The following is a 56,871-nucleotide window of genomic DNA, read 5'->3' as shown; positions in this document are numbered from 1 at the left end:
AACGGGGCAGTTCGTCCGACCGCGATCAAATCCGCCGATCGCCAATATGTATCAATTCCAGATTGAAAAGTTCAACTGTGGTTGAGGGGTGGAATGACCGGTCCGAATCCGCGATGCGGACCTGGTTGACGGCGAACGTGCTTTCGTTGCACGCCATCCTTACTTCGCCCTCTCCGCCGCGGGCGTCTCCTGCGCCGCCAGTTGCACGCTTTCCGGCTTGTGCGGCAGGATCGGCTCGACGACGTTGAACAGCAGGAAGTTCTTCGCCCGGTCGAGCGGCGTTCGCGGCAGAACGCGCCAGAAGCGGCCGTCCGGGGGCGCGATGCAGCGGGGATTCATCGAGACGCCGTATTTCAATGCCGCGCCCGCGAACAGGCGCCCTCCCTTGTCGACGACACTCTGGTCGCTCTGGGATTCGACCGCAAGCTTCACGAGGCTCTTGATTTCGTTCGACGAGGCCTTTGCGTTCGCGGCGAGCTTGTCCTGCGTGTCCCTATCAAGCTTGTATTCGGCGGTCGCCTGCAGGATCTTCTGCCCCTGGCACACATAGCCTCCGCCATGGAGATACTGCATGGCCACCTCGTTGCATTGCGGCTTGCTCATCAGCTTGGTGAAGATCTGCAAGTTCGCACCGAGCGGAATTTCCTCGATCATGACGTCGTTCAGCGAGGCGCGCACCTTCACGACGTAGTCCTTGTCCGCGCTGCCGCTGACGACCCAGCCGAGATCGATCTTCACGCCGGTGTTGAAGCGTCCGTTGCGTTCCAGGTTTTCCTGCATCTCCCAGCTGCGCGACGATACGACCGTGCCATCGAGGTCCGCCTTGTCGGCGTGGCAGATCGCCTTGAATTCCTTCACCTCGGGATCGACATAGTAGAGCGACCCGACCTCCATGAGATTGGACGGCGGATTGATCGGCACGAAGCCGTAGGTGCGCAAGGTGTCGCCCAGCGGATCCTCGCTGCCGGACATATCCCAGTAGTACAGCGCCAACGGAACGGCCACGGTCGCCACCGTCGCCGCGAGCGCAAACTTCGTCATGGTGCGCATGACTACCTCCCGCCCTGGATGTTCGTGAGCCTGTCTATCGGCCGGGGCAGCAAGCCGACCCGCACGGGACATAGCCCACGGGACAGGCGAACACCGGCGCGAGGCTGCAGCTCGTTGCCGAAATCACGACGAGCAGTCCGAGGATCCTGACGATACGCATCACGCTTCTCCTGGTCGTATCCGGCCCGGATCATCGCGTCCGGGCATACATCCCTCCCCGCGCGTTCAGCCTATGCGCGATACCCGTTGAGGTCGTGTGAGGCCGTTCACACCCGCGACGATAAACCGCACCTTCACGAACGCGCGCATCCCTTCGGGCTGCGCGCTCGGAAACGCCAACCTTCGTTTCAAAAGGGGACAGGCCTAGTAGCTGGCGAAGCAGGCGCGTTTACGCGGGCTCCAGGTGTAGCCGGATGGACAGGGCGGCCGGGGCTGCGCCCCCGCGGGGCATTCGTTCCGGACGGGCGCGCTGCTTCCCCATCCATCGGCGACGCAGGCCCCGAAGATGGTGGCGTGGCAACCGGGGCCACATCCGTCAGCGGCGGCGGCAAGACCAACGCCGGCAACGGTTACGGTGAGCAAAGCGGTGACGAAGAGCGCTCTCATGGTATCCACCCTTCTGGTTGTCTCCGGCCTCCGGTCGTCGGCAGGGCCACGGGAACTCGGAATGACGCGCATACAGCGGCTTTGGTTCCCGGCGGTCAGGGGTTACCGGGCGCGCCGTGGCTGCGGCGATAGGTACTCGGCGACGGCCAGCTCCAGGTGCCGAGTGTCGTCCGGTCCGGCTCGAAGATTTCGATCTTGAGCGGATGACAGGCCGCGACATCGCTTGAATGCGTCGCGCTGCAATCGCCGCCGGGGCACGCCGACAGCGCGCCGAGCAGATCGATCTCCGCGAAGAGCTCGATAAAGTCGCCGGGACGGACGGGACTGGCCTTCATGAAATACTGGTGCGTATCCGCCGTGAAGCCGGTGCACATGAAGACATTGAGCACGTCGTGGACGTGTTGCTCGACAGCACGCGCGTCCGTCTTCAGTTCGGCGGCCAGCGCCCGGGACAGGTTGGAGTGGCAGCAGAAATCGTAGGACGTGCCGCTCAGCAGCAGGTTCGTATAGGGATCACAGCGCGTGCCGATGACGTCGTGGATGCCGGCGCCATCCGCGTCGAAACCGTACCAGCCGAGCGTGTCATGGCTGATGGTCGCCATCGGCCTCAGCTGCGGCATGGTGCTCCAGAGCCGGTCGCCGGTACCGACATGCGTTGCGTGAAGCGCGCGCGTCTTTCCGCTGAAGAAGCGCTCGGAGAGATCGTGAGCGTTCCAGAGATTGAGGTCGCCGACCTGCGGGCCCTCGATGCTGACAATGCGGAAGAACTGGCCGCGCGCGACGCGAAATGCGCGGGCATCGCGCGGCGGCACCACAATCTCCTGCGTCTTGACCATCGTCTGCCGCGCAGACTCCAGGATGGCCATGTCGGGCCTTGGCATTGAACCTGCGGGATAGACGACGGTCGGCTTGGCCGCCCGGCGTGAGGTTGCGTCGGCGGGGGCAGATGGAGTCTTGGCAGACATGATTGACCTCGAGATGAGCGCAAAGCGCGATCGCACTCGCAGATGATGCCGCAAGCTTGCCGCGCTGTAAAAGATCAGGACTGCCGCAATGCGCGGTAAACTCCGTGCTCGAATTGGCGATAGGCGTTCAGGGCTTCGCGGTCCGCGAAGGGCAGGATCTGCATCATGATGACGCCCGCGAGGCGCTTCGCCGGATCGATCCAGTAATAGGTGTTGAACAGGCCGGCCCAGGTCAAGCTGCCGGCGCTGCGGCCATCCGGGACGGGATCGAGGTTGATCATATTGCCGAGCCCCCATCGCAGATGGGTGCCCGGAAAGAAGTTCACGTCATTCGAGAGGGCCGGATTGGTCGTCTTGAGGATGCCGGCCTCGAGATTGCCGATCTGGTTTTCGGACATCAGCGCAACCGTCGCAGGCTGAAGGATGCGATTGCCGCGCAAGACTCCGCCGTTGAGCAGCACCTGTAGCAGGGTCAGATAATCGGACGCAGTGGAATAGATGCCGCCTCCACCCAAGAATACTTTGGGCGCAACCTGCTTTTCCAGCGGCTGGACCAGAAGCTTGCCCTGGGCATCCCGCACGAACAGGCTGGCCTCTCGCGCGCGCTGCGCGTCGTCGAGCGCGACGACGGTGTCGTTCATGCCGAGCGGACCCGTGATGTGGTCGCGGAAATAGCGTTCGAGCGGCTCGCCGCTCGCGATCTCCACCATCCGGCCGACGCGGTCGAGACTGCCGCCATAGGCCCATCTTGCGCCAGGCTCGAACATCAGCGGCATGCGCGGCAGGTTCTTCTTGCCGCGCGCGAACTTCAGATAGCGACCGACCTTCGGATCCCAGAGCAGATAGCTGAAGCCGGAGGTATGCGACAACAGATGCCGCAGCGTCAGCGGCCTCACGGGAGGATGCAGCTGCGGGGCCCCCTTCGCATCGAAACCGGCGAGCACCTGAATTTCAGCCAGCGCCGGATCGATATTGGCGGCCGGCTCGTCCAGATGCAGCCTGCCCTGCTCCACGAGTTGCAATGCCGCGACCGATGTCAGCAATTTGACCATCGAGGCGATACGGAAGATCGTGTCAGTCGACATGCGCGAGGCCGCATCGCCGTTGCGCAAGCCGAAGGCGCCCTCATAGAGCACCGACTGCTCGTTCGCCGCCATCGCCACCACGCCGGGAATCTTTTGCGCGCTGACGCCGGCTGACAATGCGCCGTCGATTTCCCGGCTGCGGAGCGGCGCCAGCGACGATGCCGCCCGGCCGGGCACAGGGACGGAAGCGGCCATGCCTGCGGCCGCAAGCCCCACAGTCTGCAACAACGCATCACGCCGGCTGAGCGGACCCCACATGCGGTTTCCTGGCAGCTGATCCGGATTCTGATCTAGTATAGCCTCAACAACCCCGGGTCGCATGCCCCGAGGTGACATGATGAGGCTGATCAGCGCATCGGCCAAGGGGGAACCAGGATGCAAGTCGCCGGCCTCGTCCTTCCCGTATTCGCCATCATCGTCACGGGCTGGCTCGCCGGTTGGCTCGGCTACATCTCGCGGTCGTTGGCCGACGGCCTCGTGCATTTCGCCTATAACGTGGCGATGCCGGCGCTGCTGGTCGTCACCATCGCGCAGGAGCCGGCGAGCAACCTGCTGGAATGGCGCTTCCTGTTCGCCTTCGGCGGCGGGTCGATGCTGTGTTTCGCGCTGGTCTTTCTCGCCGTTCGCTTCGCCCTGGGACATGACCTCGCCTCCAGCACGATGCAGGGCATGACGGCAGCGATGACCAATACCGGCTTCGTGGCGCTGCCGGTCCTGCACTCGATCTACGGACAGCCCGCCGTCCTGCCCGCCGCCATCGCGACCGTGTTCGTCGCCGCGGTGATGTTCCCGGTGACCGTCATCCTGCTGGAGAGTAGCGGCCGCGGCGCACCGGGCGCGGCAGCCCCCTTTGCGCTCGTGAAGCAGATCGTGTTCAACCCGATGGTGCTCTCGACCCTGATCGGCCTTGCCTGGGCGATCACGGGCCTGCCGATTCCTGCTCCGCTCAAGGCCTATCTGAACATCTTCGCGGACGCGCTGACGCCGTGTGCCCTCTTCGCCATCGGTCTCGGCCTCTCGATCGAAGGCGTGCGCGCGAACCTCAAGGCGTCGCTCGTGCTCGCGGCCGTCAAGCTCGTGCTCATGCCGCTGCTCGTATACGCACTGTGCGTGGCCTCTAGCCTCAACCCCTTCTACACGATTGCCGCCGTCATCTGCGCCGCCGTGCCGACGGCGAAGACGGCCTACATCCTGGCCGGCGCCTACAAGGTCGAGCATGCGCTGGTCGCAGCCACGGTCTCGATCACGACGCTGCTCTCGGTCGCAACGCTGCTGGGCTGGCTTTACGCGCTGCAAGGCCTTGCGGCCAAAGCGGGCTAGGATGGGAATGAGGAGACCATAATGGCTGCGTTCAAGGGAAGCTGCCTCTGCGGCGAAGTCGCCTTCGAGGTCGAAGGCCCGTTCGATCGCTTCCTGAACTGCCACTGCTCGCGCTGCCGGAAGGTGACCGGCACCGCGCATTCCTGCGAGGTAATCGTAAAGGCCTCCGCACTGCGATGGCTGCGCGGAGAAGCATACGTCGCGCGCTACGACCTGCCGACGGCGCGAAGCTTCGCGACCGCCTTCTGCAAGATCTGCGGCAGCCCGATGCCGCATCTCACAAGAAGCGGCCGCGAGGCGATCATCCATGCCGGCGCGTTGGACGAGCCGCTGGGTGCGACGCCCGATCGGCATGCGCAATGGTCGTCGCGCGCGGACTGGTATGTGCATGGCGATGGGTTGGCGGTGGAGGAGTGAAGCGCGCATCGCGCCCAACTACACGGTCTTCAGCAGCACGTCGCACCCATGGCGATGGCCAGCGAGCCTGATGCAGGTTCGAGTTGCGTCTTGCCGGGAAACAAGCTATTGGCGTGCGCACCAATTCCATTGCTGGAGGCGACGATGTTTGTACTTGCGCGCTTCCCGGGTTCGACACGCGATACTTGACGCGTAGCCCCGGGACCAGAATCCCGGGCGAGATTCCAAGCCCTCAATTTGATCGAACCTGCCTGCGGGCTTCGGCACCGCACGAGCGGAATTGTTGTCATGACTCTGAACTGGTTGCTGGCCTCCCGCCGGGAGGCCGTGCGTACCGACGTGTTCGAGCGTCGGCTGCGCAGATATCATCCTCGCTTCCGGGGTGCGGTGCATGCGCAGGCGATGCGGCACGCGCGCATCGCGGACCTCGCCGCGAGCTTTCCTGCGCTGCTGTTCGCGCTGGCCGTGCCGCGGCCGGCGTTCGACCCCGCGCGCGCGCTCGCATGCGTCATCGACGGGCGCAGCCTTGCGGAGGCGGCCGCGGCCGCCGATCTGCCGTTCTGGCTGCGCAAGCTGCCGCCGGAGGCTTTCGCAGGTCCGATCGCGAAATTGCCTGATGGCGAGCTGTTTCGCCGCCAGATCGCGAACCATTTTCCGCGCTCGCCAAAGCTCGCGCCGACCTGGCTCCGGGTCGTGACTGACGTCGCCTCCCTCGCGCATGAGCCGGCGGCGCTATGGATCGCGCGCGAGCTTGTCCGTGAGCCGCGGCGCGTAAACCCGGCACGACTGCGGCTCATCTCTTTGTGGGCTTGGTTTTCCGTGCAATCGGTGACGTTCGGACATGAGCTGATCAGGCGGCCCTGGACGCCCGACATGGGCATGGCCGCGGCCCTGACGGCCGCGGATGACTGGATCACGATGATTGCGTTGCACGTGAACCTTGGTCACGAGCCGATTGCCGACATGTGGCTCCGGGCTGGCCAGTTGGCAGGCTATGACTTCGTTCCCTTGGACTCAGTCTCAGCCATCATCGAGGAGGCGGACGCCATGCGGAACTGCCTCAGGACCTACGGCGCCAACCTGGCTCACAACCGCTCGCGGCTCTGGAGCATCCGTCAGAATGGCGAGCGCCTCGCCACGCTCAGGATCGGCTGCCAGCATCGTGATCCCTTGCCGAACATCATCGAGCTGGAAGGCGCCGGAAACACCAAGGCACCGCGCGAACTCTGGTGGGCCGCACGGCAGTGGCTCCAGACGCATGACCTGTTGCAGATCAACACGGGACAGCGTCGCTGGGGCACGACACCGCTCGACCGCGCCGCGTGGCTCTCGCTTTGGCGGCCCTATTGGCTCGCCAAGCGCCGCATCCCGGAATGGCTGCCGATCGCGCCGTCCCGCAAAGCGCTTCAGGCGCTGTGAATCAGTGGATGAGTGCTGCGGTAGATGCGGAACGGATGGGGACTGTGAGCAATTGGCGATCAAGTAAAACTTCAACCCTTGGCAAACCAAGGTCAGCGATTTCGCATTTCAGATTAGCGACCTTCGGTGGTGGCCCCGCCCGATCGAACTGCTCAGTGCGAAAGCTCCGGCGTTCGTTCATGAGTTGCAACATATGTCGGCGACACCTAAACTGGCATTGGTCACTCTCGGGGTGACCCATAGGTGTTGTTGCTTAAGGGGGCGAGAATGTTTGCAACTTCAACTCCACGCTTACGCCGCGGCTGCAAGGCAATCATTGCAGCCGCCTTTATCGTCCTCTCGGCAGCGGACGCCTCCGCAGTCGATCCGCAAGATCTAAGAAACTGTCAAGAAAGCGCCGACCTGCCGCGCATGATCGCAGCCTGCACCAACCTCTCGCAGGACGCTGGACTGCCCCTCGGCGCGCGATCCATGGCTTCGCTGAAGCGCGGTTTCGGAAACTTTGCCCTCGGTAACATCGATGCGGCCCAAGCCGACTTCTCCGAAGCAATCAGGCTCAATCCAAAGAACAACTACGCGCATCACGAACTAGGGCTTGCCCTTGCCCAAAAGGGCGACCTCACCGGTGCGATTGCATCGTTGACCGAAGCCATCAACCTCGATCCCGCCAGTGCCGCAAGCCGCTTCAGTCGCGGGCAGATTTACATGTCCCAGGACGGGCTGGACGAAGCGATCCAGGATTTCACCGAGGCGATCAAGCTTGGAGCCGACAAGAACACCGCCTTCGCGAAAGACCAGGCGGTAGAACGTCCGGAGGCCAATCGCATCACGACGGACTACTACGTCGCCCGGGCGGATGCGTACTATCTGAGAGGCAATTTCAGGGACGCTGCCTTGGACTACGACCAAGCGGCAGGATTTTCCGATCCGGAAGGCTACAGTCAGATTTGGGGATCGGTGGCTCGGACGCAGGGAGGATCTGCCGATGCCGGCATCGTGCTATCCGCTGCGCTCGACAAAGGCCGACTCAAGGACTGGCCAAAATCGATCGGAGAATTGCTTGTGGGCCGGATCACTCCTGCCGCAGCCTTGGCCGTAGCCAAAAATGCAGATCAAATCTGCGAGGCTCACTTTTACAGCGGGATAGTACAGCTCAAGACCAAAGACTCAGCCTCGGCCCAGAAGGAGTTTGCATCTGCGCGCGATGGATGCCCAAGGTCGTTTCGGGAGTATCGTGCCGCCGTTGCCGACTTGAAGCGATTACAATCGCACTAATCGCATGAACCGATAATCCGCGCCGGTCTAGCGCACTTTCGCCAACCAAAGAACGAGCATCGCACCCCGATCGACAACCGCGCTGGCGAAAGCCAGTGCGACGCCGCACGAGATCATGGCGAATAGCCGTCTATGCGCGCGCCATATCGAGCGGAGGAGCGATCTCGGGCGGAATCGGGCACTGGTAGGGATGACGCGAGGTGCGCGCGGCATGATTGGCCTTGGCCGCTGCCAGCAGCGCAGGATCTGCCAACACCTTGCACGCCGTTGCCGCCATGACCTTGGCGACGTGCACCATGCCCTTGTGCGCAGCTGGCATCTTGCCCTGTGCCACCAGTTGCCAGGAGTGGAACGGGGTGCCGATGGCCACGGTCGCGCCGGAGGCCTGCACGGTCGGCACCGCCCAACTGACGTCGCCCACATCGGTCGAACCCATCAACGGTTCGCGCGGTGCGTCCAGCGGCACGACCTGCTCGCACAGCGCCGCATCGCCACGCGGTTGGCCTACCGAGCGATAGACGAAGTCGAAATCCTGCTCCGACAGCGTGGCCTGGATCTTCCGGGCAAAGCCGCGATCGGCCTCGTCGAAGGGCGGCGGACCTAGCTGCTGGAACACATCGGCCATCGCACGTTCCAGCGGATCGTTGCCGAGCAGGTTCGACACCGCGCTGACGACTTGTACCGCAACCGAGGTCTCCGTCATCAGTGCCGCGCCTTGCGCGACCTTGCGGACCCGCTCCAGCAGTTCGCGCATGCCGATGAGATCGCGCGCCCGCACCGCGTAGCGCACCTTGGCCGTTGCCTGCACCACGTTGGGAGCGATGCCGCCGGAATCGAGCATGGCATAATGAATGCGCGCGTCGCTCGGCATGTGCTCGCGCATGTAGTTCACGCCGATATTCATCAGCTCGACGGCATCAAGCGCGCTGCGACCGAGATGCGGCGCGACCGCTGCATGGGCGGCCCGGCCCGTGAACGTGAAGTCGATGCGCGTATTGGCGAGCGATGCCGCCGGCATCACTTCGCAGAAGCTCGACGGGTGCCAGGAGATCGCGACGTCGACGTCGTCAAAGGCTCCGTCGCGCACCATGAAGGTCTTCGCCGCACCGCCTTCCTCGGCCGGGCAGCCATAGTACCTGACACGACCGGGCAGACCTTGGCGAGCGAGCCAGTCCCTCACCGCAACGGCCGCAAGCATGGCGCCGGCGCCGAGCAGGTTGTGGCCGCAGCCGTGACCGTTGCCGCCGAATTCGATCGGGCGCGGCTCGGCGATACCGGCCTGCTGGCTGAGGCCCGGCAGCGCGTCGTATTCGCCGAGGATCGCAATGACGGGACCGCCTTCGCCGGCCTCGCCGATCAGGGCGGTCGGAATTCCGGCGACGCCCCGCATGACCTTGAAGCCGTGCTGCTCTAGCTCGGTGGCGTGCTCGGCGGCGGAGCGCGTCTCGGTGTAGCAGATCTCGGGCATCGCCCAGATCCGGTCGCTGAGGGCGACGAAGGCCTGCTGCCGGTCGTCGACCAGTTGCCAGATGTCACGACTGTCGTTCATGCGCCCGTCTCCTCGCGGCCGGTTCGATAGTTGAGATTCAGGATGCCGATGAGCGAGGCGGCGCCAATTGCGATGACGTAGAACGCGGGAGCGAGCTTGCTGCCGGTCACCTCGATCAGCCACGTCACGATCAGCTGGCCGAAGCCGCCGCTCAGCATCACCCCGAGCGCGTAGACCGACGAGAAGCCGGTGACACGAACGTTCTTCGGGAAATTTTCGGTGAGTGCGATGAAGAAGCCGCTGCCGAGCCCTTGTATCGCACTCATCACGGCGATGATCAGCAGCAATCCCGCGGTGCTCGGCGCGGCCGTCAGCAGCAGGAATGCGGGATAGGTGAGAACGATGACCAGCACGCGCGACAGCACCAGGAAGGTCTTGCGGCCGAAGCGATCGGTCAGCACGCCGCCGATCGGCGAGAACAGCAGCATGCAGGCGCCGCCGACCATCGCCGCTGCCGAGGTGCTGGCCGGCGACAGGCCGAGCTCGCGCACGCCGTAGGTCGGCATATAGAGGTTGAGAATGACATAGGACGCGTTGGCGCCAAGCATTCCCAGCAGCGCCCACAGGACGCTCGACCAATGCAGCCGGACCACATCTCCCACGGGATTATGCGGCGCGGTGGCCCTCGCCGTTGCGGGCTCGAGTGTCTCTTCCACCGCGCGCCGGAGATAGAGTCCGACCGGCACAATTCCGATGCCGCACAGGAAGGGAATGCGCCAGCCCCAACTCGTCATGATCTCGGGTGACAGGCTGACGCTGAGAAGCCACACCACGCCGGCACCGAGCATGACCGCAAGTCCCTGGCTCGCGGATTGCCAGCTGGCGAAAAAGCCGCGTTCGTTGGCTGGCGCGGATTCGGCCAGCAGCGTCGTCGATGCGCCGGTCTCGCCACCGGCCGAGAACCCCTGGAGCAGCCGCCCCGCCAGCACGACGAACGGTGCCAGCAGCCCGGCCTGCTCGTACGTTGGTGTCAGACCGATCATGGCGGTCCCGAGCGCCATCAGGACCAGCGTCAGGTTGACCGCCGCCTTGCGGCCACGCCGGTCCCCATACGCGCCGATGACGAGACCGCCGATCGGCCGGGCGCAATAGCCGGTGCCGTAGATTCCAAGTGAGAGGAGGATTTGCGTCCCCGGCGCTTGCGTCGGGAACACCAGCTTGCCGATCGTCACGGCAAAAAACGTGAACAGGGTGAGATCAAAATATTCCAGCGCATTGCCGATCGACACGGCGGCGATCAGGCGGAATCTGGATGGGGTCTCGACGGACGCTGCGAGCGTCATCGACATGGTGCTCTCCGTGATCGCATGAGGGGACGTCGTGGCCCCGCGCCTTGTGGCCACGTGTCAGCTTAGTGACGAACAACACTCGGCCGGAATGGAAAAAGTGGCAAAGACGCATAACCGTATGGTAATGTCGTTGCATACCATGCTGAAAATATTAGGTTTTTTAATGATGTTTTCATAACCGATAAGTAGGTCCGATGGCGCCACGATGGGCAGAACGCATCAAACTTCGTCAGCTCCGCGTCATCCTGGCGGTCGATGAGCATGGCAGCATCACCCGCGCCGCCGAGCATATGTTCATCACCCAGGCCGCGGTCTCCAAGGCGATCGCCGAAGTCGAAACCCTGATCGGCACCGAGTTGTTCGAGCGGAAGGGGCGAAGCATCACGCCGACCGATGCGGGCCATCATGTGATCCGCACCGCGCGGCGCGTGGCGAGCGAACTGAAGCTGCTTGGCGAAGAGGTGGTCCTGATCTCCGAGGGTGGCGCGGGTCTGCTGATTATCGGCTTGCAGGCAATCTCGATTCTGCAGCTCGTCGCACGGGTGGTGGCGACCGTGAAGGCGCGCCATCCGCGGGTCACCATCCGTCTTGTCGAGGATACGCTGCCCAACCTGCTGCGTGAGCTGCGCGCCGGCAGGGTCAATCTGGTGTTCGGACGAATGATCCGCGGATTGCTCACGCCCGATCTCGACGGCGCGCAAATCCTGTCCGAGCCTTACGTCGTCGTCGCCAGCTGCGACCACCCGCTGCTGCGAGAGCCCAGGCCGGATTGGGAGGAAGCCTGCGCCCACGTCTGGTGCCTGCCGCTGCCAGGGACACCGATTCGCGAGCATTTCGCCGACTTGATGGCCGCGCTGCATGTCGCCGTGCCGGCGCGTGCCATCGAAACGGCTTCCGCCACGACGATTGCGACGTTGTTGCAGACCATGCCGCTGCTTGCTTTGGCACCCGCCAATCTCGCGGGGGAGTGGGTCCGCGGCGGCGTTTGCACGATCACACCGCTGCAATTGCCGGCTCGCCTCGAACCTATCGGGTTGATCTGGTCCGCCACGGCCCCAATGAGCTCGAGCGCGCGCATTTTCCGCTCGGAGACGCTGGCGATGTTGCACGCACCGCCGGTTGAAAGCTGAGGGCTTGAGCGCGCCGAGCGCCCTCCGATTCCGCTGATCTCGCTTGTCGGAGTTTCGAGTCGCGGGTCCGCTGCATCGCGAGACCCCTGTCCGGCCCTGCGGGCGCTTCATGTCGAGCGCCGCGTGGGGCGCTCCTCAAGAACTCTTGCTGGAAGCCGGCCAAAGCGATCCTGCCGTTGCAGGCAGTTGAATCCACCAAACTGGTCGCCTCATTTTTAGGCATGAACAATCCACCAGCATTTATCTCAATTTCATGTCGACAATAAAAATACAACGTGTACAATTTGGCCTGCAATTTTTGGCAACGGCTTTCGGCACCAACCTGCACGGGAACGCCCTTTCGGCGATCATGAATAGAGCGCACGTCCACAAGATCCGTTTCGGGGCGGCCGCATGAGCGCAGCGGGTGACGCGAATGCTCTCCCGATCGGCCGACGCCTGCGAAGGAACGCCGGGCGCTGGACGCTCAATGTCGGAGCCGCGGCCGCCTTCATCTTCATCCTGCTGCCGCTGATCTTCGTGACTTGGCTCTCGTTCTATCAACAGGAAATCCCGTCCTTCCCACCAACCGGATATTCGACCCGGTGGTATGCCGAAGCAGCCGCGAACAGCCGCTTCATCAAAGCCTTTGTCCTCAGCGTCCAGGTCGGCTTCATCGCCACCGCGATCGGCCTGCTGCTGGCGTTGCCGGCCTCGATCGCCTTGACCAGGTTTTCGTTCAAGGGGCGCGCGGTCATCAACAATCTGCTGCTGATGCCGCTGGTCATACCGGGCATCGTGCTCGGCATCGCGCTCTACGTCTTTCAGGTCGAAGCCGAGAACGCCACGGACCTGCCGATCATGGGATCGTTTGCCGGGCTCGTCTTCGGCCACACCCTGCTGGTCATTCCGTGGGCGCTCCGTCTCATCTGCGCGAGTCTCGTCGGGTTCGATCGAACCCTGGAAGAGGCGGCGCAGAATCTCGGCGCCACGGCGATCACGGCTTTTCGCAAGGTGACGATACCGGCCATCCTACCCGGCGTGGTGGCTGGTGGGATGTTCGGCTTCGTCAGCTCTATCGGCAACCTCGAGCTCAGCCTGTTTCTCGTCGTGCCGGGGCAGACAACCTTGCCCATCGCAATCCTGCAGAATCTCGAGTGGAAGATCGACCCGACGATCGCCGCCATTTCCGTCCTGCAGATACTCATCATCGTCGGTGCGATGCTGGTGACCGACCGTTTCGTTCGTATTAGCCGGGTGGTCTGAACATATGACGGGTGTGCAGCTCGAGTCTGTTTGCAAGTTCTACGGCGATTTCCGAGCCACCGAGGACGTCAACCTCACTATCGCCAATGGCGAGTTTCTGGTGCTCCTCGGACCATCAGGCTGCGGCAAGACGACGACACTGCGGATGGTGGCAGGCTTCGTCGAGCCGACGCGCGGCTCGATTCGGATCGGGAACGTTGACGTCACCCATCTGCCGCCGTGGAAGCGCAGTACGGGATTGGTTTTCCAGAGCTATGCTCTTTTCCCGCATTTGACGGTGCACCAGAACGTCGCCTTCGGGCTCGAGATGCGCAAGGTGCCGAAGTCTGAAATCAGCGAGAAAGTCATGACGGCGCTGCAGATGGTCCGGTTGGATCATCTGGGGGAGCGCTACCCGCGGCAGCTCTCCGGAGGACAGCAACAGCGCGTGGCATTGGCGCGCGCGCTTGCGTTCCGGCCGGACGTGCTGTTGCTCGATGAGCCTCTCTCAAACCTCGACGCCAAATTGCGTCACGAGGTTCGTGTCGAGATTCGCAATCTGCAGCAGCGGTTGGGAATCACGACCGTCATGGTCACGCACGACCAGGAAGAGGCGCTGACAATGGCAGACCGGCTCGTCGTGATGAACGAAGGGCGGATACAGCAGGTCGGCAGCCAGCGCGATCTCTATGATCGACCGCAGAGCCAGTTTGTCGCATCATTTGTCGGACGCAGCAGCTTCCTGAACGGACGCGCCGGCGGCGCTCGGTTCGTCACGGCCGGCGGGTTGCCGGTCGTGATCGATAGTCGGCTGGAGGGTGAAGCGGTGATCGCGCTGCGGCCCGAGCGCATAACTCTTGCCAACGCGCCGCTTGCCGACACGCCGAACAACCTGCCGGGCGAGGTCGAGTTCGTGTCCTACATGGGCAACCTCATTGACGTGCATGTTCGCTTGAACCAGCACGACCATGTGATCGCTCAGATCGTCAATCGCGACGACACGAACGTTCCCGCCGTCAAGGACCGCGTATTCGTCTCTTGGGCTCCGAGCTCATCGGTATTCGCAAAATGAGATGCCTTGGAGCTGCTCTTGGAGATGATCTTGGAGATGGTCCTCTCGCGTGGCTGGCGGACCGACCGGAAGAAGGGAGGATCGGCCACCGGCCATGCTCCCGGCGTCGCGGGCACATCGCAGTCCGCGGATACAGGTTCATGACAGGGGGAGTAGAACGATGACGAAACGGAATTTCTCGATTGGACGTCGCGGCTTCATGACCGGCCTCGCCGGCGCCGTCGGCGCGTCGCTGATCGGCCCTGGCGGTCAAGCTCTGGGCCAGAGCGGCGGCCGTCTCGTGGTCGGCACCTGGGGCGGTGACTACGCGCGTCTGCTCGACAAGCACATTGACAAGCCGTTCCTGGTACCGGCCGGGTACGAAGTCATTCAAGATCTGAGTGGCGACCCCGAACGCCGCGCCAAGATGCTGGCAGAGAAGCGCCTGCGCCGAGGCTCCAGCGATATTCAGGCGCTGGCGGATACGACCATGTATCAGGTTTTCGATCAGGGGCTAACGCACGAAATCGACTACAGCCGCATTCCCAATGCGAAGAACCTGCTCGCCAACATGCGGCCGAACTTCGGCGTCTACGGAATCTATTCCGGCATGGTCGTCCTCTTCAACCCCGACCGGCTTCCCACAGCTCCAACGAGCTATGCAGAGATTTTGGACCCCAAGTTCGGCTCGAACATCGGCGTCATCGACATCCAGTATCGACACAACATCGCGACGGCCGCACTGATCGCCGGCGGATCGGTGACGAAGATCGAAGAAGGCAAGCGGCTGCTCATGGAGTTGCGGCGTGCCGGTCTGCGCATTTATCCGACCAATGAAGCCTATGCACAGGGACTGCAGACCGGCGAAATCATCGGTGGCATCATGTGGAAAGCGCGCGCCCTTCAGTGGCAGGCGGCCGGCATCAAGGTGCGCGCCGTTACGCCCAAGGAAGGATTCATTCCCTACATCTCCGGCTTTGTCATTCCGAAGAACGCGCCGAACCTGGATGGCGCCTACGCGTATCTGAACGCCGTCCTCGAGCCGAAGGTGCAACTCGGCTTCGCAGTCGATCTGGGATACGACGGCACCGTGAGCAATGCGGGCATCCCGGCAGATCTCCAGGCAAGAATCGGATTTTCGGCTGAGGAGGTCGCCAAGATGAACGCGCTCGACTTCAAGTTCTTCTTCGAGCACGAGGCGGAGATAAAGAGCTGGTGGGATCAGACCTTCAAGGCCTGATCGTCCTGTCCTCGTTTCTGCAACCTTGCCTGGATCTGAAGAGGAGAGGCAATGAGTGCTGACGCCCCCCAGCGATCGGCGGCCTTGACCGCCACCACCCTTCTCGGGCCGGCGACGTTCGTCGCCGCTCTCGGCGTAATTGGCCCAATGCTGTACCTGCTGCGTTACAGCTTCAACCAATACGACCCGCGCGAGTTGATGATCGAGACGTTCACGCTGAAGAACTACCAGGCGTTCTTCACGAACTCGTATTTTCTGGACGCTTATCTGACGACTCTCCGGGTCGGCCTGTTCGCAACCGCGGTCTGCCTGGTCTTCGGTTTCCCGCTGGCCTATGTGTTGGCGCGCTCGACCTCGCGTTACAAGAACCTGATGATCATCGCCGTCGTCGTGCCGCTGTTCGTCGGCAATGCGGTGCGGGCCGCGGGGTGGATGAGCTTTCTCGGAAGTCGCGGGTTGCTCAGCGTCACGCTGATGAATCTCGGCATCACCAGCGGACCGACGGATTTCATGTATTCCGAGGGAACGGTGATCCTCGGCATCATCGCCGTCAACCTGCCCTACATGGTGCTTTCCTTGCAGAGCGTGCTCGAGGGCATCAACCGCAACCTCGAGGAGGCGGCTTACAGCATGGGCGCCCGCCCCCTGACGATGTTCCGCCGGATCCTGTTGCCGCTTGCGCTGCCAGGCGTTGCCGCGGGAGCGATTCTAACCTTCATCCTTGCGATGAATGCCTACGCGACGCCGGTCCTGCTTGGCGGCCCGAGCTTTAGAATGATGGCGCCGCTGGTCTATGGCCAGTTCCAGCTCAACAACTGGCCGGCGGCGGCCGCGATCGCATTCATCCTGATGCTAACGACCCTGTTGCTGACCATGGTTGTAAGCGCGATCACCAGGCAGAAATTTCGTGTGACCTGATCGATGAAGTTGCAGCACGCCCGCTGAGGTGCCGGTGTTGCAGGGCGAGCGGGCCGATCACCTTCTCGCGGTAGAGCACCGCATTGCGGACACGAGAGGACGGCTGGCGCGCCACTCAGGATAAAACCACGAACTCTTATGTGATTGAAATTACAATGCGACCGCCTTATGGGCGGCAGCAAAGAGACGATATTCGCCAGAATATGCAGGCCATTCTCGCCACGCTGGCAGGCGCACGTTGAGCCGAATGCTAAGATCCGCTTCGTGCGCCTCCTTTCGCGGTGCTGGCAGAGGTTGCCTTGCGCCCGGACTTTTTCCGAACTGCAGCAGAGGGTTTACTTTCCTTCGCCGCCGATGCGTTAGTCGCGACAGGCGCCGTGTTCCCTCTTGATGTCCGCGATCCCCGGTACCGCTTTGGCGCGAGGGAAGCGTGGGCATCGAAGGCCGCAGATTCGGACATCTCCAGCCCGAACAGCGCAGCGACATCGCTGTCACCGAGCAGCTTGGCGGTGCTGGGCACTGCTTTGGATCGCACGAGGTCTTGTCCGGCACCGGCGAGCAGCTCATTCTCGTCCGCGCCACGCAGAACGAAAAGAAGTTCAGGGTTTTCGTCGAGTCTGGCGCCAACGCCATAGAGAGCCGCCGCAACGTGCTTGCACATGTCTGCCCCGTCCGGACAGCTACAGGATAGCTTGATCTCTTCGGGCGATGGAAACAAGCCGTCGCCCTCCCGGCAGACCCGGTCCATGATCCCCTTGGCCAGACGGCCCTGCAGCAATTCAACCAGGGAGTCGATCGCGCCCGCGCAGTCCCGACAGATGGCCTTCCAGCACGCCGCCTTGACCGGCGCAATCGCGATCTTGATCTTGTAGAGCGAAGAGCCCGCAACCATCGCCGCGACCTCCCCCCTTGCAATCTTCAGGTCGAGAACGGAACCGTTGCGGACATAAGTTCGGCCACGCGGCACCCGGCTCGCATAGTCGCCATAGCGTTCGAGGTTGGTGCACCAAGACTTGCCCCAGAAGGTCTTTGCAATCGTGCGGCCCTCAATTGTCACGGGAGCAATCGATTGCCCTCGTTTCCGAAGCTTGGCCAACTCACGTTCGGCCAGACGCCGCCTTTCGGCCACTGGTACGTAAGGTGGCCAATCGAAATCGCTCATCCGCGCGCTTCCGTTGTCGCTGCGTTCAGATCGAGGGCCACGAGTTTCAGCACCTCCTCATCCTTCATCTCGGTCAACACCACGTCGGATGCGGAGCCGAGCAAATCCCCGGCCAGCTGCTTCTTCGATTCGATCAACTTATCGATCTTGTCCTCCACGGTGCCCCGGCAAATGAATTTATGCACAAGGACCTTCTTGGTCTGCCCGATTCGGAAAGCTCTGTCCGTTGCCTGATTTTCGACGGCCGGGTTCCACCACCTGTCGAAATGAACGACATGCGAGGCGGCGGTGAGATTGAGCCCTGCGCCGCCCGCCTTGAGAGAGAGCACGAAGAACGGGACATTTTCGTCGTCCTGAAACTGGCGCACAAGCTCCTTGCGCTTCTTGACCTCGGTTTCGCCATGCAGGACGAGACCGGCCTGCCCGAACACGGAGCCCAGGAACGCCGCCAGTGGAGCTGTCGTCTCCTTGAACTGGGTGAAGATCAGCGCTTTCTCCTGCCGGGCGGCCACTACCTCCGCGATGTCACGCAGCCGCTCGAATTTACCGCTGTCCTGCTCAGTCCATGCCCCATCGCCGAGCCATTGCGACGGATGATTGCAGATCTGTTTCAGCCGCATCAGAAAGGCGAGCACCAGGCCTTTTCGCTGCATCCCGTCAACGTCCTCAAGCCGCCGCGCCAGCTCTTCCACCGCTTGCTGGTAGAGCGCCGCCTGCCTGCGGCTCAGGGAACAAAAGGCATTCACCTCGGTCTTGTCGGGCAAATCGGCAATGACACTCTTGTCAGTTTTCAGACGTCGCAGGATATAGGGTCGCACCAGATCGCGGAGCGGTCCGTAGGAGTTATGCGGCCGATCGGCGAGGCCTTTGACAAAGGACGAAAACTGCTTCGACGATCCCAACAGTCCGGGATTGATGAAGTCGAAGATCGACCAGAGGTCGCCGAGGTGATTCTCGATGGGGGTGCCGGTCAGCGCAATGCGCGTATCGGCCTGGAGCTGCTTGACCATCTTGGTCTGCTTGGCGGCGGGATTCTTGATAGCCTGCGCCTCGTCAAGCACAACCAATCGCCACGGCATGGTCGTCAGCCAAGGCGAGCGCGCCAGAAACCCGTAGCTGGTGATCACCAAGTCTGTATCAGCCAGAATATCTGCATCTGGATTGCCCGCATCGTTCGCGCTCAACTGCTCGTCCGGTGCAGCCGATGGGTGGGACACGCGCGCCTTGAAGTCCGGTGCAAATCGGGCAATTTCCGAAACCCAATTGGCGAGCAGCGAAGCCGGGGCCACCAGAAGACATGGCCGTCGCCTGTCTTTGGTCTCACTCTTCAGAACAAGCAGAAGCGATAGGACCTGGATAGTCTTGCCGAGCCCCATGTCGTCAGCAAGGCAGGCGCCAAGCCTGAGCTGAGTGAGCAAGTAGAGCCATTGCACGCCCGCCAGCTGATACGACCGCAATGAGCCTTGAAGGGATCTACCTGGATCGATCCGAGCAAGCCCATCGGGGCGGCGTAAGGCCGCCAATGTCTCCGCCAGCCAGGGACCCGCCACGGTCTGACTCCAGTCGATATCCGCTTGTCCACCGGAATCCTTCTCGGCGATGTTGGCGCCGGCCAGCATGCGCATTGCCTCGCCGAACGACAGGCCGTCGCTAGCGGCACGCCGTTCGGCCGCTTCGAATTCATCGAGAGTCCGGCGCAGACGCTCGTGGTCAACCTCGACCCATTTGCCGCGTACCAAGACAAGCCCGTCGGACTGCGCGAGCAGCCGCTTGATTTCGGCCGCCGAAAGCTTTTCACCGTCGAGCGTCACTTCCATCCGGAAGTCGAGCAACGCATCCATCCCCATCTGAGATGGCGCTCGTCCCCCGATCGTCGCCTTGACTTGCGCACGCGCGGGGCGGTTCAGACGCCAACTCGCCGGCGTTCGCACCGCGACTCCGGCGCTTTCGAGCATCGGCACGTCTTTCAAGAATTGCAGCGCCTGCTGAGGGCTCCAGCGCAGCGGATGAAAGATCTCGCCCGCGTCGACCATAACCTTCAGCCAAGCGCAATGCTCGGCGGCGCGCTGGATGGGCAGCAATAGCGACAACAAGCGCTCGCGATTTCTCGCACCGGCATATTCCTGCAAGGCCGTGCCGAGAGGCACGTGCTGGGCCTTGGCTTGGGCCGAAAGCCGTGTCGTGTAGGTTACCAAGAACGCAAACGGGGCAACTTCGTCCTTCCTGTTCTCGGCGAGATTGAAATGGACGCGCCCAATCAGGTTCCAGGCAGGATGTCGCCCCTTGAGGAACTCCTGCACGGAGAGCCCGGCGTCAGCCAGTTCGGCATCAAAAGCTGCGTCCATGTCTCGCCAAAGATCGGCTAGGACATCCGTCGTCAGGTATTCGCTGCCCGTCATGGGCGGAACGGCCGCCGCCATGTGGTCCAGTTCGCCATATGCCGGAACCGCAATCGGCGGCTTGGTAGACCGATCTCCGATACCGGGAACCGCGCATAATGCGGTTACGTAGCGAGATCCGAACTCTCGCCAATACGACAACACCGGAGGCAGAGTCACCTCGACTTCATCGGCGCCCAGGCGCAACAGCCCATGTCCAGGCCCCCGCAGGAAGGCTTCTGCCAGCCGAGGATGCTGTTCGGACTCCAGCCCAGGCGAGGACTCCGTCTCCCTGAGAATCAGCAAACCACGCGGGGTGAGAACAGGCGCCAGCATCATGATCGGAGCGTGCTTACGATTCGCATTGGATGGAAGCGCGGACTGCCTGTCGACGGGGCTGATTGGGATCACGAATCATATCCAGGATCTGGATCCCCAGGCTGCAGCCGAAAGCCGTGCCACAAAGTATCAAAGACATTGTCGAGGCCTTCGAGTTCGCCAACACCGGCGGCAACATGGGAGAATTTCTCGCCTTCGTCTGCAAGCGGACCGGAAAGATCTACTATCAAACCGATTTTCCGGACGCAGCATTTACAACTGGTATCTCGTCGGGATACGAAAGCCTTGAAATACGTATCCCGATGGGATACGTATTGCCCGTGATCAGGAGCTTCAAGGGGAAATTCGCCGAGCCGATCCTTCAGGGCCGCGTGGTCCCAAAGGGTTTCCCGGCAAATCTCGCCAAGGTAGCTCGCCGACAACTTATTATGGTGGATTCTGTCGACATTCTTGAAGCCCTGAACTCGCCTCCCGGCAACCGCCTTGAAGCTCTTAAGGGCGATTTGGCGGGTAAGCACTCGATCCGCATCAATGATCAATGGCGGGTCGTGTTCCGGTGGACCGACGCGGGTCCAGAAGACGTGGAGATAATCGATTATCGCTAGCCCAGACCGGCCGAATGCGCCCACCAAATAGGAAATCGCAAATGGCAAAGAAGCTGCCGCCGGTTCATCCCGGCGAGATCCTGCGGGAGGAATTTCTCGTTCCGCTCAAGCTGACCCCTTACGCGGTCGCGGCCGCGCTGAACGTGCCGCGCACCCGGATCGAACGCATCGCGCGCGAAGAAAAGCCCGTGACGGCCGACACCGCGCTACGGCTCGGTAAGTTTTTCAAGACCGGCGCTGCGTTCTGGATGAACATGCAGGCACGCTTCGATCTCGAAACGGCCGAAGACGTGCTCGCGCCGCAGATCAAGAGGATTGCCTCTTATGAGGCGGTATGAGAGCTACGCAAATCGCGCGTGCCGGGCATCTTGTAACCCAAGGCTTGATCCCCGCTGGGACTTTCGCCGCACCGGGCTAACTGCGATCGACATCCACTCAGGGTTCGCAGTTTTGTTCTGAACGCTGGCAATATGGCGCTCCCTAGGGGAATCGAACCCATGTTTCAGCCTTGAGAGAGCCGGAAATTTTTTATCCTGTAGTTTGCATTTGTTCGCCACAATCTAGCTTTATCAATCACTTACGCGCAGATTGTTCGCCGCCGTTCGTCCCCGTGCGCCGGCGCTTATTCGGCTGATATTCAACGACTCTGATATCGGATGCCATGACAAAAACACTCGCTGAGACCCAAATCACGACCGCCAGAGCGCGCTCTAAGCTGGGGCTTGGCGTGCATTGGCGCCGCGTCGATGCCGAGGCCCACCTTGGCTATCGCAAAGGCAAGCGCAGCGGAATTTGGTTCGTGCGCTGGCGCAATCACCATGCCGGAGCCAACTACAAGCAGGCAGCAGTCGGAGTTGCCAATGACGTCAACGACAAGGTGATGGAAGGAAAGCTGACCTTCGAACAGGCCGTTACCCAAGCGCGGGATCTCGTCAATCGGTACAGAACGGAAGCGGCTGCGCAAGCTGCCGGACCGGCACCCACCGTGCGAACGGCTGTAGAGACATACATCAGGGAGCGTAATGCCCGCGACAGTCGTAGGGCTGGTCGTGAAGTTCGATCCGATGCCGGGCACCGCTTGCGGCGCTACGTTCTTGGTCAAGGAGAGCGGGGTAGTCAGGGAGCCGTGGAGGCGGCCACCCTCGCCGCAGTCGCTTTGCACGCGCTGCAAGTTGACGACCTTTTGATATGGCGCGAGAACCTTCCTGTAGAGTTGAAGGCGACGACGAAGCAGCGCCTAATAAACGACCTAAAGGCGGGGCTAAATGCAGCATGGCCTCGTCTTTCGGCGGAACAAAAGAAGCTGAACCCGGCGTTCCCTTCAATCATTAAAGACGGGTTCAAGGCTGAGCGCGTCGACGATGATGATGAGGTATCCGTCGCGCGAGACAACCAGATCCTAACAGATGCGCAGGTCAGCAAACTGCTTCGAGCCGCGCGCGAGATCGACGGTGAGCAGGGATTCGAAGGCGACTTGTATCGCCTTGTCGCGTGCTTGGCAGCGACCGGCGCACGATTTGCGCAAGCAAGACGGATGCGCGTCGGCGATGTTCAGGTGAATGAGCATCGCCTCATGGTGCCAGGTTCCTACAAAGGCCGTGGCGGCAACGGTGGGTCCGTCCCGTTTCCAGTGGGCGAGGACATTATTGAGGTATTGTTGCAAGGAGTTTTGGATCGCCCCAAAGAGGCGATATTATTTGAGCGCTGGGGCTATGACCAGGAAGCCGGTACCATGGTTTGGAGAAGGTCAAAACGTGGTCCGTGGAAGACGGCAGAACTCACTCGTCCGTGGCGTTCTATCCGCGAGCGCGCAAGGCTACCAGAAGCTATTCCCTACGCGTTGCGACATTCCAGCATCGTTCGCGGCTTGCGAAACCGACTACCTATTCAGCACGTTGCTAAACTGCACAATACTTCCGTGAAAATGATCGAGCGGCACTACGCAAGATACATTTCTACAGCCTTGGAAGATCTCGCTCGCGCGGCAGTTGTGCCGCTGGTTCCGCAGCATGTCGAAACGGTGATCGGATGCACATAAGCGATTAGGCGCTCCTGCCATCGAACACGTCGATGGCCAATTCCAGTTAGTCCGTGATTCGCTAAGTACGGCGCTCGGAAACGCTCGTCCATACCCCACCCCACCACACGGCGCGCCGCGGGCAACGCCAGCGCGAGATGTGATGCCACGCCGGCGACAGTACCGATGAGGAGGCTCGACATCGTGCCAACGCGCGGGATCAGCCGCCCGGCCCAGAAGGTGCCACCGAGCGCGATCCAGAAGTCGAAGACCTTGGTAACGGTGGCAACGACGGCGCCGCGTTTCGCCCTTCGCCAAGAACCTGCGCCGCGGCCTAATCGCTGAGCAGCAAATTCCCAGCCGGCATGATCGTTGCCCTTCGAAGGCAAAGGTCACACGTTCGAATCGTGTCGGGTACGCCAATTTCCCCTAATTCCACTGGATTGTGTGGCGAGTTCGATCAGTCTGTAGCTCTGTCCGAATTTGTGTACGTAAGCAATCGACCAAATTTTCAGAGCAGGCGATGACGGTTTCGCCGCTGATGCAAGCCGCCCAGGCGTATTTTTACTCAACGCCGAAAATGGATGTCGGAGAAAGCCACGCCCGGCACTACCGAAGAGCGGCCATTCTCAACTGATAAGCTTTCTGCAATTTTCTTATCCGTCGGCGAACTGACTCCACTTTCCTTCTTTGCTTATCAGTCCGCGGACTGCCTTCGGGCGCCACAGACGGACCTTACTTCGCCGCCGTCGATCCGCAGTTGGGCGTCCGTCATCCACTGCGCGGGCAGGAGAAACCAGAACCACGCCATAGTTCGCTTTGCGCCGCCGCCCTCGATCAACAGACGGCGGCAAATTCGTCAGTTCCGCTGGGCGGTCCAATACCCTGAGCAACGCGTGCTTCCCGAATAGCCCCTCCACGTCCCGCGACCGGAATTGATCGAGAGCCGACCTGAGCCGGACGCATATTTGTCCGGAACGGTCACCGAGGTGCTGACGGCGCCCGAGCGCGCCACGTGGCCCCTGAACTTCACGAGGTTGGGATGCGTGACAACACCGTCAGTGATCCCGACAGAGAACTTATAGGTCGGGTCACATGATCCTCGCTGCCTCACGAAGAGAAGGTCCCAGGATCCATCATACGCCGAGCGGGCTTGTGCGACCGATACGAAGGCGACCAAAACTCGCGGCTATCGCGGAAGTGAAGAGGCTTTTCATTGTGAGCTCCTTTCGTTTTCGTCGCTCGCTTCGTCGGGCCCATAAAGGGGCGGCCGGCCCCTCGGGAGGGGAAAGGACCGGCCGCTGGGAAGCGCGGCGCGGGAGCAGACGCACCGGGGATCCAAGCTGTCTTTCAACAAATCATGACACACAAGCCATCGAGATGAGCCCGTTCACTCGTTTCACGACTTCGGTCACTCTTCGGCGAAGCGACCTCAATGCGGCTTATCAAGTACGAAGGTGAAAGGGACGACGAATAGCTCATCGCCCTGGTCGTCGCTGACATGCAGGACCCAATCACGCCAATCATCGAGGCTGCGCTCGCAGGTGAAGGATTCCACGACGCGCGTCGCATGATCCCGCGCCTCAGCGAGATCGTCCACTACGGCGCCGCAATAGTCGACGAAAACTTTCTTCGTGTTGGAGCAATGGAAATACACCTGGGGCATGTTCGGCCTCCTTCAGTGGGACGACTGGCCTAGCCAGCCGCTGCATCTTCGGCTCTTGGGACCTGCAACCTGCGAGAACGACGCACCTTCCTTCGCTTCAAGACAACATGAGCTGAGCCGGCGGCACGTTGCTCGTATTCAGTCAATGGGAAGGTAAGAAGGAAGGAAGACCCATCGGCGGCGCAAGTCGCATGAACGCGTCCACCCAAACTGCCGGCCAACTCGCTGACGATCGTTAGTCCGCGACCCCGCACAATGAGATCAGATGCCGAGCCATTGTCAGAGACCGCGCACTTTACGACGTTACCTGCAAGCACCAACTTCACTTTCGCTTCCGGATGTCTACCGTCGAATAGAGCATGTCGTGCCACATTGTTAAGCAGCTCGGATACGATCAACCCAAGCTTCCAGCAGCGCTCGCCCTCAAGCCGCAAATCATCCACCGAACACAAGAGACGTATACTCAGCCGGTCCAGTCGGCATTTCGTGACGGAGAAGCAAATATCCTGGAGGTACCTTGCGGCGTCGGTCAGGCGCCCAGGATCCGGCATGCGTAATGCCTTGTGAACGTCAGCGTAGCCATGCAGGAGGTCCACCACATCGAGGAGCGCGGCCTTGACTGCCGCGTCGTCCGACCCCACCGCTTTTGCTGAAATCGTGCAGATAGTGCTAGCGAGCTCGTTATTTACTCTGTGGTTCAACTCACGAAGAAGCAACGATCCATCGGGATTCGGTAACGGTGCGATGTGCTTTGTCATTTCGGGCTCCAACGATCTTTCTCTCTGGCACGTGCCGCAGAACCAAGCAGGGAGCCCCTATGGCTCCACGCCGCGACGCTCCAATTCGGTCTTTAGCGCGTCAAAGAGGATCTCGGTTGGCACCATTGCAAGGCTCGTCCAGAAGATGATCGCGGCGCGTGAGGCGATTAGGTAATAGGTCATGCGGAGGCTCCTCCTAATGCGAGATTCCGGTTAGTCGAGACATTGGAACGTGACACCGAGGTCAGCAGAACCTTGCTTCCTCTTGATGCTGCTTGGAATGCCAGAGGCAGCTTTGACTATCTTGTCCATTGCTGATCCATTTAGACGGCTGGTTTGGTTGAGATTGGTCGAGAGCAGTAGTCGTCGCCGAAACTTTGAGTTATTCGCGCGGGTTATGACTGGACAGGCTTGCGCCAGCAGCCGCTTCAGAGGCGCGTTAGGCGTCAGCGATCAATGAGGCGATGTCCTCGAGCGGACGCCGGCTGAAGTCCTTTGCGAACTCGCCCATGATCTTGCCTCTCAGGTCGCGGTGGAAGTGCTTGCGCATCTCCCCCAGGGTCCTGGGGTCGGAGACGACGACCAGGTGTTTTATGGTCCCGTCCAGGCTGAGCTTGTTAAGGAACGAAGCCGTAGCTGCCGCGAAGTCGTCCTCGTCGCGCCGCCTGCCATCAGGGTTGGCAGAGCCGGTGTGATGGCGCGCACCCGAGCCTGAGTGGGCGGGCACAGGCGGAGCCGCCGAGATCTCGACCAGATGCACCCCAGGTTTCACACCCGTATTGCGAAACAGACGGACTGTCTCGCCGTCAGCGACTGCTACTGTCGTACCGGTAGGTAGAATCATCGAAAGATCTCCTGTTCACGATCCTGCATAAACGCCCGGGGGCGATGATACTTGCATGCTGGCGCCCTGCGGCGCCTCTTCGATAGACTCCTGACGCGAAGGTCCCCAGAGCAGGGCAGTCCCAACGACGGCCGAAACAATCGACGCAGCGAACACGGCGATCTTGGCGGCCGAGAAGTCGGAAGCGCTTGGAAACGCCTGCCCGGCGATAAAGAGCGACATCGTGAAGCCGATACCAGCGAGGGCTCCCGCCCCGGCCAACTGCCGCCACGTGTACTCCGCCGGCTTGACGGCTATGCCTGCGCGCACGGCCGCAGCAGCCATGAGGAAGACACCGAGCGGCTTTCCTATGGCGAGGCCAGCAACGATCGCGGCCATGAGCCAGCCATGCCCAACAAAGACGCCCGGATTGATCGCCACCCCCGCATTCGCCAGTGCGAAGATCGGGAGGACAGCGTAGCTCGATCGCGCGCCGGCGTGCCGCAGCAGCCGGTCAGCCGGCGATTCAAGTCTGTCGAAGATTGCATCAAGCGCGTGCAGCGCCGGAGTGGAGGGGCCGTGCCTGAGAACCTCACCCTCGTGCCGGGCCTCGGAGGCGATGATGGTGCTGGCCTGCGTCATCAGGGCAGCCAGGTTGGCGGGCGGGCGCGTGGGAACGAACAGCGCCAGTACCACGCCAGCCAGCGTCGCGTGGAGACCGCCCGCATAGACGAACGCCCACAACGCGACGCCCAACAGGATGTAAGGCGAGAGAAGGTAGACTCTCGACCGGCTCAGCAGCGCCAGCACAACGACTACCGCCGCGGCCTCGGCCAGGTAGCCCGGGTGGATATCGCCGGAGTAGAACACAGCGACGACGACGATCGCACCGATGTCGTCGACGATGGCCGCCGCGGTGAGGAAGATACGCAGCTCGACAGGAACGCGGGCGCCCATCACGGCGATCAAGGCTATCGCGAACGCAGTGTCGGTTGCCATCGGAATGCCCCACCCGTGCGACCACGGCCCCGCAGGGATGACCAGCGCATACAGAAGCGCCGGCACGGCCATGCCGCCGAGCGCGGCAGCGATCGGAAGCGCGGCGGAGCGGCGGCTTGCGAGATGACCAACTGTCATCTCGCGCTTCACTTCCAATCCCACGACGAGGAAGAACACCGTCAGCAGGCCGTCGTTGACCCAATGGAGGATGGACATCTGAAAGGCTGCGTCACCCAAGCTCACGCCGAGCTCGTGGCGCCAGAGCGCCTCGAACGACGGCCCGATCGGCGAGTTCGTCAAGACCACCGCCGCCACGGTCGCGAGGACCAGCAAAATGCCGGCGGACGGGCCCCAGCTCGCGAAATCCAGGGCTGCCGTACGGACGCGGTGGCCGAGCGTGCCAAGCATCGCGTCGAAGAGAGAGCTCTCGTCCCACGGTCCGTCGTAGCGCCGGCGGTTGATGTAGAAGGTCGGCGTGAATCTCACCCCGCTTGCGCGTGAGCTTGCGACGTCCGCCTCCACCCTCTCTCTCGCGCGCCGCACGGCGTCGCTGTCGCCGAGCGCGAAGTTGGCGCTCACGCCGAGATCGGCGGCCACCGCGACGAGGTCATCCTCTGTGAGCTGCATCGACCTCGTCATCAGCTTGATGTGCGCAGACCAGAACGCCTCGGGCGTCTGGGCAAGCTCGGCGAGCTCGGCGGCCCGAAACGAAAGGCTGTTGTCCGTGATCGGCCTGTGGCGGAAGGCGTAGCAGACGCGGTCACCAAGTTGGTCGCGTGCTTGCGCGATGCGCTCGTTGGCAGCCCTGCAGTGCGGGCACGCGTAGCTGCCGTACTCGACGAGCGTGATCTCGGCATCGGTGGGACCGAGCACGTGGTCCTTCTCGTGGTCGACCGGACGGTCGAGGCGGCCGGGCGGGATCATGAGCTGCATCGCTGAGCCGATCTCAGGTTTTACCGCCGGCTACGAGGTCGGCGCAGCCGCTGGGTTGACGACGCGAAATACGCCGCCGTTGGGTGACGGCGTGTACGCAATCTCCGCGCCGACGATACGGCCGGGGAGCCCAGCTGCATGCACGCGCGGGAGGAAGAGGCGCACCAGCGTGCCGCCACCCCGCTCGCTCTCTATACAGACTGCGCCGCCTCGTCCCTCGACGAAGCGCTTGACCTGGAGGAGCCCGAGGCCGGTGCCGCTGCCCGCGGCCTTTGTCGTGAAGTACGGGGTGAATGCCTGCGAGAGAACCTCGTCGGGCATGCCCTCCCCGTCGTCGGCGACGACGATCTCGACGAATCCCCGGGCCGCGCCACCGGAAGGTTCGGCGTTCCGCGCCGCGACGGTGATCGCGCCGCCCCCAGGCATGGCATCGGCCGAGTTTCGGCAGAGGTTCAGCAGCGCGAAGTACAGCTCCTCCGGGTCAGCGTCGAAGTCCCACAAATCAGCGGCGATATCGGTGCGGACCGTGATGTCGGGACGCAACGCCTGGTCCAGCGTGCCAGCCAGCGCTGCGAGGTGGCAGCCTGCGACGAACCCGCCGATCGACTCGGGGCATGGTCGCGCAGCGTCGAGGAGCTGACGGCTGAGCAACGCTCCTCGCGCGATCGCGTGCTGCATCTTGCTGATGATGGCCTTTCGGTACGCGGCATCGCCCTGACATTCGAGCAGCCGCAGGCCGCCGCCAATCACAGCGAGAAGGTTGTTGATGTCGTGGACCACGAACTGCGCCACGTCCCCGATCGCCTTCGCCCCCTCCGGCCCACGGAAGGATAACACGCCGCGCCTGTCGGGCTGTGGGGCGGTCAGACACAGGACCCCGGAGATCTCGCCGTCGCGCCCGACGAGCGGGATCTCCACGCACCTGGACGTGATGAGGCTGCTGCCATCAACGCGGACGCTCCGCACCCTCGCGCTGAATGCGCGCTGCGCTCCAAGCGAGACGCCGGCGCTGTCCGCGAGCACGACGACATCCTCCAGCGCGGAGCTCTCGACCACGCCGGGGAAGGAAACGTCGGGTGTCTCTTTGATCTGCATGTCGGACCTCTTGGTTTGCGATCGTTCAACGGAACGCCGACTTCGGCCCGTACACGAGGGCGGGCGACGACAGCTCGAAGTTTGAGTCCATGACGGTCTAAAGGAAAATCACCTCTCGCCATGGAGTCGATAGCCGACCGTTATCGGAATTGCTGAGAGACGCCTGGCGCGCTGCGGCGAATCCCCATCCGTCCTGCGCTCGACGATTGGGCTTCCCACACTCGTCGATTCAAGTGCCCCATGCCTATCCGATCCAGCGCCGTTGCCCGACGGCCCCTGAGGAAGAGCGGCCGGTCCCCGGGAGGGAAGGACCGGCCGCGGGCGAACCGCGGCGAAGGGGGGATCGCCGCGCGCCGAGCACTTGGGAAGCTGTCCGCCTCCGTGAGGCAAATTGGTATCCGACGAGGAACGTCAGTGCGAGTGAAGCAATCCAAGTCTCAGCAAATCGTGCCGAATGCGTATGCCATTGGGTCGACCACATTCGCTATGAGAAGTTGCCTGCGAGCAGCCGAAGAGAACGCGACATCGCTGATGTCGATCGAGACCGGCAGCCTTTCGGTTGCGGCGCGCCAATTGAAAACGCCACTGCCGATGGCCCGCAAGGTCTTCGAGCTCGAATCCTGCGGACGAAACTTTTCAACCGAACGAGCCGCAAGGACCAACCCACGAGACGATCTTCCGAAACTCGACGCCATGATACATTACGCTCCGAGTTTACGAGCTGGTCGACATTTCATCCTAAGTACCCAGGCTGTCCCTTTGACCGATCACGCAGCGCCATGCAGCAAGACGCTCAGTCGGATGCTGATTCATCCAGTCGGCGAGCTGCGGTGCGCCCATCAGGCAGGACTGCATCGAGACGTCAGCAAAGTCCGAGGTGGTGACGGTCTGCTCGCGGCAATTTGCCGGAGAAGACAAACTGCAGAGCACGGCGATGATTGCGATCATGATTTGCCGCCCTCGCCGTGATGAACGTCTGCGCCGATGCGCATATGGCTTGCGGATGCCTTGTCCAGCTGCTCGCGGACGGGATCAGATGGCGGAAAGACGCTGTCGTAGATCGCTCGGGCTTCTCGAATGAGGCGAGCTCGCTCCCGCTCGGACTTCGAGACGAATCGAAGAACATCACCCACGTTTTCACTCCTGTTATATTGCGATACTCAGTTCATTCGACGCCGCGGCGATCTGCGAAAACCTTCTTCGTGTTGGAGCGGTGCAATCGGCCTGGGTCATGTTCAACCTCGTTCAAATAACACTCTGACGGGACTCAACGAGGCGTTAGCGTCAGAGCTGTCCTCGACCGGACGGCCCGAAGATGGGAGCGGTGACGCGGTGATGATTTGAAACCACATCCAGGTGGTTATGAGCGGGAAGATAATCATTCTGCAGACCTCGTGCATCGCATTGTCAGAGAATAGTGAGGGTCAGCTGACGCATTTCGTCACGGACAGGTGTTTGAAAGCGTCAATCACGGACTCGAGCGCAATTAACACCCACGCGCCGTCGACGCGGCCAGCAGCGGCTTGCCGCAGCATCGCGGCCTTATAAAAAGAGGCGGTGTAGGCGCGACAAGTCTTCTCGTTGTCCGCCGCATTAGCGGGTTTGCTGCTTACAGTCGCCGAGACCGCGCGAGCGGCGTTAACATCCTTGTTTAACCTGGACTCCGCCGCAAGCCCGGGAATTGTAGACGCATTGATCAGAGCAGAAGCGATGAGAACAGTGATTCTCCTCATGAGCGGACTCCAAAACGCAAGTTGTTGCGAGGAGACTTACATTTCTGCCGGTCCGTCTTCTATTGCACGTGGGTTGTTCGGCGTACGGCTGTAGTTGCGCCACATAAACCTTGGCTTAGAAAAAGCGAGTGACGATTTCGGATGCCGGCAGAGGGGGCGCCGCTCTCACCTTCCTGGCGAGCTGACGGGAATGTTCGCTACAGTGAACGGCTGCTCTGCTATCGCGACAACGGTAACGCCTCACCCGAATTTCCCGGTGCTTCGCCAGTTGCGCTCAATTCTCGAGAGCCGATATAACGACAGAGGCGACGAAACAGTAGCCGCGTCCGGGGATGTTGACGATGAAGCGATTCCTATCTTGGCCGTCACGCAATGCGCGACGCAGCGCTGACATATGAACCGTGAGATTGGCGGGCTCAACGAACACATTGGGCCAAACGCGAGCCATCAAATCCTGCTTGCTGACCAACTCTCCGTGGCGGTCAAGCAAAGCAATCAGGATTTCCAGAGCGCGACTTCCGAGAGGCACGGGCTTGTCGCCTTCCAGCAAGAGGAACTGCGTTCGAAGCAGGCGAAACGGTCCGAACGAAACTTCTGTTGGCGTTGCGCCGGCTGGTTCGGTTCGTCTCTCGAAGAGTTGCCTGGCCGCATCCGGACGCTGAACGACACGTCCGACGTCAAGCTCGGGTTCGAGATGACATTGCTCCATGCGTCCGAAAGCTGCAGTCGATCGCATAATGACCTCGCTTGCTTTTGCAGGGTTAATCCCCGCAAAGATGCTAGTTCGAGAAAGAGTATTTTCGGAAGGATGGCAGCCGCGGCGCGAACCTGTTCACCGCGCTCCTCTACGGCGCGTTCACGGTCATGCTAACCTTGATCCCGTTCGTGATGATCCGGGGCGCGCACCTGCCGACGCTGGTGGTGGTCGGGCTAACGTCATTCGGATCTACCACCACTGCCACAAACTTGGCTTCCACACTCCTAATGGAACGCAGTTTTGACGTTCTGGCATTTCACGCGCGTGGGACAGGCGGTCGCGCAGCCGAGCAGTTCGTCAGGAATGGCCAGATCCATGCAATGTTAGACCTCACCACTACTGAAGTTGCCGACGAAGTAGTCGGCGGCGATTTCAGTGCCGGTCCAGAACGATTAGAAGCGGCCGGAAATGCTGGCATTCCGCAGGTTATCTTGCCAGGCGCAATCGACATGGTGAACTTTGGGCCGCCTGATACGATACCAAAGCGGTTCGCTGGAAGACACTTCTTACGGCACACTCCGACCGTAACTCTGATGCGAACCACCGAAGCAGAGAACCGACTTATTGCGGATTTCGTTGCACGGAAGCTAACTCGTGCAACAGGCCCGACCGGAGTTGTTCTCCCAACGCGCGGCTTCTCCGCGTATGACATCTTGGGTGGCCCGTTTTTTGACGAAGCGGCCGATCGCGCGTTTATCGAAACGCTGCGTTCATCCCTACCACCGCATGTCCGCGTGCTGGAACTTGACGCTCACATCAATGATCCAATGGTGGCTAAGCACTCCGTTGAACTACTTTCCGAGTTGATTGAAAGGCAGGATAACCGATGACGAAAAAGTACTCGCGCGATGAAGTGAGACAGCGCCTCGAAACAGAAATCCGCGGATCGCGCTCGATATTGGCCGTCGGTGCCGGGAATGGATTGTCCGCTCGGTGCGCCGAAGCAGGAGGCGCCGATTTGGTGGTAGTGTACAGTTCAGGCTATTTCCGAGTGAACGGATTGCCGAGCCTGGTTGGCAATCTACCCGTGGGTGATGCAAACGATATCATGTTCAGGTTGGGGCGCGAGAGCATCATCCCCTCGAAGCGTTCGATTCCCGTCATAGCCGGTGTTTTCGGAATAGATCCGACCCGCGGTATTGACGAGGTTCTCGATACAGTCGAGTCCATCGGATACTCGGGTATCATAAATTTTCCCACTATTGGACGACATGTTGGTGGCTATAGGGCGGATCTTGAAAATGCGGGAATGGGATTTGAGCTCGAGGTCGAAATGATGCGAAGGGCACGTCGGCGCTCTCTCTTTACCCTAGCATATGTTTACAATGAAGAAGACGCGGGGGCGATGGCTTCAGTGGGTGTCGATTGCATCGTAGCTCACATGGGGCTCACCGCCGGCGGAGATATAGGAGCAAAAGGTGTCGATGCGCTTGATCGCATTATACCGAAACTGGAATCGATATTCGATGCGGCTTCATCGGCGCGTGAAGATCTATTTCTCCTATCGCATGGCGGCCCCATTACATCTCCTGAAGATGCCGAGTATGTAAACCTGCATTCAAAAGCCGTGGGATTTGTCGCGGCATCGAGCTTCGAGAGAATACCCATTGAGATTGCTCTCAAGAAGGCGTGCTCGGATTTCAAATCAATCAAGTCCGGTTAAGCGCAGCGCTTGACTCGCAAGAAGGAGCTGTTTTGGCCGACGAGAAGAGGCCGCCCTGTAGATTTGCGATCTTGCCTAACGCGCTCACCGACAGCTCATCGGCAAGCTCCAATTTCTGTTTCGCGGTCAGGGCCGTCAGCGGCGGCCTGAGGCGCGCCCAAGCTTCGCATTCTGAGATCAGGGCAAGCGTCGCCTTGACTGCGGCAACTAACGGGAACCGCGCGATGGCGGAGGCTGAAATGCAGCCGGCGAAGCCCAGCTCAGCCCGGTGTCCCACGGAGGCCTCAGCGCTCGGGAAGACAGCAAAGCCTGGTAAGTTGCGCGTAACTTCTGCAGAAAAGTCGAGGTCGTCAGAGCTATCCTTTAATCCCAGGACCTGCTCGGGATAATCATAGCGGAGCCGTGAGATAATGTCCCGAGCGTACGGCACGCCGGAATTGAGGGGGAAGTGGTAGAGATAGAGCCTAAGCCCCTTCGCTCCGACATCGGCTTCTTCACGCGGGCAGGCTTCGTCGACAAACTCACGAGCGGCAATCTCGTTCACGTGCCGCTCGCCGAACCCGACCTCTCGGCAACTGAGATCGGCCTTCTGATTTTCGCGATCGGCAGTCCTATCCAGCAGTGCAGGCTCTCACCGCAAATCTGATCCCTGAATTCGCGAGCTTAGAAAGAGATATTGGGACTTTGCGAAGCGCGCCATGAGGCATACCTACGACCCTTACCCATGACGCCCTCGTCGCAGATTAATTCAGATGTCGCGTTCGACTCTTGATGCACGAGCCTCTCCGCGCTCCATGCGATCTAACATCTTCGTCGTCGAGAGTTCGTCGCACCATCATCCCGGGCTTATCTTCAGTGAACGAGCATCAGTACGGCGTGTCTCCTCCATCGGTGTTGATAGCTTGCCCCCGGATCGCGATAGCGTCGTCGCTCAGGAGAAATGAGATTGTGGCGGCCACTTCGTCCGGCTGAACGTGACGTTTCAGTTGAGAGCTTACAAGCTGAGGATACACATTGTCTGCGGTAGAGTTCGTTAACTTTGCAATTGTCGCAGCAGCTCGTTGGAGCATCTCTGTCGCCATAGAGCCTGGGCAAACGCAGTTCACGTTGATATCGTACGGGGCGACCGCGGCGGACATCACGCGTGTCATATTGATCAACATCGCTTTGCTGGCGCTATAGGTCAGGGACTGGATGTGTCCCTTCTTGCCAGCCTCCGACGCCACATTCACAATGGCGCCAGGCGTCTTTTCTTTGATCATTTGTTTGCATGCTAAGCGCGCTATTTCGTATGGTGCGTAGACATTGACCGCGCTGGTTATTTCCCAATCCAACCAAGACGCATCCAGGGGGGACGGAGCTCGCCGAACGACGGCAGCATTGTTAACCGCGCCATCGAGACGCCCAAGAAAGCTGACGGTAGCTTCGAACGCCTGTTGAATCGCTTCCTGGTCCGAAAGATCGCAGACGAATACGCGCATCTCAGCGCTGGGCAACTGATCACGGAGCCCATCCAACGCCTCCTTTCTTACATCCCAAGCGGCGACGCGCGCCCCCTCGGCTAACAGCCGGCGAACGATTGCACTGCCAAGCCCACCAGCTGCACCGGTGACTATGAATCCCTTATCCTTGTGAAGGGCAAAATGCTGAGCTTTGGTCCGAACCGGTAGTGGATCGTGAGATAACTTATAGAACTCGGCCATATTTCTTTCGCTCCTAGTCTATATTGCGTACGACACATTCGCCGATCGCACTTGTATTGCAGCTGCGCTTGAGGCGCCTTTCCGTGGTCAATTGTAACCGGAGGTTCGTCCCTCGGACAGGACCAGACTCCACCAAACGAACCAACCAGCTGACGACACTGAACTGCATGCCCAGATGCGCATTGCGACCAGATCGTCTCGCGATGCAATGCTGCCCTACTGCGAAGCCCCATGTGCAACATTGATCGAGCGTCTCATCGCGAACACAACGCCCCCCGTCAAAGATCAAGGACGAGCTTAGACTTTCCGCGTGAAATACAACTGATGATGCTGGTTTTCCGGCCTTCGCGAGACAGGCACATGTCGCGATGGTCCACTTCGCCTGACAGGCAGATAATTCGGCAAGTACCGCAGGTGCCGCTGCGGCATGACGACTCAACGTGGACTCCCGCGTCAACGAGTACATCCAGAAGGGTTGCATTCTCCGGCACAGTCAGCAGGCGGCCACTTCTCTTCAGCTCGACGTCAAATGTCAAACAATCCGCAAAGGCGGTCGGCTGGGACGTATTGAAAGCCTCGAAATGTACTGACCCATCAGGCCAATGCGAAGTGTGCTCGCGCACGTCATTCATCAATGCGCTCGGCCCACATGTGTAAACATGCGTGCCAAGCGGGGCATGGCGAAGCAGCATGCCGACGTCGAGCCGATTCGAGGATTCCCCGCCTGTTTCGTGCATAAAAACACTTCTCGGAAAACGTCCGAGTAGGTCATGTGCAAAAGCAGCGCGCTGTTTGTCACGCACGCAGTAATGAAGCTCCCACGGGATGGAAAGGTATTCCGAGTGCTCTATCATCGATAAAAATGGCGTTATTCCAATGCCTCCGGCGATAAACAGATGCCTGTCAGCCGTCTCCGAAAGGGCGAAGTGATTGCGTGGCTCGCTTACAAGCATCCGCTCACCAGGCCGCCATTGCTCGTGAATGTATTTTGAACCACCGCGTCCATCATCGGCCTTACGGACCGCAAAGCGGTAACCGTCAGAACGGGGCAAATGACAAATCGAGTAGCTTCGCGTCAAAGCGTTCCTAATCTTCACATTGATATGTGCACCGGCGCTGAAGGTCGGCACTGGCTTTCCATCCAAACGAACGACACGGAATGACTTGATATCGTCGGTCTCAGCACGAACTTCAGCGAGCTTTGCTTCGAACCAAACCGTCGGCCTGCTTGCAAGCGGGCCATTCGAGAGTCGACTTTCCCAGTTCTCAGCTTTACCGCTTTCGACACGCTTCGCAAACAATGCCCGAAACCCCAGCGACAAATGAGGCAGTCGACTCAACGTCTCAGCCATGTCTAGATCATCGATGATATCATAGAGATATCGCTGAAGTCGGGAAATCGGCCAATCCGGGAGTGGCCGCTCAATCACAGCAATCCTGTCGCCGGGAGAGACGTCGCCTGGCTCGATGACACGGTACAACCAACCCGTCCGTCCCGTTTCTTGAGCTCTACGGGCGATGCCAGGATTGCCGAAGCGATGATTCAATTTAAAACACGGCTGCCGGGATTCTGAAATCTGCAGCAAAGCTGAACCGGCGCGGACATAGTCGCCGATGCACATGTTGTCTTCTGACATACCTGAAACGACGAAGTTCTCACCGAACCCGCCCGTTCTGAACTTGCTTGCCAGATCCGGAAACTCAGCTGCCCAGTCCAAATAGTGCTCAGACCGGTATTGCAGGACAGCCTTCTCGCGCCCGCCATGGAAAGATTCTGCTTGTCGGTCGCCAGATATCCCTTCGAGGCCAATATGGGTGGCAAGCAATATTGACTGCTTGTCGATACCCGACAAAATGCCGGAAAAGCCGATCTGAGAAACTTTCCCAACTCGGATCTCGTCCAAACAAGACGACACAAGCGGGGGTTGCTTCAAATCCATAACCACTATCCCCAACAACGCTGCAAATCGCGGCCAAGTTTCACAATTCCAGACGATTGTCGGCGCGGCGCGCTGCATACCCCGGGAACGGCACTCTGAGAAGAACCAGATCGGTGAAACGATGGCGCCAGTTTGGATCCGAGATGATGTTTTGTCTGGTGCACGCAATGCGCATCCTAGTCAGGTGAATCTCACGCGGCACGCCTCTCGGCCTGTTGGGTAGCAGCGGCTCGATCACGCCCATTCGAAGTCGGTCAGCTCATATCTGCTCATATTGTGCTTGAATCACAGCTGGCGCGATATGAGAGCCACCAGTCGGTAAGCGCCGCAGGGTCGCTCACATCGCTATGGGTTAAACTTGCAACCGGCCGTTCATCCTGTGTTGCTTATCCGCGCATAGCGTTTGGGCAGCCGGCCGTTGCGGACAGATCGCCATGATGCTATGCGAGCAGCGTCGGAAAAGGCAGACTTGGTTTGGTAAGCCCAAGTCCTTTCGGTAACGGAAGCTCTGGTCTTTGGCCTCGCCCACGAGATCCCGCGACGAACAACGGACGCCCGTTCAAGCGCCCAATCGTTCGTCCGTGATTAGGTTCTCTGGTTCGAGAAACGCTCCGGTCGAACGTCGACAACGGAGCAGTTTATGCAAACCACTACCCTCTATGACGTCATCGTCGCCGGCGCCGGTCCCGTCGGCCTGTTTCTGGCTTGTGAGTTGCGGCTCGCGGGCTGTTCGGTGCTGGTGCTGGAAAAGGCGCCAGACCCGCATTCGCCGCTGAAGGGCCTTCCGTTTGGGCTGCGTGGCCTTTCCGCGCCGACCATCGAGAGCTTCGATCGCCGCGACCTGCTGAACGATCTCAAGGCCCGCGCGGCGAGCCGCGACACGCCGGCGGCCGCGCACTGGATGCAGCAGCAGCGTCGGCCTGGCGGTCACTTTGCCGGGATCCAGTTCTTTCACGATCAGATCGACAGCGCGCAATGGCCATACCGTCTGCCCGGCCCGATCGGTAGCATCGCCGCCGACATGGCGAGCATCGAGGCCGTTCTCGCGATCCGCGCCGAGGCACTGGGCGTCGAGATCCGGCGCGGCTGCCGCGTCGAGGCCCTCGAGCCATCGGGCGACGGCGTCACCGTTGAGGCAGGCGGCGAAGCGTCCCGAGGCCGTTGGCTCGTCGGCTGCGACGGCGGGCGCAGCACTGTGCGAAAGGCAGCAGGTATCGGTTTCACCGGCACCGATCCGGAGTTCACCGGCTATTCGGTGCAGGTCGAGCTGGCCGATCCGGCCGCACTCAGGCCCGGTCGCCATTACACCGCCTCGGGCATGTACACCTATGCGGCGCCCGGCACGATCGCGATGGTCGATTTCGATGGCGGTGCCTTCCACCGCATCGAGCCGAAGCGCGACCATATCGAGACGGTGCTGCGTAAGGTCTCAGGCATCGATGTGACGGTGACAGACCTTCGTCTTGCGACCACCTGGACCGACCGCGCCTATCAGACGACCAACTATCGCGAGGGCCGTGTGTTGCTGGCGGGCGATGCTGCGCACGTCCATTCGCCGCTGGGCGGCCAGGGCCTGAACCTCGGCCTCGGCGACGCGATGAACCTTGGCTGGAAGCTCGCCGCCACGATCCGGGGCGACGCACCGGACGACCTGCTCGACAGCTATGCGAACGAACGGCATTCCGTGGGCGCACAGATCCTCGATTGGTCCCGTGCACAGGTCGCGCTGATGCGGCCGAGCGCTAGCTCGCGCGCGCTGGAAGCCATCATCCGCGATCTCATCGAGACGCGCGACGGCGCGACCTATTTCGCCGAGCGCTTGTGGGGCGTCGGGATCCGTTATGATCTGGGCGAGAGCCATCCGCTGGTTGGTCGCAGCGTGCCGGATTTCGAACTACACGACGGCAGCAGGGTGAACCAGCATCTGCGGAACGGACGCGGCCTGCTGCTTGATTTCGGCTCGGACGCATTGCTGCGGGCGCTTGCGGCCCGCTGGGGCAATAGGATCAGCTATGTCGCGGAGGGCGCGACCGAGCGGTTTGGGTTGAAAGCCGCGCTGGTTCGGCCGGACGGCGTGACTGCCTGGGCGTGCGAGGCGAAGGCCGATCTCGGAGAGGTAGCAGAGATCGCGACGCGGTGGTTAGGCAAGCCGAATGATTTTGCGCAATCAGCCTCCAGGGTCTGAATGAGCTTTGATGCTTGAAGCGGAACGGCGGCGTTACTGCCTGCGTCGCTCGAAAGGGGGCCTGACCGAGAACCACCAATCTCGGTCATTCCCGACTTATGGGTTCACAGCCTAGTTTCGCGGCAACTGCGGACTGGAATATTCTCGCTAAATGCAATCCCGCGAGGACTGGCAGGAGGCCGCCTTGGGAAGTAGAAACAGACAACCGGCTGCCCTTGCCGCGAGGCTCCTTCAACCGGGAACGCTGGCGCCAGCCTGCCAATTGATCGACACGTCGGCCAAAGGAAGGCTCGATCGACGCCGGCTGTTTCGCGTCCTTGACTACATCGACGGCCATCTGGAAGGCGACCTCACGCTAGACGAGATGGCTTCGGTCGCCTGCCTCAGCCGGTTCCATTTCGCGCGAGCCTTCAAGCAAGCCGTCGGGCAATCGCCTCGCCGCTTTGTCATTGCGCGGCGACTTGAGCGCGCGGAAGTCCTGTTGACCGAAGGCGAAACGCCATTGGTCGAAATCGCGCTCTCTCTCCGCTTCTCGAGCCAGGCAAACTTCAGTCGCACATTCAGGCAGTCGACCGGCATGGCCAATATCGTCGCGAAGTGACGGCGGCGCGCGACATCAATGCGCTGCGCGTGAGGAGCGGCTTCAGCGAAGCCGCCCTGGCGCCTATCGATCCCGGTAAGGGCTTTGACGACGTCCCGGCCAGCCAGCTCGTACCGCGCGTCTGGACAACCAATTCAGTCAAAACTTCAGCGCTTGCACATCCGAACGGAGGGGCACCGAGACGGACTGAGGCCTCCCGCGCAAGCCCTGACCTGCGGCGGCTCGCGAGCGTCGGGTAGGACGACAAGCCATGGAACTGACCGCCCCCACGTTCCTGATCGCCTTTGCCGGCGCCTTCCTGATCGGCTTCATGAAGGGCGCGTTCGGCGGCGGCTTCGCCATCATCGGCATTCCAATCGTCGAGGCATCGGACTTAGGTCTGCCCTTCGCTCAAAACCGGACATTTGGCTGCAGTCGCGTCAACAGCTGGCCGGTATGATTTTCTTATCATTCAGCCAACTGACTCCATTTTGCTCGAAACCTTATCAGTCAACCGAGTGACTACATCCACGTAATTTTCCTTATCAGTCGGCAGCAAGCGTATCATCAGTCGGCAGCAAGCGTATCGAGCCTGACACAGAGATATCGGCGATCGCCCACGTGGGCGACCTTACTTCCGGGCCGCCGAGCTCGGATGCACTGCCGAAGATGCGGAAGCTTCTGCGGCCGCAATTTACCGTCCACGTAGGTTGAAGACCAACTGCATACGGTTGCGGATGCCATTGTCGTTCGAATCGCAATGAATGCGTTCGCGGGTGCGCACAACTTGCTGCGCGAGCGTATCGGTCAGTCAATCCTGCAATTGGACCTGCAGATCGGCGTAGCTCAGGTGGCCGACGCTCGCCGATGCTTATTCGACGACTCTTTCACTCCAGCTCTAAGTCGCTGAATTTTGGCGCTCCCTAGGGGAATCGAACCCCTGTTTCAGCCTTGAGAGGGCCGCGTCCTAACCGCTAGACGAAGGGAGCGTGAGGGACAGGACATAGCCGCGAATTCCGCCCGCGGCAAGCGGGGATCGGGGGTTTGCGACGCGGAGTTGGCGCTCTTTTCAACGTCGTCCTGGCGAAAGCCAGGATCCATTACCCCGAGGGGTCGTTGTTGCGGCAAATGCGGGGCCGCTAGCTCGTTCGATTAACCACGGCCTGTGGCTACGGATCCCGGGCTCGCGCTTTGCGCGCCCCGGGATGACAATCGAGATCGTTTCGTCTTGCCATCCGGAGCCCGGGAACGGCGCGCTCCCCTCACGGCTCGTTGGCGAATTTCAGCCTCCCGGCCGGCCTCAACGTGTGGGCGTCGAAGGTGCGGATCTCGGTGACCCCGGCCACGTCGAGCGTGATCACGAGGCGGTCGCCGGCCACGCTGGTCGAGACGATCCTGGCGCCCTTCGGCAGGGTGGCGGTGACGCCGCTGGCCTGCTCGGGTGCCCTTCCCTCCGACTTGAAAAGGCGGTAGCCCACCGCGATCAGGACGGCGCAGATCGCCAGCGCCGTGGTCAACCCCGCGATCAGCATCATCCGCCGCACCCGCGCGAACAGCGCGGCCTGCTCGGGGGTCGGTTCGGGAATAGCGGTTTCGGTCGTCATGCAAGACTCGAGTTCGGCACACAGGTTGGAGGTCATCGTCGCGGGCGACGAGGGATCGGCCCGGCTCGACCGCGTGCTGGCCGCGCGCCTGCCAGACATATCGCGATCAAGGCTGAAAGCCCTGATTTTGGCGGGCGCGGTAAGCCTCAAGGCCACCGTAATCCGCGACCCCGCTTATCACGTCACCCCCGGCGATACGATCACAATCGACGTGCCGGAGGCCGCCCCCGCCGAGCCCAAGGCAGAGGATATCGCGCTCGATATCGTCTTCGAGGATGACGACATCATCGTCATCAACAAGCCGGCCGGCCTCGTGGTGCATCCGGCAGCCGGGCATGAGACCGGCACGCTGGTGAACGCGCTGATCGCCCATTGCGGCACCTCGCTGTCCGGCATCGGCGGGGTGCGCCGGCCCGGCATCGTGCACCGGCTGGACAAGGACACGACCGGACTGATGGTGGTCGCCAAGAACGACCTCGCCCATCAGTCGCTGTCGGCGCAATTCGCCGACCATGGCCGCACCGGCGAGATGCGGCGCGGCTATCTCGCCTTTGCCTGGGGCGTGCCGAACCGGCAGCGCGGCACGGTCGATGCGCCGATCGACCGCCACCCGCATGCGCGGGAGAAGATGGCGGTCCGGCAAAACGGCCGCGCGGCGGTGACGCATTGGGAGATACGCGAGAGCTTTGCCGGGCGCGACGGCAAGCCGGTCGCTTCGCTGCTCGCCTGCGAGCTCGAGACCGGGCGCACCCACCAGATCCGCGTCCACCTTGCCCATATCGGCCACCCCCTGCTGGGTGATGCCGTCTATGGCCCCCACTTCAAGACCAAGGCTAACCAGCTTGGGCCCGAATCGCGGGGCGCGCTGGCCGCCCTAGGCCGGCAGGCCCTGCATTCCTACCTGCTGGTAATCGAGCACCCGAGGAGTGGAGAACTCCTGCACTGGGAACAGCCCTTGCCGGAGGATTTGCTTCTTCTCAAGAGCAGGCTGGAAGCGGCGCTATGACGCAGGCCGCTTCAGAAAAGCTTTACATTACAAAAAGTTATAGCAGCCACACGGGGACGTGACGTCAGTAATCCTTCCCTAAATGACCCCCCATGGGGTATATTGCGCCTGCGTTCGAAGATGATCGGACGCGGAACATCGCAGCCCGACCGGCTTTAACACAGCGGTCGTCTGCCTGGCCCGCCGCTATCGGGGGCCTGAACCTTTGGAGGGCGCAAGTATGGCCCGTGCAGCCACGTTGCCGGTTCTGAATGGAGAATCCGGCCTTTCCCGTTACCTCGCCGAGATCCGCAAGTTCCCCATGCTGGAGCCCCAGCAGGAGTACATGCTCGCCAAGCGTTGGCGCGAGCATGATGATCGGGACGCGGCGCATCAACTCGTCACCAGCCACCTGCGGCTCGTCGCCAAGATTGCCATGGGCTATCGCGGCTACGGCCTGCCGATCTCCGAGGTCGTCTCGGAAGGCAATGTCGGCCTGATGCAGGCGGTGAAGCGATTCGAGCCCGAGAAGGGTTTTCGTCTCGCCACGTACGCCATGTGGTGGATCAAGGCGTCGATTCAAGAGTACATCCTGCGTTCCTGGTCGCTCGTGAAGATGGGCACCACCGCGAACCAGAAGAAGCTGTTCTTCAACCTGCGCAAGGCGAAGAGCAAGATCTCGGCACTGGACGAGGGTGATCTCCGCCCCGACCAGGTGAAGCTGATTGCCCAGCGCCTCGGCGTCACCGATCAGGACGTCATCGACATGAACCGCCGCCTCGGCGGCGACGCGTCGTTGAACGCACCGATCCGCGACGACGGCGAGGCCGGCGAATGGCAGGACTGGCTGGTCGATACCTCGCCCAACCAGGAAGCCTTGATGGCCGAGCACGAGGAATACGATCATCGCCGTGACGCCCTGAACGGCGCCATGGGCGTGCTCAACCCGCGCGAACGCCGCATCTTCGAGGCGCGGCGCCTTGCGGACGAGCCGATGACGCTGGAAGACCTCGCCGCAGAGTTCGGCGTGTCGCGCGAACGCGTCCGTCAGATCGAGGTCCGCGCCTTCGAAAAGGTGCAGGCCGCGGTCAAGGGCACGATCGCGAAGCAGGAACAAGCAGCGCTGGAAGCCGCGCACTAAGCGCGAGATTTTTCAGCGCCAGAAGTTGGCGGATCGAAAGACAGAAAGCCGGCGGCAACGCCGGCTTTTTTTGTTCTCGAGAGATCACGCCATCACGCACGGTGTCATGCCCCGCGAAATGTTTAGTCCGGAGACATGGCTGACACCTGTTCGGACACATCACTGACAGGTTGGTCGTTGGTCAAGCCGCGCGATGACAGCAGCGGTGGAGGCAGTCACTCCCCCCATTCTCTTGCCAGCGTCGCGAGCCAGCAGCCTTCGCAATAGCGTCCGTCCTTGAAGTCGATCCAGTTGTGCGCATAGACGTGGTCGAGCGGGATGGCGTAGCGCGCCCGCAGGACGGCCACGAGGGTGCGCCACGCCGCAACCTGCGCCTCGGTCGGCCCCGTCGTCACATCCGGAAAATTGCCGGCGAACTCGACGCCGATCGAGTTGTCGCGCACGACACGATGGTAAGTCGCGGAGTTGTCGATGAAGGCGTTGTCGTTGCGATTGGCGCCATCGCCATGGGTCGGCACGAGGTTCTCAGGGACGGCCCAATAGACCGTGCCGTCGGTCTCGACCCATATCGTGACGCCGCGCCGCGTCGGGTTCTTCGATTGCGCCAACGCTCCCATGCGGGCCGAGCCCGCGGGCCCCTCGGTCTGGTGCACGATGATGTTGTGCCAGGCATGGGCCGCCGTGACGTCGCCCCAGGGCGCGAGCCAAACCATCTTGAGGCCGGGAATCGTCGGCGTGCCCGACACCCGCGCTAATCTCGCAAGGTCGGGATCGGTTGCGGCGGCCGGAGCGAGCAGCGCGAGCGCGGCGAGCAGCGCCGCGAGAAGGCGGGACAACATGCGATGTGGCGGTCCGTTATATCTCCACCCTAGCATGCGTCAGGCGAATTTGCGTACCACTTCGGTTGGCAGTTGCGGCGCGTCCGGCTGGAGCGGCGGCGCCGGATCGTAGACCGCGAAATCGTTCTTGCCGCTTTTCTTGGCGGCATAGAGCGCATGGTCGGCGTTCGCCATCAGCCGGTCAGAGAATTGACCGATGCCGCGCTCCCACTGCGCGACCCCGATCGAGACTGCGATCGGAATCTCGCCTGCCGAGCAGGTTTCAGCATCCCTGCGGCAGACATTGAGCACACGGCGGGCGATCAACGCCCCCTCGGCTAGCGTCGAGGACGGCAGCACGACGCAGAACTCGTCGCCGCCGGTGCGGGCGAGCATGTCGCCGGGCCTGAGACGCGTCTGCGCCATCAGGGTGAAATGCTGCAGGCAGGCATCGCCCGCGGCATGTCCATGGGTGTCGTTGATGGTCTTGAAGCCGTCGAGATCGATGACCAGCAGCGAGAACGGCTCGCCGCTGCGCTCAGAGCGGGCGCATTCCTCGGTGAGGCGCTGCAACAGGTGCCGCCGGTTGGCGACGCCCGTGAGGTCGTCGAGCAGCGCGAGATCGGCGACCTCGTTGCGCAGGCGGTCCATGGCCATCAGCAAGAAGCCGAAATTGAGCGCCATCGACAGGAACAGGAGCCCCAGCACGACGACAGCGTGGCCCTGGCCACCGGCCAAAGCCGAGAAGTCGCCGCCGAGCATGTTGCCGACGGCGCGTGCGACGTAGATGCCGATGATCGTGATGATGACGAGACCGGCGAGCCGCGCGCCCGGTGCGGCGCGGCCTTCCCGCTCCGACCACAGCAGATTCAATGTCAATGCGAGCGGCAGCGACTGTGCCAACGAATAGCACAGCATGCGCAGCGGCATGTTGTCGTAGACAAAGCTGAAGAGGAGCAGCGCGCCAACGCCTGCGCCGGTGATCAGCGCGGTCGTCCACCAGGAGACAGGGCGGTCATAGAAGCGGCGGATGCCCATCGCCGCAAGGCAGGCGGCAAAGATCACGCCGGTGCCGCCGAACACGAGCGGCAGTATGGACTCGAAGAACAGGCGGCCGAGCGACGTGATCGCGCCACCGGCCGCGACGAAGGCCGATGCCGTCCAGAACCGCGCTGCTTCGAGCTTGGGATAGGCGCGCGCCACATAGGCCCAGATCAGGCCCAGCGCCAGAAAGTTGATGACGAATACCGTCCACAGTGTCGGCACGCTTAGCATGGCGACCGCGAGACGTGCATCGTCCCGCCCTCTCCGTTTGGCAGCCGTCCGTCCATAGCCATCCCCGTCTTGTTGCGGGCACAATGCGCGTAGCGCGCTTAACGGAGTCTCACCGCGATCTTCGAAACCGCGCCTTTGGTTTTGGATTCATGAACGCGCGCGGCGCGTTGTCGGATCGTTAGGGATGTCGCGCCGCCGCCCAGACGGATTCGCGGGCGAAAATCAGCCGAAAAAGCGTTTGAGCTGTGGATAACGCAATGACAGTGACGTGACAGCGCGGGGCAGGCGCCCGCGAATCTGCTGAGTTTAGCGTCGAGGATGTTGCGAGGCTGGCCCTCCGCCGAGCATCCCTCGTGTCGCGTTCCACCATTAACCCTTGAGAGGATACTATGGCTAAGAAAGCGAAGAAGGCGAAGAAGGCGAAGAAGGCCAAGAAGGCGAAGAAGAAGTAACGCTACTTCTTGTTCTTTGCCCGGGTGGAGCCTCGCTCCGCCCGGGCGTCAGAGGAGCGAGTTTGAAACGGCGGGCGCAAGGCCCGCTTTTTTATTGGCCGGAGAGACAAAAGACCTACCGCTCCGCAAAGGCCAGCTTGGCGCCGAGCGCGGCAAAACCGGCGGCGAAGCTGCGGCGCAGCCAGGCCATGACGCGGGGGCGGGAAATGACGCGCTCGCGCAACGAGGCGGCGAACAGGCCGTAGACCACGAACACGGCAAAGGTCATGACCATGAAGACGCCGCTCAATTCGAGCATCCGCGCCAGCACATGGGCCTCGTCGGTGGCGATGAACTGCGGCAGGAAGGCGAGGAAGAAGATCGAGAGCTTTGGATTGAGGATGTTGATCAGAAAGCCGGTGACGATCACCCGCCAGTTCGAACGCTCCGCGATCCGCCCCTCCACCGCCAGCGCCCCGGTCTCGCGCAGCGCCTGCCAGGACATGAAGAGCAGATACACCACGCCGCACCATTTCAGCGCCGCAAAGGCCAGCGCGCTGGTGTGAAGCACGGCGGCGAGCCCAAGCATCGCCGCCGTCATATGCGGCACGATGCCGAGCGTGCAGCCGAAGGCGGCGGCAACGCTCGCCCGCGAGCCGCGCGTCAAGGCCGCCGCCAGCGTATAGAGCACGCCAGTGCCGGGCGAAGCGACGACGATCAGGGACGTCAGCAGGAAGGACCAGGTCATGAGGTGACCTTATCCCCGCACCTGATGGCAAGATAGCGGCGCCCAACGGGCCGTCAGGAGAGCTGGGCGGCCTCGGCCTCGCGCAGCACGTCCAGCGGCGCCCAGGGCTTGGCCCAGAACTTGGCGCCATCAGGCAAGGGCTGCGTCAGCGGACGCCCGGAGGTGACGACGACGTCCAGTCTTGGATTGCGCTCCTTGGCGATACGGGCGACCTCGACCCCGTCGGTGCGGCCAGGGAGTTGCACGTCGGTCATCAGGAAACACAGCGTGCCGGCCGCCATTTCGAGAACGTGCCGGGCATCCTCGCCGCTTGCGCACTGGATGACGTGATAGCCGCTCTCCTCCAGAAGAAGGCTGAGCATCTCGCGCTGCATGGCGTCGTCTTCAACGATCAGTGCGACCGAACGAAAGGGCGTTGCTTGTCCCATAGGCTTGCTCCCACTGATGGTCGTCACGCCGCGGCTATCATATGTTAAAAGAGGAACTGCAGATTGGTTCGGCTTCGGACCAAAAAAATATAGGGAGGTTCCCCGTTTTGAACCTGACGGAGCCGACATGACAGCGATCCGCGGCGCCGCCGCCATCACGGGAGCTGCGAGCGGCATCGGCCGAGCGCTGGCGATCGAGCTCTGCCGGCGCGGCTGCGATCTCGCGCTCGCCGACCGCGACGAGGCCGGGCTGAAGGCGCTGGCCGTCGAGATCGGCCGTGACCGCAAGGTCAGCGTACATCGCGTCGATGTCGCTGAGCCGGCCGAGATCGCGCAGTTCGCCGAGGAGGCTATTGCGGCGCACCCTGCTCTCAACATCCTCGTCAACAATGCCGGCGTTGCCCTGCTCGGCTCATTCGAGGAGATCGACCAGGCGCAGATGGAGTGGCTGTTCAACATCAATTTCTGGGGCTTGGTGCACGGCACGCGCGCCTTCCTGCCACATCTGAAGACGCGGGACGCAGCGCACATCGTCAACGTGTCGTCGATCTTCGGCATCATCGCGCCGCCCGGGCAAACGGCCTATGCGGCCGCCAAATTCGCGGTACGCGGTTTCTCGGAGAGCCTGCGCCATGAGCTCAGCGTTGCGGGAAGCCCGGTGAAGCTGTCGGTGGTGCATCCCGGCGGCATCGCCACCAACATCGCCCGCAACTCGCGCACCGGCGTCGGCGTCACAGACAATGCCCGCCGCGCGCAGTCGATCGAGCGCTTCGAAGCCGCGGCGAGGACAACGCCGAAGGACGCCGCGCTGCGCATCATCGCGGGTATCGAGCGCAACGAGCCGCGCATCCTGATCGGCAACGACGCCCGCTTCATGGATATCCTGCAGCGCTTCCGCCCGGGGACGTATTGGAAACCGTTGCAGCGACGGCTGGAGAAGATGGCGCAGGGGAAGTGAGGGGTCAGGCGCACTCCAGAGCGCCAAACTCTCCGTCGTCGTCCTGGCTTACGCCAGGACGACGATGGGGGAGTCTTCGCCAAATATCTCCGCCCCCTCACTGCCCCATCAGCCGATCGGCAAAATACCCGATGGTCTTGCGATAGATCAGCGCCCTGTTCCACTCGCGCATCGCTTCGAAATTGGCGGTGCCTTCGCCATAGGGCTGACCCATCTTGAAGCCGTTGGTGTGAAGCAGGTTCGCGGTCGAGGCGAGCACGTCGGCGACGCTGTGGCGGAGATCGACGCGGCCGTCGCCGTCGAAATCGACGCCATATTTGATGTAGGACGACGGCAAAAACTGCGTCTGCCCGATCTCGCCGGCATAGGCGCCGATCAGGTCGCGCAGCGGCAGGTCGCCGCGCTGCACGATCTTGAGCGCGGCGAGCAACTCGCCCTGGAACAGCTCGGTGCGGCGGCAATCATGCGCCAGCGTCGCGAGCGTGCGGATCACCGGCAGCTTGCCCATGTCGCCCTTGCCGAAATCGCTCTCCAGCCCCCAGATCGCGACCAGGATCTGCCGGGGCACGCCGAACTGCTGCTCGATGCGCGAGAGCAGAGCGGCGTGACGCTGCAAGAGCGCACGGCCGCCATTGATCCGACCGGGACCGACGCGGGTCGAGACGTACTGTTCAAAACTCTTGTTGAAGGTGTAGCGCTGGCGGCGGTCGAAGGCGAGCACCGCGCCGTCCTGGGTGACCCCGCTGAATGCCGCACCGGTCACGCTGGCTGAGACGCCTGCGGCCTGAGCCTCGGAGGCCATGCTGGCGATGAAGCCGTTGAAATCGCCGCCGCAGCGCGCGGCCTGCGCCGAGCCGGTGGCCAAAAGAACACATGAAACAACGGCCAGACCGACCCTCAGCATATCGAATGTTCTCCGCAAAATGGTGCAAATCGCTCGCCCGATCATGCCCGGGAAAGCCAGGCCCGTCAAAGTGAGGTCCATCGTCACAACATAGAACCTGCTGCGCGCTTGCGCCGACTAATCCATCGGCGCACTTCCCTTTCCTGAACAGACCGAGATGCCCATGCCCTTTTCGCGACACATGTTCGGATGGCTTGTCGTCATCCCCCTGCTCCTCGCTCACGGCACGACGACGGCTTCGGCGCAGACGCGCGACGTCGCCGGCGCGAGAGACTATCCCGGCATCGGCCGGTTCGGCGGCAGCGTCATCACCGGTTATGTCGCGAAGGATTTCGACGCGACGCGGATGCAGGCGGCGGCCTTCAAGGACGGTCAGCCCACGAACGCGCGGCGGCTCGAGGGCCGCATCATCCGCATCGCCTACCGCACCAACCCCGGTCCCTCGATCCTGGAGGTGTCCCGCAATTTCGAGACCCAGCTTGCAAAGGCCGGCTTCGAGACCTTGCTTGCCTGCGACACCGATGCCTGCGGCGGCATTCCCTTTACGGAAAGCATCGACACGCTGCCGGTGCCGCAGATGTGGGTCGACGGCTTCAACTACCGCTACTATGCGGGTCGCAAGAGCGATGGCGGCCGCGAGACCTATGCCAGCATCATCGTCAGCCAGAACAACCAGGAGATCTTTGCGCAGCTCACCGTCGCCGAGTTAGGAGCCCTCGAGAACAAGATGGTGGATGCGGCCGCGATGGCAAAAGGCCTCGGCGAAACCGGACACATCGCGCTCTACGGCATCTATTTCGACACCGACAAGGCCGTGCTCAAGCCGGAAAGCCGCCCGACGCTGGAGCAGATCGCAAAGCTGCTTTCGAGCCAGCCGCAGCTCAACGTCTTCATCGTCGGCCACACCGACAGCCAGGGCGCCTACGAGTACAATCTCGACCTGTCGAAGCGGCGCGCCGAAGCGGTCGCGGCCGAGCTCGTGAAGAGCTATCGCATCGCGCAAGCTCGCCTGCGCACCGCCGGCGTCGGACTGCTTGCACCCGTCGGCTCCAACGCGACCGACGCCGGCCGCTCGCTCAACCGCCGCGTTGAGCTGGTGGCTCCGTGATGAGGAGGGCATGAGGCGCGGTAGCTGGCTCCTCCCATCGTCATTCCGGGGCGGCCCAAAGGGCCGAGCCCGGAATCCATTCAACCAGGGAGTCAGTGGCGCAATGGATTCCGGGCTCGCGCTGACGCGCGCCCCGGAATGACAGTGGAGCTATCTGTGCGCTAATGGGTTGAGGCTTTGCGCGGCGATGCTACTTTCAATCCACCGCAGCGCATGCAAAACCGTCCGCCATGCCCAACGATCAACAACATCCACATCGAAAGCACCTCCCGCTCCTGCGCGTGCCCCTGTTCCGCCTGCTCGCCATCAACCTCGCGATCGGCGCCTGCGCCGCGGCGCTGCTCGTCGGCGGGCTGCTGCTCATCAATCCCGCCCACTTGCGTGATCTGATCTTCGCCGACGACGCGCCGGGCGTTGCGATCTTCCTGCTGCTCGGTTCCTTCCTCGTCACCTTCGGCTCGGCCGCGATGGGCAGCGCGATCATGGCGCAGGCTGCACCGCGGATCGTAACGGCACGGCGGGTGTCCGCATTGAACCGTGATCGCCCGGCCCGGACTAATCAACAAGCACAGGAAGCGCGTCAAACCCATGCGCGCGCTGGTTGAACAGCAGTTTGGTTCTGGAGGCCCGCAATGGCGACCTCTTCGGCGCCGAAACCTGCGTCAAACGGGCGTTCGGAGTCCCGATCCAGATTCGACCGACGCGACACGTCGCGTCGGCTGGCACTGCGATCCGCAGTCTGCGCCGCGTTCGTCGGCCTGTGCCTATTCGGTATGCTGGACAGCAGGATCCGCACCGACCCGTTCACCGCCGATCCCGGCATTGCGGAATGGTTCTTCAAGCCGCAGCCCGATCCGCGCTTGGCCATCATTCCTGTACTGCCGATGGGCGGTGCAGGCGTATTGTCGTGGCGCCCGCAAGCAACGGCCTGGGTCTCCATGCGACCACCCATGCCGGAGGCAGTCCCGCAACGCGCTGCGTTCAACTGGCTTGACCGGGCCTATGCCGAGGAGGCCCCGGGTCGAAAGCTAGGACCGAAGATCGATCTAGCTCCTGCGGACGACACATCGAAGTCCCCGAAGAATCCGGCTCAGCAGCAATTGCTGTCGCCACAGGGGCCTCTCAATCCACAGCAGCAGCCGTTAAACCAGCCTCCGCCGTCAGATTCAAAGCTGGCCGCCCGGCCTGCTCCGCGACCAACGCGATTGGTCCCCGAGCCCAACGCAGATCCGAGCTTCGCCGACATTCCCCGGCGCCAGCCCCTGTCCGAAGCCGCCTATTGGGCAGGCTGCGACGTGAGGGGCCTTCGGTGCGTGCGCCTGCGAGGAGATGACGGCGCTGCCAGCACTGACGGTGGACGCCACTGGGATGGATTTCCGACCGACCAGAATCCCGCCCCCTTCCTCGTCACCAACAGCGTGTCTCTTCCGCTGATTCCAGCGAGCGATACGTTCGGCGGAACGACGACGACCGGCATCCAGAGTTCGGCGCGCCAAGCCATCATCAACACGCAACTGCCGTTCAGCCTGTCGGGGTACGGTGTGGATGACAAGGTTCGCGGATTCCGCGCCTCGCGGTTGAGTGCGACGCTGGAAAGAAGCGTCGGCGAATATCTGCGCCTGACTGGGGCATCCACGCGATTGAATTTCTTCGGCCTCCTCCCGCCGGAGGGGGCAAGCGGGCCGACGTTGTTCGGCGACGTCACGGCTAGGATGTTCGTGCTGTTCGCGGATGGCCGTCTGATGAGCACGACGCTGGGACTCCGTTCCAACGCACCCGACGTGGTCTTCCATGAAACCAAATTCATCAGCCTTCCGACCGGGGCAAACCTTCGCTCGCTGCATTTTCAACCCGACCAGCAATTCGGCTGGATCTCGTCGGGCTGGAATGACGGCAACGAAGAGGGCCCGCTTCCGGCGATCTTCCAGACCTCGGACAGCGGGAAGACCTGGGAGCGCCTATTCTACCGGTCGCACTATGCCCCTTGGGTGCTCTTCTTCGCGATGCCGGGTTTCACGCTTGCCTTCTTCGCTACGGCGATCGCGTGGAGAGATTTCCGCGACAGCCGGATCGACGAGGGCATCGCCGCCGTCGGCACATCCGACACGCCGATCGGCTGGCGCGACCTCGACGTGCTGGGGATGAAGCCGCTGGCGCTCGCGCTGTCGCGGTTCGTGCGCAACACCAGCACGACCCCGCCGTTGACGATCGCGATCACCGGCCCCTGGGGCACGGGCAAGAGCTCGCTCATGAATCTCGTGGCGGAAGATCTGCACCAGCGCGGTGCGAGCCCGGTCTGGTTCAACGCCTGGCATCACCAGACGGAGCAGAGCATCCTGGCCGCCCTGCTCGAAAACATCCGCGGCCAAGCCATTCCTTCGGCCTGGCGCCTGTCGGGGCTATGGTTCCGGATGCGGCTGCTCTACCTGCACGCGGGACGGGATATCGTCCCGCTGTTTCTGGCGATCGCCGTGGTCGTCAGCGTGGCCTGGGCCTTCAAGTGGAGCGCCATCGGGGCGTCGCTCGCTACTTTGCTCAACACATCCGACTGGACGAAGGTCGGAACCTGGGTCGACAAGGCAAGCCAATGGCTGGACCACGTGGTCTTTGTCGGCGCCGGCACCCTGCTGCTTCTCATCGTCAAGATCTACGGAACTCTGAATCTGAAGCCGTCCGAGCTGATGGCAACGTTGCGCGGCAACGCCAAGCTGGCCGATTTCAGCGCGCAACTCGGCTTCCGTTACAAGTTCGCCAAGGAATTCGATGCTGCCGGCAAGGCGCTCCGAACCTCGACCAATCCGGGACTCGTCATCTTCATCGACGATCTCGACCGCTGCTCCCCCGAGACGCTCATGGCGGTGCTCGAGTCCATCAACTTCCTCACCACGGCGGGTCCCTGCTTCATCTTCCTTGGCATGGACGAAGCCAAGGTGGTCGAGATCATCGCCAAGCAATTCGCCGACGATCAGGAAAGGGCGAGGCAGTATTTGAAGAAGCTCCTCAACCTGACAGTCCCCGTCCCCAACGTGGACGTCCGAAACAGCATCGGGCTGTCCTTCGGCGACGAGCGACCCAGCGACCACGCCTCGCCGTGGCCGGACCGGGCCCGCGTAGCGCTTCGCTATGTTCCGGATGTCGGGATCCCAGCAATGGCGTTGCTGTTGGTCATTTGGCTCGTCGCGTCATGGGCCAACAGTCTGCCTATTGCCGTTGCTACCCCCGAGGCTGCGCCCCCCTCGACGGCGAGAAACGAGGCCGGTCCCGTCCAGGGCCCCACGACCGTCGCCCCGAATTCGACGGCGGACGCCACCAGCATCGATGACATCAAGATTCCGGTGGGCACGGCAGAGCAGTTGATCCTTCACCGCCAGGTGTCGCCCTATCTCGGGGTGGCGATCGCCCTGCTGCTCATCCTGATGCTGGGCGCGCGGCGCATCACCATGGCGAAAGAGGACAAGGTGGAGGACTCCAAGGACTTTCGTGCAGCACTGGCCGTCTGGCACCCCGCTGTCTTCGCCGCCGATCCCACGCCACGCGGCATCAAGCGTCACCAGAACCGGCTGCGCCTGCAAGCGATGCGGTTGCGGCCCGCACACGAGACGCCCGATCTGCTCGACCGCTGGTTTGCGATCAAGCCAGCCGCAGGCACCAGCTTGAAGATCAGCGAGCCAACACTGGTCGCGCTCGGCGGCATCATCGCGCTCTGTCAGGATATTCCCGACTGGTCGGTGCGGCCTCACCCCGGCCCGGCCGCCCCCCGGACCGCGCCGAGCGAAGCCATCATCGCGCGATGCGCGCAAGGTTTCGAACAGAAGTTTCCGGACGATTGGCCGCCCACGAAAGAGGCGATCGATGCCTTCAAGGCGCTGCGCCGGTCACTGTAGGCGGGGTCACATGTTCGATGTCCCGCGACGCGCGAGCGTCACGTCATCCTGCGTACGCCGGAACCACCGGACAGATGGGACGACCACCCTCCAGCGCTGCATCCGCAATGACGGAGAGATATTCGTGCTTCCAGCTTCAAGCCTTTCGCGCCGGTGCTAGGGTTCAATCGTCCAAGCGAGTTCGAATCTAGTCTAATGCACACCGACAAATCACCGCGCGTCCCGCTCCTGCGCGTGCCCCTGTTCCGCCTGCTCGCCATCAACCTCGCGATCGGCGCCTGCGCCGCGGCGCTGCTCGTCGGCGGGCTGCTGCTCATCAATCCCGCCCACTTGCGTGATCTGATCTTCGCCGACGACGCGCCGGGCGTTGCGATCTTCCTGCTGCTCGGTTCCTTCCTCGTCACCTTCGGCTCGGCCGCGATGGGCAGCGCGATCATGGCGCAGGGACGCAAGGAGGATGACGGCGGAGGCGGCGGAAAGCTGCAGCCGGCGCCGCAGAAGCTGGTCGGCGAGCCGCGTTAGCGTGCACGCGTCGTCCATCGATGCGCGATGGAACCGATGCAACTCGCTGCTTCCGCATACAAACACGGCGAGTTCCAATCGCGGTGGCGTGATCAGGATAGTTCCGCAGGCCAAGCAAATCGTTGGAACCCGGAACGCAAAACGCGACGGCGATCAACACATGTTTATCGCACTCACTCCGACACCGCCCTGTCACAATTTTATCTTGCCACCAGATCGATCCAGCGATAGAATTCTATCTTAAGTTGTCGCCCTTGCCAGCCCCGGGTGACGCTGAAGACCAAAAATAAACGGCGGGCTTTTCGGCCCGCCGTTTATTTGAGGCTGAGGCCAGGCTGAACCCGGCCAAATTCAATCTCGCATCAGTTATCCAAAAAGCTCCGCAGCTTGCGGCTCCGCGACGGATGCTTCAGCTTGCGCAGTGCTTTCGCTTCGATCTGGCGGATGCGTTCGCGGGTGACCGAGAACTGCTGGCCGACTTCTTCCAGCGTGTGGTCGGTGTTCATGCCGATGCCGAAGCGCATGCGGAGCACGCGTTCTTCGCGCGGCGTGAGCGAGGCGAGCACGCGCGTGGTGGTCTCGCGCAGGTTCGACTGGATCGCGGCGTCGATCGGCAGGATCGCGTTCTTGTCCTCGATGAAATCGCCGAGATGTGAATCCTCTTCGTCACCGACGGGTGTTTCGAGCGAGAGCGGCTCCTTGGCGATCTTGAGGACCTTGCGCACTTTCTCCAGCGGCATGCCGAGCTTCTCGGCGAGCTCTTCCGGGGTCGGCTCGCGGCCGATCTCGTTGAGCATCTGGCGCGAGGTGCGTACGATCTTGTTGATCGTCTCGATCATGTGCACGGGGATGCGGATGGTGCGCGCCTGGTCGGCGATCGAGCGCGTGATCGCCTGCCGGATCCACCACGTCGCGTAGGTCGAGAACTTGTAGCCGCGGCGGTACTCGAACTTGTCGACCGCCTTCATCAACCCGATATTGCCTTCCTGGATCAGGTCGAGGAACTGAAGGCCGCGGTTGGTGTACTTCTTCGCGATCGAGATCACGAGGCGGAGGTTGGCTTCCACCATCTCCTTCTTGGCCTGGCGTGCCTCGCGCTCGCCCTTCTGCACGGAGTGCACGATCTTGCGGAACTCGCCGATCTCGAGACCGGTGAGGGCTGCGAGCTGATGCACCTCGTGGCGCAGGTCCTTGATGCGGTCCTTCTCGTGATGGACGAAATTCTTCCAGCCCTTGGCCGAGAGTTTCGAGACGCGGTTGAGCCAGCGCGGATCGAGCTCCGAGCCGGTGTAGTTGCGGAGGAAGTCGTCACGCGCGACGCCATGGCTGTCGGCAAGGCGCATCAGGCGCCCCTCATGCGAGACGAGGCGCTTGTTGATGTCGTAGAGCTGCTCGACGAGTGAATCGATGCGGGCCTGGTTGAGGCGCAGCGACTTCACCTCGACGATGATCTCGTCCTTCAGCTTCCGGTACTTGCGCTCCTGGTGCGGCGAGAGCGACGGGCCGTGCGTCGTGCTCTCGAGCTGGTTCTGGATGTCCTGCTCCTGGAGCTTGCGCAGCTTCTTGTAGTTGTCGGCGATCTTGTCGAAGATCTCGACGACCTTCGGCTTGAGCTCGGCCTCGATCGCCGCGAGCGACATCTGGTTCTCGAACTCGTCGTCCTCGTCCATGTCGGCTTCGGCGGCGGCTTCCGCCGGATCCTTCTCGGCCTCAGTGCCATTGCCGACACCGGGCGCGGGACGGAACGGGGTCGGCGACGGCGGCGCGGCGGGCGGGGCAACATGCGCGGGCGCAGCGGCCGTCGCTGCGACGGCTTCACCGCCTTCAGCCGGCGCTTCGCCGTTCTCGCCGGTGGGGCCGCCGATCATCGCGGTGTTCATGCCGCCCTTGGCATCCGGGCCGGCATAGGTCGCTTCGAGATCGATGATGTCGCGGAGGAAGATCTTGCCTTCGTTGAGCTCGTCGCGCCAGATGATGATGGCCTGGAAGGTCAGCGGGCTTTCGCAGAGGCCCGCGATCATCGCCTCGCGGCCGGCCTCGATGCGCTTGGCGATCGCGATTTCGCCTTCGCGGGACAGGAGCTCGACCGTGCCCATCTCGCGCAGATACATGCGCACGGGATCGTCGGTGCGCTCGCCCGGCTCGCTCTTCTTGACCTCGGTGACGGCCTTCTGGGTGACCTCGACGAGCT

The 56,871-nt window shown here is 62.0% G+C and carries 51 protein-coding genes, 1 tRNA gene and 2 pseudogenes (1 of these 54 running past the window's edge); 24 read left to right on the top strand and 30 right to left on the bottom strand.

Annotation, left to right across the window (positions count from 1 at the left end; genetic code table 11):
- Positions 1-159 precede the first annotated feature (159 nt).
- From QQL28_RS23430 to QQL28_RS23420, 4 genes are all read right to left on the bottom strand, one after another.
- On the bottom strand, positions 160-1,050 hold the full coding sequence (locus QQL28_RS23430) for a hypothetical protein (RefSeq protein WP_284269039.1): 891 nt from the start codon (positions 1,048-1,050) through the stop codon (positions 160-162).
- Between the two features lie 363 nt (positions 1,051-1,413).
- Complete coding sequence (locus QQL28_RS46185) at positions 1,414-1,656, bottom strand: GCG_CRPN prefix-to-repeats domain-containing protein (RefSeq protein ID WP_431309635.1); 243 nt, start codon at positions 1,654-1,656, stop codon at positions 1,414-1,416.
- Between the two features lie 95 nt (positions 1,657-1,751).
- On the bottom strand, positions 1,752-2,621 hold the full coding sequence (locus QQL28_RS23425) for an urea carboxylase-associated family protein (protein WP_284269038.1): 870 nt from the start codon (positions 2,619-2,621) through the stop codon (positions 1,752-1,754).
- A gap of 74 nt (positions 2,622-2,695) precedes the next feature.
- On the bottom strand, positions 2,696-3,964 hold the full coding sequence (locus QQL28_RS23420) for a serine hydrolase domain-containing protein (RefSeq protein WP_284269037.1): 1,269 nt from the start codon (positions 3,962-3,964) through the stop codon (positions 2,696-2,698).
- Positions 3,965-4,081: 117 nt separating this feature from the next.
- Here QQL28_RS23420 and QQL28_RS23415 point away from each other — a divergent pair, with 117 nt between their 5' ends.
- The 4 genes from QQL28_RS23415 to QQL28_RS23400 all read left to right on the top strand — a co-directional run bounded on the left by QQL28_RS23415 (position 4,082) and on the right by QQL28_RS23400 (position 8,137).
- Entirely contained in the window at positions 4,082-5,026 is a 945-nt protein-coding gene (locus QQL28_RS23415) for an AEC family transporter (protein ID WP_284269036.1), read from the top strand.
- A gap of 21 nt (positions 5,027-5,047) precedes the next feature.
- Positions 5,048-5,443: a GFA family protein gene (locus QQL28_RS23410; protein ID WP_284269035.1), complete on the top strand. Its 396-nt coding sequence runs from the start codon at positions 5,048-5,050 to the stop codon at positions 5,441-5,443.
- Positions 5,444-5,731: 288 nt separating this feature from the next.
- Positions 5,732-6,862, top strand: coding sequence for a hypothetical protein (locus QQL28_RS23405; RefSeq protein ID WP_284269034.1), 1,131 nt, complete (start codon positions 5,732-5,734; stop codon positions 6,860-6,862).
- Positions 6,863-7,129: 267 nt separating this feature from the next.
- Complete coding sequence (locus tag QQL28_RS23400) at positions 7,130-8,137, top strand: tetratricopeptide repeat protein (protein ID WP_284269033.1); 1,008 nt, start codon at positions 7,130-7,132, stop codon at positions 8,135-8,137.
- A 130-nt stretch (positions 8,138-8,267) separates the two neighbouring features.
- Here QQL28_RS23400 and QQL28_RS23395 read toward each other — a convergent pair whose 3' ends face one another.
- A complete protein-coding gene (locus QQL28_RS23395) occupies positions 8,268-9,686 on the bottom strand; it encodes a M20 family metallopeptidase (RefSeq protein WP_284269032.1) in 1,419 nt (472 codons plus the stop codon).
- Positions 9,683-10,975 carry an MFS transporter gene (locus QQL28_RS23390; protein WP_284269031.1) on the bottom strand — a complete coding sequence of 431 codons (1,293 nt, stop codon included), beginning with the start codon at positions 10,973-10,975 and terminating at the stop codon, positions 9,683-9,685. Before QQL28_RS23390 ends, QQL28_RS23395 begins: the two co-directional genes overlap by 4 nt.
- A gap of 194 nt (positions 10,976-11,169) precedes the next feature.
- Here QQL28_RS23390 and QQL28_RS23385 point away from each other — a divergent pair, with 194 nt between their 5' ends.
- The 5 genes from QQL28_RS23385 to QQL28_RS23365 all read left to right on the top strand — a co-directional run bounded on the left by QQL28_RS23385 (position 11,170) and on the right by QQL28_RS23365 (position 16,538).
- Entirely contained in the window at positions 11,170-12,105 is a 936-nt protein-coding gene (locus QQL28_RS23385; RefSeq protein ID WP_284269030.1) for a LysR family transcriptional regulator, read from the top strand.
- 519 nt (positions 12,106-12,624) lie between these two features.
- Positions 12,625-13,350: an ABC transporter permease gene (locus tag QQL28_RS23380; RefSeq protein WP_284269028.1), complete on the top strand. Its 726-nt coding sequence runs from the start codon at positions 12,625-12,627 to the stop codon at positions 13,348-13,350.
- Positions 13,351-13,354: 4 nt separating this feature from the next.
- Entirely contained in the window at positions 13,355-14,401 is a 1,047-nt protein-coding gene (locus tag QQL28_RS23375; RefSeq protein WP_284269026.1) for an ABC transporter ATP-binding protein, read from the top strand.
- 160 nt (positions 14,402-14,561) lie between these two features.
- The gene (locus QQL28_RS23370; protein WP_284269024.1) at positions 14,562-15,620 is read left to right on the top strand and encodes an ABC transporter substrate-binding protein; all 1,059 of its coding nucleotides are present in this window, start codon (positions 14,562-14,564) and stop codon (positions 15,618-15,620) included.
- A gap of 51 nt (positions 15,621-15,671) precedes the next feature.
- A complete protein-coding gene (locus QQL28_RS23365) occupies positions 15,672-16,538 on the top strand; it encodes an ABC transporter permease (RefSeq protein WP_284269021.1) in 867 nt (288 codons plus the stop codon).
- Positions 16,539-16,788: 250 nt separating this feature from the next.
- Here QQL28_RS23365 and QQL28_RS23360 read toward each other — a convergent pair whose 3' ends face one another.
- Together QQL28_RS23360 and QQL28_RS23355 are read right to left on the bottom strand one after the other, a co-directional pair.
- On the bottom strand, positions 16,789-17,700 hold the full coding sequence (locus QQL28_RS23360; RefSeq protein WP_284269019.1) for an SWIM zinc finger family protein: 912 nt from the start codon (positions 17,698-17,700) through the stop codon (positions 16,789-16,791).
- Positions 17,697-20,489 (bottom strand): DEAD/DEAH box helicase, encoded by a 2,793-nt coding sequence (locus QQL28_RS23355; RefSeq protein WP_284269017.1) that lies wholly within the window; start codon positions 20,487-20,489, stop codon positions 17,697-17,699. Before QQL28_RS23355 ends, QQL28_RS23360 begins: the two co-directional genes overlap by 4 nt.
- Positions 20,490-20,533: 44 nt before the next feature.
- On the opposite strand from QQL28_RS23355, the gene QQL28_RS45935 reads away from it, so the two are divergent.
- The 3 genes from QQL28_RS45935 (at position 20,534) to QQL28_RS23340 (ending at position 23,060) form a co-directional block, all read left to right on the top strand.
- A complete protein-coding gene (locus QQL28_RS45935) occupies positions 20,534-21,022 on the top strand; it encodes a type II toxin-antitoxin system RelE/ParE family toxin (RefSeq protein ID WP_348522513.1) in 489 nt (162 codons plus the stop codon).
- A 41-nt stretch (positions 21,023-21,063) separates the two neighbouring features.
- Complete coding sequence (locus QQL28_RS23345; RefSeq protein WP_284269016.1) at positions 21,064-21,360, top strand: HigA family addiction module antitoxin; 297 nt, start codon at positions 21,064-21,066, stop codon at positions 21,358-21,360.
- A 323-nt stretch (positions 21,361-21,683) separates the two neighbouring features.
- Positions 21,684-23,060 carry a tyrosine-type recombinase/integrase gene (locus QQL28_RS23340; protein WP_284269015.1) on the top strand — a complete coding sequence of 459 codons (1,377 nt, stop codon included), beginning with the start codon at positions 21,684-21,686 and terminating at the stop codon, positions 23,058-23,060.
- 113 nt (positions 23,061-23,173) lie between these two features.
- Here QQL28_RS23340 and QQL28_RS23335 read toward each other — a convergent pair.
- From QQL28_RS23335 to QQL28_RS23285, 11 genes and pseudogenes are all read right to left on the bottom strand, one after another.
- Positions 23,174-23,329: pseudogene (locus QQL28_RS23335) on the bottom strand (AmpG family muropeptide MFS transporter); the annotation flags it as partial.
- A gap of 1,142 nt (positions 23,330-24,471) precedes the next feature.
- The gene (locus QQL28_RS23330) at positions 24,472-24,705 is read right to left on the bottom strand and encodes a DUF6894 family protein (protein ID WP_284269014.1); all 234 of its coding nucleotides are present in this window, start codon (positions 24,703-24,705) and stop codon (positions 24,472-24,474) included.
- A 29-nt stretch (positions 24,706-24,734) separates the two neighbouring features.
- Entirely contained in the window at positions 24,735-25,463 is a 729-nt protein-coding gene (locus QQL28_RS23325) for a sensor histidine kinase family protein (protein ID WP_284269013.1), read from the bottom strand.
- 57 nt (positions 25,464-25,520) lie between these two features.
- A complete protein-coding gene (locus tag QQL28_RS23320) occupies positions 25,521-25,646 on the bottom strand; it encodes a hypothetical protein (RefSeq protein WP_258769898.1) in 126 nt (41 codons plus the stop codon).
- Between the two features lie 256 nt (positions 25,647-25,902).
- Positions 25,903-26,307 carry a host attachment family protein gene (locus tag QQL28_RS23315; protein WP_284269009.1) on the bottom strand — a complete coding sequence of 135 codons (405 nt, stop codon included), beginning with the start codon at positions 26,305-26,307 and terminating at the stop codon, positions 25,903-25,905.
- A gap of 15 nt (positions 26,308-26,322) precedes the next feature.
- Complete coding sequence (gene nhaA / locus QQL28_RS23310; RefSeq protein WP_284269007.1) at positions 26,323-28,209, bottom strand: Na+/H+ antiporter NhaA; 1,887 nt, start codon at positions 28,207-28,209, stop codon at positions 26,323-26,325.
- Between the two features lie 39 nt (positions 28,210-28,248).
- Positions 28,249-29,313 carry a two-component system sensor histidine kinase NtrB gene (locus QQL28_RS23305; RefSeq protein ID WP_284269005.1) on the bottom strand — a complete coding sequence of 355 codons (1,065 nt, stop codon included), beginning with the start codon at positions 29,311-29,313 and terminating at the stop codon, positions 28,249-28,251.
- 738 nt (positions 29,314-30,051) lie between these two features.
- Complete coding sequence (locus tag QQL28_RS23300; RefSeq protein ID WP_284269003.1) at positions 30,052-30,261, bottom strand: hypothetical protein; 210 nt, start codon at positions 30,259-30,261, stop codon at positions 30,052-30,054.
- Positions 30,258-30,446, bottom strand: a complete 189-nt coding sequence (locus QQL28_RS23295; protein ID WP_284269002.1) for a hypothetical protein — start codon at positions 30,444-30,446, stop codon at positions 30,258-30,260. The genes QQL28_RS23300 and QQL28_RS23295 overlap by 4 nt, the downstream gene beginning before the upstream one ends.
- Before the next feature lie 291 nt (positions 30,447-30,737).
- Positions 30,738-31,046, bottom strand: a complete 309-nt coding sequence (locus tag QQL28_RS23290; RefSeq protein ID WP_284269001.1) for a hypothetical protein — start codon at positions 31,044-31,046, stop codon at positions 30,738-30,740.
- Between the two features lie 274 nt (positions 31,047-31,320).
- Complete coding sequence (locus QQL28_RS23285) at positions 31,321-31,782, bottom strand: winged helix-turn-helix domain-containing protein (protein ID WP_284268999.1); 462 nt, start codon at positions 31,780-31,782, stop codon at positions 31,321-31,323.
- A 128-nt stretch (positions 31,783-31,910) separates the two neighbouring features.
- Between QQL28_RS23285 and QQL28_RS23280 the strand changes: the two genes are divergently transcribed.
- Both QQL28_RS23280 and QQL28_RS23275 read left to right on the top strand, forming a co-directional pair.
- On the top strand, positions 31,911-32,633 hold the full coding sequence (locus tag QQL28_RS23280) for a Tm-1-like ATP-binding domain-containing protein (RefSeq protein WP_284268997.1): 723 nt from the start codon (positions 31,911-31,913) through the stop codon (positions 32,631-32,633).
- A complete protein-coding gene (locus QQL28_RS23275; protein ID WP_284268995.1) occupies positions 32,630-33,466 on the top strand; it encodes a phosphoenolpyruvate hydrolase family protein in 837 nt (278 codons plus the stop codon). Before QQL28_RS23280 ends, QQL28_RS23275 begins: the two co-directional genes overlap by 4 nt.
- Here QQL28_RS23275 and QQL28_RS23270 read toward each other — a convergent pair.
- From QQL28_RS23270 to QQL28_RS23260, 3 genes are all read right to left on the bottom strand, one after another.
- On the bottom strand, positions 33,453-34,010 hold the full coding sequence (locus QQL28_RS23270; RefSeq protein WP_284268993.1) for a dihydrodipicolinate synthase family protein: 558 nt from the start codon (positions 34,008-34,010) through the stop codon (positions 33,453-33,455). The two genes, QQL28_RS23275 and QQL28_RS23270, sit on opposite strands and share 14 nt — an antisense overlap.
- 322 nt (positions 34,011-34,332) lie before the next feature.
- Complete coding sequence (locus QQL28_RS23265) at positions 34,333-35,169, bottom strand: SDR family NAD(P)-dependent oxidoreductase (RefSeq protein ID WP_284268990.1); 837 nt, start codon at positions 35,167-35,169, stop codon at positions 34,333-34,335.
- Positions 35,170-35,447: 278 nt separating this feature from the next.
- Positions 35,448-37,109 carry an MOSC domain-containing protein gene (locus QQL28_RS23260; RefSeq protein WP_284268988.1) on the bottom strand — a complete coding sequence of 554 codons (1,662 nt, stop codon included), beginning with the start codon at positions 37,107-37,109 and terminating at the stop codon, positions 35,448-35,450.
- A gap of 640 nt (positions 37,110-37,749) precedes the next feature.
- On the opposite strand from QQL28_RS23260, the gene QQL28_RS23255 reads away from it, so the two are divergent.
- The 3 genes and pseudogenes from QQL28_RS23255 to QQL28_RS46180 all read left to right on the top strand — a co-directional run.
- Positions 37,750-39,294: an FAD-dependent monooxygenase gene (locus QQL28_RS23255; RefSeq protein ID WP_284268986.1), complete on the top strand. Its 1,545-nt coding sequence runs from the start codon at positions 37,750-37,752 to the stop codon at positions 39,292-39,294.
- 262 nt (positions 39,295-39,556) lie between these two features.
- Positions 39,557-39,895 (top strand): helix-turn-helix domain-containing protein, encoded by a 339-nt coding sequence (locus QQL28_RS23250; RefSeq protein WP_284268984.1) that lies wholly within the window; start codon positions 39,557-39,559, stop codon positions 39,893-39,895.
- 250 nt (positions 39,896-40,145) lie between these two features.
- Positions 40,146-40,256 (top strand): annotated as a pseudogene (locus QQL28_RS46180) (sulfite exporter TauE/SafE family protein); the annotation flags it as partial.
- A 532-nt stretch (positions 40,257-40,788) separates the two neighbouring features.
- On the opposite strand, the gene QQL28_RS23240 reads toward QQL28_RS46180, so the two are convergent.
- Both QQL28_RS23240 and QQL28_RS23235 read right to left on the bottom strand, forming a co-directional pair.
- Positions 40,789-40,863, bottom strand: a tRNA-Glu gene (locus QQL28_RS23240).
- 273 nt (positions 40,864-41,136) lie between these two features.
- Positions 41,137-41,478 carry a hypothetical protein gene (locus tag QQL28_RS23235; RefSeq protein ID WP_284268980.1) on the bottom strand — a complete coding sequence of 114 codons (342 nt, stop codon included), beginning with the start codon at positions 41,476-41,478 and terminating at the stop codon, positions 41,137-41,139.
- Between QQL28_RS23235 and QQL28_RS23230 the strand changes: the two genes are divergently transcribed.
- Together QQL28_RS23230 and rpoH are read left to right on the top strand one after the other, a co-directional pair.
- A complete protein-coding gene (locus QQL28_RS23230) occupies positions 41,477-42,484 on the top strand; it encodes an RluA family pseudouridine synthase (protein WP_284268978.1) in 1,008 nt (335 codons plus the stop codon). The genes QQL28_RS23235 and QQL28_RS23230 overlap by 2 nt on opposite strands.
- Positions 42,485-42,704: 220 nt before the next feature.
- Positions 42,705-43,604: an RNA polymerase sigma factor RpoH gene (gene rpoH, locus QQL28_RS23225; protein ID WP_284268977.1), complete on the top strand. Its 900-nt coding sequence runs from the start codon at positions 42,705-42,707 to the stop codon at positions 43,602-43,604.
- 215 nt (positions 43,605-43,819) lie between these two features.
- Here the strand turns inward: rpoH and QQL28_RS23220 are convergent, their stop codons facing one another.
- The 4 genes from QQL28_RS23220 to QQL28_RS23205 all read right to left on the bottom strand — a co-directional run bounded on the left by QQL28_RS23220 (position 43,820) and on the right by QQL28_RS23205 (position 47,304).
- Complete coding sequence (locus QQL28_RS23220) at positions 43,820-44,443, bottom strand: peptidoglycan recognition protein family protein (RefSeq protein ID WP_284268973.1); 624 nt, start codon at positions 44,441-44,443, stop codon at positions 43,820-43,822.
- A gap of 39 nt (positions 44,444-44,482) precedes the next feature.
- Positions 44,483-45,697, bottom strand: a complete 1,215-nt coding sequence (locus tag QQL28_RS23215) for a GGDEF domain-containing protein (protein WP_284268968.1) — start codon at positions 45,695-45,697, stop codon at positions 44,483-44,485.
- A gap of 567 nt (positions 45,698-46,264) precedes the next feature.
- Entirely contained in the window at positions 46,265-46,876 is a 612-nt protein-coding gene (locus QQL28_RS23210) for a LysE family translocator (RefSeq protein WP_284268966.1), read from the bottom strand.
- 53 nt (positions 46,877-46,929) lie between these two features.
- Positions 46,930-47,304, bottom strand: coding sequence for a response regulator (locus tag QQL28_RS23205; protein ID WP_284268965.1), 375 nt, complete (start codon positions 47,302-47,304; stop codon positions 46,930-46,932).
- A 127-nt stretch (positions 47,305-47,431) separates the two neighbouring features.
- On the opposite strand from QQL28_RS23205, the gene QQL28_RS23200 reads away from it, so the two are divergent.
- Positions 47,432-48,262, top strand: coding sequence for an SDR family NAD(P)-dependent oxidoreductase (locus QQL28_RS23200; protein ID WP_284268963.1), 831 nt, complete (start codon positions 47,432-47,434; stop codon positions 48,260-48,262).
- 97 nt (positions 48,263-48,359) lie between these two features.
- Here the strand turns inward: QQL28_RS23200 and QQL28_RS23195 are convergent, their stop codons facing one another.
- Positions 48,360-49,166 (bottom strand): lytic murein transglycosylase, encoded by an 807-nt coding sequence (locus tag QQL28_RS23195; protein WP_284268962.1) that lies wholly within the window; start codon positions 49,164-49,166, stop codon positions 48,360-48,362.
- A 157-nt stretch (positions 49,167-49,323) separates the two neighbouring features.
- On the opposite strand from QQL28_RS23195, the gene QQL28_RS23190 reads away from it, so the two are divergent.
- The 4 genes from QQL28_RS23190 to QQL28_RS23175 all read left to right on the top strand — a co-directional run bounded on the left by QQL28_RS23190 (position 49,324) and on the right by QQL28_RS23175 (position 54,680).
- Positions 49,324-50,274: an OmpA family protein gene (locus QQL28_RS23190; protein ID WP_431309634.1), complete on the top strand. Its 951-nt coding sequence runs from the start codon at positions 49,324-49,326 to the stop codon at positions 50,272-50,274.
- Positions 50,275-50,504: 230 nt separating this feature from the next.
- A complete protein-coding gene (locus QQL28_RS23185) occupies positions 50,505-50,879 on the top strand; it encodes a hypothetical protein (protein ID WP_284268961.1) in 375 nt (124 codons plus the stop codon).
- Positions 50,880-51,047: 168 nt separating this feature from the next.
- Positions 51,048-54,158, top strand: coding sequence for a KAP family P-loop NTPase fold protein (locus QQL28_RS23180; RefSeq protein ID WP_284268960.1), 3,111 nt, complete (start codon positions 51,048-51,050; stop codon positions 54,156-54,158).
- Between the two features lie 195 nt (positions 54,159-54,353).
- A complete protein-coding gene (locus tag QQL28_RS23175; RefSeq protein WP_284268959.1) occupies positions 54,354-54,680 on the top strand; it encodes a hypothetical protein in 327 nt (108 codons plus the stop codon).
- Between the two features lie 362 nt (positions 54,681-55,042).
- Here the strand turns inward: QQL28_RS23175 and rpoD are convergent, their stop codons facing one another.
- Positions 55,043-56,871 carry the 3' portion of an RNA polymerase sigma factor RpoD gene (gene rpoD, locus QQL28_RS23170; RefSeq protein ID WP_284268958.1) on the bottom strand. It continues 331 nt past the right edge of the window, so only the last 1,829 of its 2,160 coding nucleotides appear in the window; the start codon falls outside the window, past its right edge; the stop codon is at positions 55,043-55,045.

It is taken from the genome of Bradyrhizobium iriomotense (genome assembly GCF_030160715.1).
Lineage (GTDB): Bacteria > Pseudomonadota > Alphaproteobacteria > Rhizobiales > Xanthobacteraceae > Bradyrhizobium > Bradyrhizobium iriomotense.
Note: the sequence above shows the minus strand (reverse complement) of the source record. Positions and strands in the feature narration are given on the sequence as shown.

What these genes read in the sequence shown, in the direction of transcription:
- QQL28_RS23375 (WP_284269026.1), top strand. Translation starts at nt 13,355, where the DNA reads ATGACGGGTGTGCAGCTCGAGTCTGTTTGCAAGTTCTACGGCGATTTC.
- rpoH (WP_284268977.1), top strand. Translation starts at nt 42,705, where the DNA reads ATGGCCCGTGCAGCCACGTTGCCGGTTCTGAATGGAGAATCCGGCCTT.
- QQL28_RS23290 (WP_284269001.1), bottom strand. Translation starts at nt 31,046, where the DNA reads ATGAGGAGAATCACTGTTCTCATCGCTTCTGCTCTGATCAATGCGTCT.
- QQL28_RS23185 (WP_284268961.1), top strand. Translation starts at nt 50,505, where the DNA reads ATGCCCAACGATCAACAACATCCACATCGAAAGCACCTCCCGCTCCTG.
- QQL28_RS23320 (WP_258769898.1), bottom strand. Translation starts at nt 25,646, where the DNA reads ATGACCTATTACCTAATCGCCTCACGCGCCGCGATCATCTTCTGGACG.
- QQL28_RS23330 (WP_284269014.1), bottom strand. Translation starts at nt 24,705, where the DNA reads ATGCCCCAGGTGTATTTCCATTGCTCCAACACGAAGAAAGTTTTCGTC.
- QQL28_RS23385 (WP_284269030.1), top strand. Translation starts at nt 11,170, where the DNA reads ATGGCGCCACGATGGGCAGAACGCATCAAACTTCGTCAGCTCCGCGTC.
- QQL28_RS23420 (WP_284269037.1), bottom strand. Translation starts at nt 3,964, where the DNA reads ATGTGGGGTCCGCTCAGCCGGCGTGATGCGTTGTTGCAGACTGTGGGG.
- QQL28_RS23205 (WP_284268965.1), bottom strand. Translation starts at nt 47,304, where the DNA reads ATGGGACAAGCAACGCCCTTTCGTTCGGTCGCACTGATCGTTGAAGAC.
- QQL28_RS23390 (WP_284269031.1), bottom strand. Translation starts at nt 10,975, where the DNA reads ATGTCGATGACGCTCGCAGCGTCCGTCGAGACCCCATCCAGATTCCGC.
- QQL28_RS23360 (WP_284269019.1), bottom strand. Translation starts at nt 17,700, where the DNA reads ATGAGCGATTTCGATTGGCCACCTTACGTACCAGTGGCCGAAAGGCGG.
- QQL28_RS23215 (WP_284268968.1), bottom strand. Translation starts at nt 45,697, where the DNA reads ATGCTAAGCGTGCCGACACTGTGGACGGTATTCGTCATCAACTTTCTG.
- QQL28_RS23190 (WP_431309634.1), top strand. Translation starts at nt 49,324, where the DNA reads ATGCCCATGCCCTTTTCGCGACACATGTTCGGATGGCTTGTCGTCATC.
- QQL28_RS23405 (WP_284269034.1), top strand. Translation starts at nt 5,732, where the DNA reads ATGACTCTGAACTGGTTGCTGGCCTCCCGCCGGGAGGCCGTGCGTACC.
- QQL28_RS23280 (WP_284268997.1), top strand. Translation starts at nt 31,911, where the DNA reads ATGCTAACCTTGATCCCGTTCGTGATGATCCGGGGCGCGCACCTGCCG.
- QQL28_RS23365 (WP_284269021.1), top strand. Translation starts at nt 15,672, where the DNA reads ATGAGTGCTGACGCCCCCCAGCGATCGGCGGCCTTGACCGCCACCACC.
- QQL28_RS23410 (WP_284269035.1), top strand. Translation starts at nt 5,048, where the DNA reads ATGGCTGCGTTCAAGGGAAGCTGCCTCTGCGGCGAAGTCGCCTTCGAG.
- QQL28_RS23430 (WP_284269039.1), bottom strand. Translation starts at nt 1,050, where the DNA reads ATGCGCACCATGACGAAGTTTGCGCTCGCGGCGACGGTGGCGACCGTG.
- QQL28_RS23325 (WP_284269013.1), bottom strand. Translation starts at nt 25,463, where the DNA reads ATGACAAAGCACATCGCACCGTTACCGAATCCCGATGGATCGTTGCTT.
- QQL28_RS23275 (WP_284268995.1), top strand. Translation starts at nt 32,630, where the DNA reads ATGACGAAAAAGTACTCGCGCGATGAAGTGAGACAGCGCCTCGAAACA.
- QQL28_RS23415 (WP_284269036.1), top strand. Translation starts at nt 4,082, where the DNA reads ATGCAAGTCGCCGGCCTCGTCCTTCCCGTATTCGCCATCATCGTCACG.
- QQL28_RS23315 (WP_284269009.1), bottom strand. Translation starts at nt 26,307, where the DNA reads ATGATTCTACCTACCGGTACGACAGTAGCAGTCGCTGACGGCGAGACA.
- QQL28_RS23400 (WP_284269033.1), top strand. Translation starts at nt 7,130, where the DNA reads ATGTTTGCAACTTCAACTCCACGCTTACGCCGCGGCTGCAAGGCAATC.
- QQL28_RS23195 (WP_284268962.1), bottom strand. Translation starts at nt 49,166, where the DNA reads ATGCTGAGGGTCGGTCTGGCCGTTGTTTCATGTGTTCTTTTGGCCACC.
- QQL28_RS23425 (WP_284269038.1), bottom strand. Translation starts at nt 2,621, where the DNA reads ATGTCTGCCAAGACTCCATCTGCCCCCGCCGACGCAACCTCACGCCGG.
- QQL28_RS23220 (WP_284268973.1), bottom strand. Translation starts at nt 44,443, where the DNA reads ATGTTGTCCCGCCTTCTCGCGGCGCTGCTCGCCGCGCTCGCGCTGCTC.
- QQL28_RS23255 (WP_284268986.1), top strand. Translation starts at nt 37,750, where the DNA reads ATGCAAACCACTACCCTCTATGACGTCATCGTCGCCGGCGCCGGTCCC.
- QQL28_RS23300 (WP_284269003.1), bottom strand. Translation starts at nt 30,261, where the DNA reads ATGATCGCAATCATCGCCGTGCTCTGCAGTTTGTCTTCTCCGGCAAAT.
- QQL28_RS23235 (WP_284268980.1), bottom strand. Translation starts at nt 41,478, where the DNA reads ATGACGACCGAAACCGCTATTCCCGAACCGACCCCCGAGCAGGCCGCG.
- QQL28_RS23340 (WP_284269015.1), top strand. Translation starts at nt 21,684, where the DNA reads ATGACAAAAACACTCGCTGAGACCCAAATCACGACCGCCAGAGCGCGC.
- QQL28_RS23265 (WP_284268990.1), bottom strand. Translation starts at nt 35,169, where the DNA reads ATGGCCGAGTTCTATAAGTTATCTCACGATCCACTACCGGTTCGGACC.
- QQL28_RS23180 (WP_284268960.1), top strand. Translation starts at nt 51,048, where the DNA reads ATGCTGGACAGCAGGATCCGCACCGACCCGTTCACCGCCGATCCCGGC.
- QQL28_RS23345 (WP_284269016.1), top strand. Translation starts at nt 21,064, where the DNA reads ATGGCAAAGAAGCTGCCGCCGGTTCATCCCGGCGAGATCCTGCGGGAG.
- QQL28_RS23200 (WP_284268963.1), top strand. Translation starts at nt 47,432, where the DNA reads ATGACAGCGATCCGCGGCGCCGCCGCCATCACGGGAGCTGCGAGCGGC.
- QQL28_RS23210 (WP_284268966.1), bottom strand. Translation starts at nt 46,876, where the DNA reads ATGACCTGGTCCTTCCTGCTGACGTCCCTGATCGTCGTCGCTTCGCCC.
- QQL28_RS23230 (WP_284268978.1), top strand. Translation starts at nt 41,477, where the DNA reads ATGCAAGACTCGAGTTCGGCACACAGGTTGGAGGTCATCGTCGCGGGC.
- QQL28_RS23305 (WP_284269005.1), bottom strand. Translation starts at nt 29,313, where the DNA reads ATGCAGATCAAAGAGACACCCGACGTTTCCTTCCCCGGCGTGGTCGAG.
- QQL28_RS23285 (WP_284268999.1), bottom strand. Translation starts at nt 31,782, where the DNA reads ATGCGATCGACTGCAGCTTTCGGACGCATGGAGCAATGTCATCTCGAA.
- nhaA (WP_284269007.1), bottom strand. Translation starts at nt 28,209, where the DNA reads ATGATCCCGCCCGGCCGCCTCGACCGTCCGGTCGACCACGAGAAGGAC.
- QQL28_RS23260 (WP_284268988.1), bottom strand. Translation starts at nt 37,109, where the DNA reads ATGGATTTGAAGCAACCCCCGCTTGTGTCGTCTTGTTTGGACGAGATC.
- QQL28_RS23395 (WP_284269032.1), bottom strand. Translation starts at nt 9,686, where the DNA reads ATGAACGACAGTCGTGACATCTGGCAACTGGTCGACGACCGGCAGCAG.
- QQL28_RS23370 (WP_284269024.1), top strand. Translation starts at nt 14,562, where the DNA reads ATGACGAAACGGAATTTCTCGATTGGACGTCGCGGCTTCATGACCGGC.
- QQL28_RS46185 (WP_431309635.1), bottom strand. Translation starts at nt 1,656, where the DNA reads ATGAGAGCGCTCTTCGTCACCGCTTTGCTCACCGTAACCGTTGCCGGC.
- QQL28_RS23175 (WP_284268959.1), top strand. Translation starts at nt 54,354, where the DNA reads ATGCACACCGACAAATCACCGCGCGTCCCGCTCCTGCGCGTGCCCCTG.